At 44.7% G+C, this 57671-nt stretch carries 50 protein-coding genes (2 of these 50 cut by a window edge); 30 read left to right on the top strand and 20 right to left on the bottom strand.

What is annotated here, in order from left to right; translation table 11 throughout:
* Together KDW99_RS00735 and KDW99_RS00730 are read right to left on the bottom strand one after the other, a co-directional pair.
* A protein-coding gene (locus KDW99_RS00735; protein ID WP_255827430.1) for a GAK system ATP-grasp enzyme crosses the window boundary here: on the bottom strand, nt 1-68 show its start. It extends 859 nt beyond the left edge of the window; 68 of the gene's 927 nt are visible here — the first part of the coding sequence; it begins with the start codon at nt 66-68; its stop codon lies beyond the left edge, outside the window.
* Nucleotides 61-1746 carry a phosphotransferase gene (locus KDW99_RS00730; RefSeq protein ID WP_255827429.1) on the bottom strand — a complete coding sequence of 562 codons (1686 nt, stop codon included), beginning with the start codon at nt 1744-1746 and terminating at the stop codon, nt 61-63. The genes KDW99_RS00735 and KDW99_RS00730 overlap by 8 nt, the downstream gene beginning before the upstream one ends.
* 213 nt (nt 1747-1959) lie before the next feature.
* On the opposite strand from KDW99_RS00730, the gene dgt reads away from it, so the two are divergent.
* Genes dgt through KDW99_RS00710 form a run of 4 tightly spaced genes read left to right on the top strand, consistent with a single transcriptional unit; the run spans nt 1960 to nt 5014 of the window.
* Nucleotides 1960-3477 (top strand): dGTPase, encoded by a 1518-nt coding sequence (gene dgt / locus KDW99_RS00725; protein ID WP_255827428.1) that lies wholly within the window; start codon nt 1960-1962, stop codon nt 3475-3477.
* Nucleotides 3478-3490: 13 nt separating this feature from the next.
* Nucleotides 3491-4129 (top strand): Vat family streptogramin A O-acetyltransferase, encoded by a 639-nt coding sequence (locus KDW99_RS00720; RefSeq protein ID WP_114413183.1) that lies wholly within the window; start codon nt 3491-3493, stop codon nt 4127-4129.
* A gap of 22 nt (nt 4130-4151) precedes the next feature.
* Nucleotides 4152-4607 (top strand): GNAT family N-acetyltransferase, encoded by a 456-nt coding sequence (locus KDW99_RS00715; RefSeq protein ID WP_114413184.1) that lies wholly within the window; start codon nt 4152-4154, stop codon nt 4605-4607.
* A 5-nt stretch (nt 4608-4612) separates the two neighbouring features.
* On the top strand, nt 4613-5014 hold the full coding sequence (locus tag KDW99_RS00710; RefSeq protein ID WP_255827427.1) for a GFA family protein: 402 nt from the start codon (nt 4613-4615) through the stop codon (nt 5012-5014).
* Nucleotides 5015-5060: 46 nt separating this feature from the next.
* Here KDW99_RS00710 and KDW99_RS00705 read toward each other — a convergent pair whose 3' ends face one another.
* The 5 genes from KDW99_RS00705 to KDW99_RS00685 all read right to left on the bottom strand — a co-directional run bounded on the left by KDW99_RS00705 (nt 5061) and on the right by KDW99_RS00685 (nt 10962).
* Nucleotides 5061-6425, bottom strand: coding sequence for an NAD(P)/FAD-dependent oxidoreductase (locus tag KDW99_RS00705; RefSeq protein WP_255827426.1), 1365 nt, complete (start codon nt 6423-6425; stop codon nt 5061-5063).
* Between the two features lie 38 nt (nt 6426-6463).
* Complete coding sequence (locus tag KDW99_RS00700) at nt 6464-7234, bottom strand: amino acid ABC transporter ATP-binding protein (RefSeq protein ID WP_255827425.1); 771 nt, start codon at nt 7232-7234, stop codon at nt 6464-6466.
* Nucleotides 7234-8592, bottom strand: a complete 1359-nt coding sequence (locus KDW99_RS00695) for an amino acid ABC transporter permease (protein WP_255827424.1) — start codon at nt 8590-8592, stop codon at nt 7234-7236. The genes KDW99_RS00700 and KDW99_RS00695 overlap by 1 nt, the downstream gene beginning before the upstream one ends.
* On the bottom strand, nt 8593-9825 hold the full coding sequence (locus KDW99_RS00690; RefSeq protein WP_255827423.1) for an amino acid ABC transporter permease: 1233 nt from the start codon (nt 9823-9825) through the stop codon (nt 8593-8595).
* A gap of 105 nt (nt 9826-9930) precedes the next feature.
* Nucleotides 9931-10962 (bottom strand): amino acid ABC transporter substrate-binding protein, encoded by a 1032-nt coding sequence (locus tag KDW99_RS00685; RefSeq protein WP_255827422.1) that lies wholly within the window; start codon nt 10960-10962, stop codon nt 9931-9933.
* Nucleotides 10963-11162: 200 nt separating this feature from the next.
* Between KDW99_RS00685 and KDW99_RS00680 the strand changes: the two genes are divergently transcribed.
* The 3 genes from KDW99_RS00680 to KDW99_RS20525 all read left to right on the top strand — a co-directional run bounded on the left by KDW99_RS00680 (nt 11163) and on the right by KDW99_RS20525 (nt 14130).
* Nucleotides 11163-12086 carry a LysR family transcriptional regulator gene (locus KDW99_RS00680; RefSeq protein WP_255827421.1) on the top strand — a complete coding sequence of 308 codons (924 nt, stop codon included), beginning with the start codon at nt 11163-11165 and terminating at the stop codon, nt 12084-12086.
* Nucleotides 12079-12669: a DNA-3-methyladenine glycosylase I gene (locus KDW99_RS00675; protein WP_255827420.1), complete on the top strand. Its 591-nt coding sequence runs from the start codon at nt 12079-12081 to the stop codon at nt 12667-12669. The genes KDW99_RS00680 and KDW99_RS00675 overlap by 8 nt, the downstream gene beginning before the upstream one ends.
* A gap of 162 nt (nt 12670-12831) precedes the next feature.
* Entirely contained in the window at nt 12832-14130 is a 1299-nt protein-coding gene (locus KDW99_RS20525) for a methyl-accepting chemotaxis protein (RefSeq protein ID WP_304941374.1), read from the top strand.
* Nucleotides 14131-14226: 96 nt separating this feature from the next.
* Here KDW99_RS20525 and KDW99_RS00660 read toward each other — a convergent pair whose 3' ends face one another.
* Nucleotides 14227-15165 carry a GGDEF domain-containing protein gene (locus tag KDW99_RS00660; RefSeq protein ID WP_255827419.1) on the bottom strand — a complete coding sequence of 313 codons (939 nt, stop codon included), beginning with the start codon at nt 15163-15165 and terminating at the stop codon, nt 14227-14229.
* A 292-nt stretch (nt 15166-15457) separates the two neighbouring features.
* Between KDW99_RS00660 and KDW99_RS00655 the strand changes: the two genes are divergently transcribed.
* The 5 genes from KDW99_RS00655 to KDW99_RS00635 all read left to right on the top strand — a co-directional run bounded on the left by KDW99_RS00655 (nt 15458) and on the right by KDW99_RS00635 (nt 20965).
* Nucleotides 15458-16468, top strand: a complete 1011-nt coding sequence (locus tag KDW99_RS00655) for a LacI family DNA-binding transcriptional regulator (RefSeq protein ID WP_255827418.1) — start codon at nt 15458-15460, stop codon at nt 16466-16468.
* Nucleotides 16469-16525: 57 nt separating this feature from the next.
* Nucleotides 16526-17881 carry an ABC transporter substrate-binding protein gene (locus tag KDW99_RS00650; RefSeq protein WP_255827417.1) on the top strand — a complete coding sequence of 452 codons (1356 nt, stop codon included), beginning with the start codon at nt 16526-16528 and terminating at the stop codon, nt 17879-17881.
* 115 nt (nt 17882-17996) lie between these two features.
* Nucleotides 17997-18863, top strand: a complete 867-nt coding sequence (locus KDW99_RS00645) for a carbohydrate ABC transporter permease (RefSeq protein WP_255827416.1) — start codon at nt 17997-17999, stop codon at nt 18861-18863.
* A 9-nt stretch (nt 18864-18872) separates the two neighbouring features.
* The gene (locus KDW99_RS00640; protein ID WP_255827415.1) at nt 18873-19835 is read left to right on the top strand and encodes a carbohydrate ABC transporter permease; all 963 of its coding nucleotides are present in this window, start codon (nt 18873-18875) and stop codon (nt 19833-19835) included.
* An 11-nt stretch (nt 19836-19846) separates the two neighbouring features.
* A complete protein-coding gene (locus KDW99_RS00635; protein WP_255827414.1) occupies nt 19847-20965 on the top strand; it encodes an ABC transporter ATP-binding protein in 1119 nt (372 codons plus the stop codon).
* 14 nt (nt 20966-20979) lie between these two features.
* Here the strand turns inward: KDW99_RS00635 and KDW99_RS00630 are convergent, their stop codons facing one another.
* Nucleotides 20980-21885 carry a LysR family transcriptional regulator gene (locus KDW99_RS00630; RefSeq protein ID WP_255827413.1) on the bottom strand — a complete coding sequence of 302 codons (906 nt, stop codon included), beginning with the start codon at nt 21883-21885 and terminating at the stop codon, nt 20980-20982.
* A 100-nt stretch (nt 21886-21985) separates the two neighbouring features.
* On the opposite strand from KDW99_RS00630, the gene KDW99_RS00625 reads away from it, so the two are divergent.
* From KDW99_RS00625 to KDW99_RS00610, 4 genes are all read left to right on the top strand, one after another.
* On the top strand, nt 21986-23161 hold the full coding sequence (locus tag KDW99_RS00625) for an MFS transporter (protein ID WP_255827412.1): 1176 nt from the start codon (nt 21986-21988) through the stop codon (nt 23159-23161).
* Nucleotides 23162-23728: 567 nt separating this feature from the next.
* Nucleotides 23729-25015, top strand: a complete 1287-nt coding sequence (locus KDW99_RS00620; protein WP_255827411.1) for a DUF917 domain-containing protein — start codon at nt 23729-23731, stop codon at nt 25013-25015.
* A 43-nt stretch (nt 25016-25058) separates the two neighbouring features.
* Nucleotides 25059-27800, top strand: coding sequence for a response regulator (locus KDW99_RS00615; RefSeq protein ID WP_255827410.1), 2742 nt, complete (start codon nt 25059-25061; stop codon nt 27798-27800).
* A gap of 1 nt (nt 27801) precedes the next feature.
* Nucleotides 27802-28722, top strand: a complete 921-nt coding sequence (locus KDW99_RS00610) for a diguanylate cyclase (RefSeq protein ID WP_255827409.1) — start codon at nt 27802-27804, stop codon at nt 28720-28722.
* 20 nt (nt 28723-28742) lie between these two features.
* Here KDW99_RS00610 and KDW99_RS00605 read toward each other — a convergent pair whose 3' ends face one another.
* On the bottom strand, nt 28743-29366 hold the full coding sequence (locus KDW99_RS00605) for an FMN-binding negative transcriptional regulator (protein ID WP_255827408.1): 624 nt from the start codon (nt 29364-29366) through the stop codon (nt 28743-28745).
* Between the two features lie 28 nt (nt 29367-29394).
* A complete protein-coding gene (locus KDW99_RS00600) occupies nt 29395-30156 on the bottom strand; it encodes a sulfite exporter TauE/SafE family protein (protein WP_255827407.1) in 762 nt (253 codons plus the stop codon).
* Nucleotides 30157-30416: 260 nt separating this feature from the next.
* Between KDW99_RS00600 and KDW99_RS00595 the strand changes: the two genes are divergently transcribed.
* Nucleotides 30417-32378: a methyl-accepting chemotaxis protein gene (locus KDW99_RS00595; protein ID WP_255827406.1), complete on the top strand. Its 1962-nt coding sequence runs from the start codon at nt 30417-30419 to the stop codon at nt 32376-32378.
* 76 nt (nt 32379-32454) lie between these two features.
* Here KDW99_RS00595 and ypfH read toward each other — a convergent pair whose 3' ends face one another.
* Complete coding sequence (gene ypfH / locus KDW99_RS00590; protein WP_255827405.1) at nt 32455-33090, bottom strand: esterase; 636 nt, start codon at nt 33088-33090, stop codon at nt 32455-32457.
* 245 nt (nt 33091-33335) lie between these two features.
* Between ypfH and KDW99_RS20465 the strand changes: the two genes are divergently transcribed.
* From KDW99_RS20465 to KDW99_RS00570, 3 genes are all read left to right on the top strand, one after another.
* The gene (locus KDW99_RS20465) at nt 33336-34406 is read left to right on the top strand and encodes a bifunctional transcriptional activator/DNA repair enzyme AdaA (protein WP_304941373.1); all 1071 of its coding nucleotides are present in this window, start codon (nt 33336-33338) and stop codon (nt 34404-34406) included.
* A 292-nt stretch (nt 34407-34698) separates the two neighbouring features.
* A complete protein-coding gene (locus KDW99_RS00575; RefSeq protein WP_255827404.1) occupies nt 34699-36660 on the top strand; it encodes a methyl-accepting chemotaxis protein in 1962 nt (653 codons plus the stop codon).
* A gap of 323 nt (nt 36661-36983) precedes the next feature.
* The gene (locus tag KDW99_RS00570) at nt 36984-37394 is read left to right on the top strand and encodes a gamma-glutamylcyclotransferase family protein (protein ID WP_255827403.1); all 411 of its coding nucleotides are present in this window, start codon (nt 36984-36986) and stop codon (nt 37392-37394) included.
* Here the strand turns inward: KDW99_RS00570 and KDW99_RS00565 are convergent.
* The 7 genes from KDW99_RS00565 to KDW99_RS00535 form a co-directional block, all read right to left on the bottom strand.
* Complete coding sequence (locus KDW99_RS00565; protein WP_255827402.1) at nt 37363-38538, bottom strand: aldose 1-epimerase family protein; 1176 nt, start codon at nt 38536-38538, stop codon at nt 37363-37365. The genes KDW99_RS00570 and KDW99_RS00565 overlap by 32 nt on opposite strands.
* Before the next feature lie 110 nt (nt 38539-38648).
* Nucleotides 38649-39101, bottom strand: a complete 453-nt coding sequence (locus tag KDW99_RS00560) for a phosphatase domain-containing protein (protein ID WP_072838636.1) — start codon at nt 39099-39101, stop codon at nt 38649-38651.
* Nucleotides 39083-39652 (bottom strand): histidine phosphatase family protein, encoded by a 570-nt coding sequence (locus KDW99_RS00555; protein ID WP_255827401.1) that lies wholly within the window; start codon nt 39650-39652, stop codon nt 39083-39085. The genes KDW99_RS00560 and KDW99_RS00555 overlap by 19 nt, the downstream gene beginning before the upstream one ends.
* Nucleotides 39636-40721 (bottom strand): MBL fold metallo-hydrolase, encoded by a 1086-nt coding sequence (locus KDW99_RS00550; protein ID WP_255827400.1) that lies wholly within the window; start codon nt 40719-40721, stop codon nt 39636-39638. Before KDW99_RS00550 ends, KDW99_RS00555 begins: the two co-directional genes overlap by 17 nt.
* A complete protein-coding gene (locus KDW99_RS00545) occupies nt 40718-41761 on the bottom strand; it encodes an ABC transporter ATP-binding protein (RefSeq protein ID WP_255827399.1) in 1044 nt (347 codons plus the stop codon). Before KDW99_RS00545 ends, KDW99_RS00550 begins: the two co-directional genes overlap by 4 nt.
* Complete coding sequence (locus KDW99_RS00540) at nt 41749-43476, bottom strand: ABC transporter permease (RefSeq protein WP_370646866.1); 1728 nt, start codon at nt 43474-43476, stop codon at nt 41749-41751. Before KDW99_RS00540 ends, KDW99_RS00545 begins: the two co-directional genes overlap by 13 nt.
* A gap of 5 nt (nt 43477-43481) precedes the next feature.
* Nucleotides 43482-44459, bottom strand: coding sequence for an ABC transporter substrate-binding protein (locus tag KDW99_RS00535; protein WP_255827398.1), 978 nt, complete (start codon nt 44457-44459; stop codon nt 43482-43484).
* A gap of 145 nt (nt 44460-44604) precedes the next feature.
* Here KDW99_RS00535 and KDW99_RS00530 point away from each other — a divergent pair, with 145 nt between their 5' ends.
* Together KDW99_RS00530 and KDW99_RS00525 are read left to right on the top strand one after the other, a co-directional pair.
* Nucleotides 44605-45354, top strand: coding sequence for a DeoR/GlpR family DNA-binding transcription regulator (locus tag KDW99_RS00530; protein ID WP_255827397.1), 750 nt, complete (start codon nt 44605-44607; stop codon nt 45352-45354).
* A gap of 160 nt (nt 45355-45514) precedes the next feature.
* Entirely contained in the window at nt 45515-47500 is a 1986-nt protein-coding gene (locus KDW99_RS00525; protein ID WP_205113093.1) for a methyl-accepting chemotaxis protein, read from the top strand.
* Between the two features lie 64 nt (nt 47501-47564).
* Here the strand turns inward: KDW99_RS00525 and KDW99_RS00520 are convergent, their stop codons facing one another.
* Nucleotides 47565-48995, bottom strand: a complete 1431-nt coding sequence (locus tag KDW99_RS00520; RefSeq protein ID WP_255827396.1) for a coniferyl aldehyde dehydrogenase — start codon at nt 48993-48995, stop codon at nt 47565-47567.
* 93 nt (nt 48996-49088) lie between these two features.
* Here KDW99_RS00520 and KDW99_RS00515 point away from each other — a divergent pair, with 93 nt between their 5' ends.
* The 8 genes from KDW99_RS00515 to KDW99_RS00480 all read left to right on the top strand — a co-directional run.
* Nucleotides 49089-49709, top strand: coding sequence for an SGNH/GDSL hydrolase family protein (locus KDW99_RS00515; protein ID WP_255827395.1), 621 nt, complete (start codon nt 49089-49091; stop codon nt 49707-49709).
* 443 nt (nt 49710-50152) lie between these two features.
* The gene (locus tag KDW99_RS00510; RefSeq protein ID WP_255827394.1) at nt 50153-51022 is read left to right on the top strand and encodes an NAD(P)-dependent oxidoreductase; all 870 of its coding nucleotides are present in this window, start codon (nt 50153-50155) and stop codon (nt 51020-51022) included.
* A gap of 533 nt (nt 51023-51555) precedes the next feature.
* Complete coding sequence (locus KDW99_RS00505; RefSeq protein WP_255827393.1) at nt 51556-53148, top strand: ABC transporter substrate-binding protein; 1593 nt, start codon at nt 51556-51558, stop codon at nt 53146-53148.
* A 120-nt stretch (nt 53149-53268) separates the two neighbouring features.
* Nucleotides 53269-54279: an ABC transporter permease subunit gene (locus tag KDW99_RS00500; protein ID WP_219701371.1), complete on the top strand. Its 1011-nt coding sequence runs from the start codon at nt 53269-53271 to the stop codon at nt 54277-54279.
* A gap of 10 nt (nt 54280-54289) precedes the next feature.
* Nucleotides 54290-55204: a dipeptide ABC transporter permease DppC gene (gene dppC / locus KDW99_RS00495; RefSeq protein WP_114410581.1), complete on the top strand. Its 915-nt coding sequence runs from the start codon at nt 54290-54292 to the stop codon at nt 55202-55204.
* Between the two features lie 11 nt (nt 55205-55215).
* Complete coding sequence (dppD, locus tag KDW99_RS00490) at nt 55216-56184, top strand: dipeptide ABC transporter ATP-binding protein (protein WP_255827392.1); 969 nt, start codon at nt 55216-55218, stop codon at nt 56182-56184.
* Nucleotides 56181-57209, top strand: coding sequence for a peptide ABC transporter ATP-binding protein (locus KDW99_RS00485; protein ID WP_255827391.1), 1029 nt, complete (start codon nt 56181-56183; stop codon nt 57207-57209). The genes dppD and KDW99_RS00485 overlap by 4 nt, the downstream gene beginning before the upstream one ends.
* 171 nt (nt 57210-57380) lie before the next feature.
* Nucleotides 57381-57671, top strand: the beginning of a protein-coding gene (locus KDW99_RS00480; RefSeq protein ID WP_255827390.1) for an alpha-2-macroglobulin family protein. Its footprint extends 4611 nt past the window's final position; the window shows 291 of its 4902 coding nt (coding positions 1-291); the start codon lies at nt 57381-57383; the stop codon falls past the right edge of the window.

The raw sequence follows: 57671 nt of genomic DNA, 5'->3' as shown, positions 1-57671 counted from the left end.
CGATCCGCCAATACTTCTGTAGACCATTTTCCCGGGATGCCAATGACCCCAATTTTCGGCTTATTCAACGTAAAGCTCCTTAAGCGGTAAAGTAAATGTTTGGGCTTGTTCAGAGGTGCGTTCTTCTGACGACAGCTTTGCTAGGCGCTCCAGCAAATATCGAGCACGTAAATGCATTCGAGATGCGAGCTTTTTATCAAAAATAAATCGTGTCGAAGTCGCAAAAGAGCGAGCAAGCCCGGCGGCTAAGCGCACCTCAAACGTGGCATCTTGTTGGCGAGCAGCAAAGCGTCGACCAAAGCGGTACACCTCTTTGGCGCTTTCCATCATCTGCGTTCGCGTCTCACCACTTAATACTTGCAAGCGGTAAATCGAGACCATTAACACCGACAAGTCCTGAACATAATCAAAGTAAGACGCGCGATGCAGATCAATAAAATACACACGTTTTTCCGCGTCATCGTAAATCAGATTATCGACGTTAAAATCCCCGTGGGTCAGCACGGAAAAAGGCGCTCGCCATTGGGCTTCGTTTACCGCTACGCGACGAACTAACTCATCAAAGCTTAGACTGGTGTAACCACAAATGCGTTCTTCGTCTTTAAAAAATTCAGGATGAACCTTACGACTGTCGCCAATGCGTTTTTGCAGTTGTTTCATGAAATTCGCCGAGCAAGACTCCGGCGTTAGACTGGCTTTCCACGTTTGATTCAGGGTTTTAAATAAGACTTTTAGCGCGGCTTGTGTGCCCTCTTGGTCACCATCGAGTAACAAAGCTTCCAAGGTCTTTCCTGGAATATGTTCGATCAATAAAGACGATTGCTCATTGCTGTCATCGCTCTTCCCATTGACTTGAGATGTGCCTGTTTGAGAAAGAACGCTAGGGGCTAATCTAGGATCAATATTGCGCCATTGATTCACGCCAGCCACTTCTTCTTCAATCTTGTCGCGATCGCCTTCTTTGTAAACCGCCAACACCTCTTTACCAGATTCATCCTTATGAGTAATCGCCGCAATCGCACTGCCAGAGCGAGTCAACGCCAAGCGGCGAACTTTCAAATCTCGCAGGTCATAATTTAGGTTGGTCGCGCTGTCCAATAAATGGGGGTAATTTTGCAATGTCGCCACTTGGCCAAGATCCGCTTTAATCAAGGCTTCAGCCACCACGCCTAATTGTTCTATCAGGCGTTTCACACTGACATTGCTTAGAATCGCAGCGCGCAATTGGTCATCGCTCAAGTCGAGCTTCGCTTGCAAAGTTAACGCTTGCAGCTCGTTATAGCTCGCCAGCAACTTATGCGTACGTCGTCCTAGCTTGATGCCTGTCCGTCGACGATTGTCGCTCACGCCCACTTTCACTAAGCGCAAAGCACGCCTGATACGTTTCACCAACTTACGGCATTCTTGCCCTGTTGGATGCTCGTAGGCTTCCTCTAGCGTGCCCTCACGGACACAATCGAAGCAATGCTTGGTCAACATCTCAAGGGCTATCACCAAGGTATGCATGCCACTGACTTGCGCATGGAAAGTGGTATTGGCTTTGCGACGCTCTAATAAACGTGCCGTTTCAATGTCTGCTTTTTCACGCAGCGCTTGCACATAACCACGGCGGCCGCGAATACTCGACAATAACTCCACAGAACCTGATGTAAAAAAAAGCTCAACGAGATGACAGTGTGTTTCGACCTCATGCAAGAGAAAAGACACATGCTCTTGCAGAGTCGCCACAACTGGGGGTGAAGGCATAACATTTTTCCCTACTACTTTTACCTTTGACTATACAGACAGTAGAAAGCATCAAGATGACAGTTCTGTGACAACTCAACACCTAACTGCATGAGAAACAAGCGAACCATCCGCTTCATTGTTTAAAATACCATCACTTAAAACATGACTTGTCGTCCAAAATATCGTTACTATCGAATGATAAGCAATGCTTTCAGATCAAGGATGTACTTCATGACAATTAATTTTAGACAAAAAATTCGTTCTAACCGCCTTCATAACAGCCGAAATTCTGACGACACAAAAATAGCGCCACAGGGCGACTTCGAAAGTGACAGAGGGCGCATTATAAATTCCGCTGCTATTCGTCGTTTGCAGCAGAAAACCCAAGTCTTTCCTCTTGAGCGCAATGCCGCCGTACGCAGTCGTTTGACCCATTCGATGGAAGTACAGCAAGTTGGGCGATACATTAGCCAGTTGGTGTTTCAGAGTTTATCGAAAGACAGGGGAAAGCTAGAGGAATATGGACTGACTGGATTAGACCGCCAATTTGAATCCATCGTCGAAATGTCTTGTCTAATGCATGATGTGGGCAACCCGCCCTTCGGTCACTTTGGTGAAGACACCATGATCAAATGGTTTGAGAAACATACAAGCCAATTTCTTAAGCGTTTTATGCCAGATACTGACGACTCAGACATCAAACTCAACGACGAACTGACCGCTCTAGAACGTGACATCTGTAACTTTGAAGGTAATGCTCAAGCCATTCGCTTAGTACACAGTTTGCTTGCGCTCAACCTCACCTATAGCCAACTGTCTGGCATTATAAAATACACTCGTCGTGGCGATACTTCCAAGCCAGACAAAAATTACCTACAAAAAAAGGTCGGCTTTTATTTGAGTGAAGCGCCCTTTATCAAAGCATTAAGAGAAGCGTTAAATATTCAAGAAGGAAGACGCTCCCCCTTCGCTTACATAATGGAAGCCGCTGACGATATTTCTTATGGTGTGGCTGATATCGAAGATGCCGAAGAGAAAGGCATTTTATCTATTACGGATTTACCAAACATTTTACGTGAAGAATTTATCAATACTTGCCAATCAGATGATTTCAAACTGCCAGTCAATCAAATGATGGATGAGATTATTGCCTCTGCCGAATCCATGTATCGACAAAACAAAATCGACAGTATGTTCTTTGTTGGACTGCGTGTAGGCATCAATAAAGAACTGCCGAAATACGCTTGTAAACGTTTTATCGACAATATCGATGCCGTATTCCACGGCTCTTTTAACAACGCCCTAATTGAGGATGGTAGCTATCATCATGCCGTGGTCGAAACACTCAAAGCAGTGGCTCGAAAATACGCCTTCAGCACGCCTGAAGTAGAAGGACAAGAGCTACAAGGCTACCGAATCATCAATGGACTACTGGATATTTATGCCCCATTACTCAAACTAGACAGAGCCAGCTTCAACAAGGTTCTAGACAACGATATAAAAGCACCCGCATACGAGGCGAGAGTATTTAGAAAACTCTCACAAAAACACATTCGTGCCTATCGAGCCGCCATCGAAGACAAAACTCTGACTGACTTCAAAACTCATTTCAAAGGCAGCACACTTGAACCCATTAGCGACGATACGTGGGAGTTTTACTTTCGTTGTCGCTTAATTCAAGACTACATCAGCGGCATGACCGACCAATTCGCCTACGACGAATACCGCGCCTTGCATGTGATTGATTAGAAAAGGAGGCAATATGAAAGGACCTAATCCAGATAACAAAGTACCGATGAAAGGCTTCCCACAAGTGGGTTATCTCAAAAATTTCATTACCCGAGACAATATAATCGTTGGCGATTACACCTATTACGATGATCCAGATGGGCCAGAACACTTCGAAAGTAATGTGCTTTATCACTTTGATTTTATTGGCGATAAGCTAATTATCGGTAAGTTTTGCGCCATCGCGAAAGACGTTACATTCATAATGAATGGCGCGAACCACGCCAACGCTGGTTTCTCAACGTATCCGTTTTATATCTTCGGCAATGGTTGGGAAAAAGCGGCACCCGAAGCTGGCGACTTACCCTACAAAGGCGATACAAATATAGGCAACGATGTGTGGATTGGCTACGACGCCACCATCATGCCAGGTGTGCAAATCGGTAACGGCGCCATTATCGCCAGCAAATCCGTGGTGACATCCGACGTGCCAGCTTACAGCGTGGTCGGTGGCAATCCTGCCAAGATCATCAAATACCGTTTTGACGAACAAACCATTCAAGCATTACAAAACATTGCTTGGTGGGATTGGAACGCCGAGAAAATCACTCAATATTTGAAAGCTATCGCCGGTGCTGATTTAGCCAAACTACAAGCCGCTAAAGATGAGTAAATAAAATAACAAAGGTTAATTCATGACAATCAATATCCGCACCATACAAGCAAGCGACGCAGCGGCATGGTCTGCACTAAGAGTTGAATTTCTACCAGAAATAAAAGACATCAGCCAAGCGGAAGTCGATGCTTTCTTTCTAGGAGCTTATCCCAATGTAAAAGAGGTGTTAGTTGCGCTTGATGACTCAAAAAAGATGGTTGGTTTTATCGAGTTAAACCTTCGCGACAATGTCCCTGGCAGCAGCCAGCAAACCACCCCTTACATCGAAGCTTGGTTTGTATCACCAGATTGCCAAGGACAAGGCATTGGCAAAGCCTTGATTCACGCCGCCGAAGAGTGGGCAATACAACAAGGTTTTCAGGAGCTTGGCAGCGACGCCCCGATCTCCAACGAAAAAAGTGTGAACCTTCACAAACAACTTGGCTTTAACGAAATAGAACGCGTGGTGTGTTTGCTGAAACCTTTGAAGGGGTAAATATCATGATCAAACAAGTCGGCCCAACAGAGATAAGACTTAAACACAAAGCCAGTTGTCATTGTGGCGCGGTTGAATTGGAATTAACCCTACCTAACGGTATCGAAAATCCAAGGCGCTGCGATTGCTCTATTTGTCGTCGAAAAGGCGCCATCGTAGGCTCTGTCGCACTAGATAACCTTCGCATAGTAAAAGGCCATGATGTGTTAACGCTGTATCAATTTAACACCAATACTACCAAGCATTTCTTCTGTTCAAACTGTGGCATTTACACCCACCACCAACGTCGATCCTTTCCTGATTTATACGGCTACAACATAGGGTGTCTTGAAGGAGTGAACCCTTATGATCTTGGTGAAATCCAAACAGTCGACGGCGTTAATCACCCTGCAGATCGTAAATCATAAAACCTCAGCATATCGCTGAGGTTTTATTCCCTTTCTACATAAGGTATTACCAGCCGCGACGATCCGCGAAGTCGTGCCATTTCATGATCATCGGTAAGAACCAAGGCTTACCCGTGTAAAGCGGACGAGTATTGAACGGAAACTGGTCGAAAGACGTTTTTCCTTCTACTTGGTTTAATACCTGCTGGGCGATTTTGCGGCCAAAATAATTGGCACGGCCCACACCCGATCCGCAATAACCCATGGCGTAATGCATATCGTCCATCTTGCCGATGTGTGGCACATGGTCGAAAGTGTAGGCAACATAACCTGACCAAGCATAATCAATTTTTGCCTCTTCCAGCTGAGGAAAAGTACGAATCATGAAGTCTTGTAGGTATTTCGAATACAGCTGTGGCTGATCACCACGACCAAATGCTCGTCCGCCAAACAAGATGCGTTTGCCATCTGGCGAAGGTCGATAATAAGCAACCAAACGCTCGGTGCCACCATGGGCGCGTAATTTCGGGCTCACGGAACGAATCACAGATTCAGGTAATTCTTCGGTGGCAATCATCGCAGAACGAATAGGAATGATGCGACGTTTGAATTTATCAAATTCACCGCCTGTGTAGCCATTGGTCGCGATAATCACTTGATCGGCATCGATAACACCGCCATCGTACTGAACCTTGTACATGGCATTCTGTTTACTGACATCGCGCACCTTGGTGTGTTCTAGCATTAACACTCCGGCTTGTTGAGCAATTTGGCAAAGTCCACGATGTAACTTGGCGGGCTGTAAGGTACCATCGGTCGGATAAATCACACCACCGTAATACGCGTTAGAACCCACTTCTTCGAATTGATCCTGACGGCTCACCGCAATCGCTGGGAAGTCCACGACCTTCGCGAGCTCTTCCGCTTGCTCGATCAAGCCCGCGTAATGACTCGGATGACTCGCACCACGAAAGCGGCCACACAAGGACAAATCACAATCAATTTGCTCTTCCTTAATAAAATCTACCAGCCAATTAAAGGCTACTAAGCTTTCACGAATCGTCTCATGAACATTGTCACGACCATACTGGCGTTCGAGTCCATCGACGCCTAATTTGCTGAAGCTTGGCCCAAGCAAACCGCCATTTCGACAGCTCGCGCCTTCGCCTAAATGCCCAGCTTCTAGTAGAACCACTTTGAGTCCCGCTCGCGCCAAGGTAATGGCTGCAGAGATGCCAGTAAAGCCGCCACCGACAATAACAGCATCGGCTTTTTGTGGGATTTCAAAGCGTGCGTTTGCGTGGATTTTGCTCGCCAAAGACGTATCTGCCAGCCAAAAAGGCATGTTGGTATACGTCGATATATTTTTTGCCAACATATCGATTTCATTCCATAAAATAAGGGTAAGTTCGTACTTTTCTTTAACAGCCAACTTAAATCGTATGAACGATGTCGCGAGCTAATCAGTCATCAAAGTACGTGTTGTAAAAACTCTCTCGTCCTATCCCACTGGGGATTCACCAACACCTGTTCTGGTGGCCCAACTTCGATGATTTCTCCGTCGGCCATGAACACCACGCGATCAGCAACTTGTCGAGCAAACTGCATTTCATGAGTAACACACACCATGGTCATGCCGGTTTTGGCGAGGTCGATCATCACGTCCAATACTTCCTTGACCATTTCAGGGTCAAGCGCAGAGGTTGGTTCATCGAACAGCATGATTTTTGGTTCCATGGCGAGGGATCTGGAAATCGCCACCCGTTGTTGCTGACCGCCAGACAATTGCCCCGGATAACGTGTCGCGAGATGAGCAATCCCGACTCGATCCAGCAAACGCATCACCATTTTATCGGCGTCGCGCTCTGACATTTTGCGCAGCCAAGTTAAACCCAAGGTACAGTTCTGCAAGACAGTAAGATGAGGGAATAAATTAAAGTTCTGAAACACCATGCCCATGGTTTGGTGAATGATCTTATGGCTTTGACGATCCCGAGAAAGCGGCTGACCAAACACGGAAACCACGCCTTCTTGGTACTCTTCTAAATGATTCAGAGAACGAATCAGCGTCGATTTACCTGAGCCAGACGGCCCACACACCACCATAATTTCGCCTTCGCTAATGTCTAGAGATACGTCTTTAAGAACGTGATGATCTCCGTACCATTTGTTCAGGTTATCGATTTTAATCGCCGTTTCAGTGACGGCTTTTTGGGCTAAATTTCCTGATGACGTCGTCATTAGCGATCCACCTTTAAACGTTTTTCAAGATTCAAACTGTATTGGGACATGCTGTAGCACAAGATAAAGAAGAGCACGGAAATCATCACCAAAGGCTCGGTGTGCATTCCCACCCAGTCTTTGTCATTAGCAATGTTGCGCGCCATCAACATGATGTCGAACAAACCAATGATGGAAACCAGTGTGGTGTCTTTTAGCAAGCTGATAAACGACGTCATGATGTTCGGAATCATCATTCTTAGGGCCTGTGGCAGAATGATCAGCACCATGGTATGCAGATAGCCTAAGCCAAGCGTAGCCGCGGCTTCGTACTGACCTTTTGGAATCGCCTGCAAACCACCGCGAATGTTTTCTGCCATGTAAGCACCAGCAAACAAACACACTGCGACCAGTACTTGCGTGAGCTTGTTAAACTCCATATCCGCTGGCAAAAAGATAGGCAGCAAGGTCACCGCCATAAACAAGACGGTGATCAAAGGCACAGAACGAACTAGCTCGATCACTGTCATCGACAACCAATGAATCACTGGCAATTTAGAACGTCGACCTAGCGCTAAAATCACGCCCACAGGAATCGCCATGGTGATGGCAAAGCCAGCAATAATGAAAGTTAGGAACAAACCGCCCCAACGCTCAATTGGCACTGGCTCCAATGACACTTGGCTAAGCCCAGACGCGATCACCAATGCGACAAGCAGCCAAACAGCAACAAAGCTCAACAGATGAATACGGCGCTCAACCAAGCGTGATACCAGCGGCACAAAAAGTTCGTTTAAGCCTTTCTTCCCCAGCGCCGACAAGATCCAGTTTGCGTAGATAATGGCTAGGAAAGCCAAGGCAAGACAGGTCATCGCGCCATGTACCAAGCCTAATTCCTCGCCAAAACGGCCGCCTAAGAAAAGATAACCGCCCACAAAAGGATACAGGCCAATCCAAGACAACAAGATGAAGTTACGCAAAGCAATGCGCTTCGACATCAGCGGCAATAACCACACCAACCCGAGCAATACGCCGATATTGACGCGCCATTGCTCGTCCACCGGAAAACGCCCGTAAATTAAGCCATTAAACCAGCTAATAACACCGGCCCAACAGGCACCGTCTGGGCTGATATCCATACATTGACGACGATTATCCGCGATGAAAACCGCGTTAAATACCGCCCAATCCAACACATGTTTCACTAAATAAAACAGCACTGTCGCCACACACAAAGTCAGTAAGCTATTACCAATGCTGTTGAAACAACGATGGCGAATTGTGCCGAAAATACCTTTTTCGCTTTTACGTGGCGGACGAGGTGGAGTCGGAACAAATTGCTTTAAAGCAGGTTGGTTTTTCACATTCAAATCGTCCATTTATCGCACCTTATACTGCACGCTGTCGTTGTACTTGTTGAGCAAGTAAGAGATCAGCAAACTGATGAAGATATAGAATCCCATAACCATAAAGATGATTTCGATGGCGCGTCCGGTTTGGTTCATGGAGGTTTGCATGAACACAGACACCAATTCAGGGAAACCAATTGCCACAGCAAGTGACGAATCTTTGGTCGCCGCCAACCAAGAGTTAGTCATTGGCGGAATAATGGAGCGAATCGCCTGAGGAATCAGAATCAAGCGTAACGATTGAACACGTGAGAAACCAATAGTAAACGCCGCCTCGTGCTGTCCTCGGTCGATGGATTGCATGCCAGCTCGCACCGTTTCAGCTATCGCTGCCGATCGATACACCGTCATGGCAACAAACGCCGCACCGAATGACGCAGGAAGAAACGCACCGCCGCTGAAGTTAAAACCTTGCAGCGATGGCACAGACAAGCTTGTCGCATGCGAAAAGGTCCAAACCGCCCAACCAGCCAACAAAACCCACACAGCAAGGCCGATATAAAATCCGCTAGAACGAGAGCCCGACACGGTGTAATAGGGTTTCGACCAGCGAAACAAAGCATAAAGCGCGACGATCAAGGCAAGTCCAATGGCAATAATCCATCCCCATGACAAGCTGGTATCCATCGTTGTCACATACAAGCCACGGTTATTCAGGAAAAGCCATTCGCCAAGATGATAGCTTTGACGAGGCGCAGGCAAGGTCGAAAAAACCACGGTAAACCAAAAGATGATTTGGATCAGCAAAGGCACATTACGCACAACTTCGACGTACCAGCGCGCAAGTTGCGACACCAAAGGGTTGTCGGATAATCTTAGAATGCCGACGACCGTACCAATGAGTGTACCGACCACAATCACGCAGAAGGACAAAATCAGCGTATTCACAATACCGACGAGAAATACACGCCAGTAACTCATACCAGCGTCGTAAGGAATCAAGCTCCAGCTAATATTAAAGCCAGCGGTCACTTGCAAAAAATCAAAGCCAAACGTCATGCCTAGACGGTTTAAATTTTCACTGGCGTTGGCAAATAAAAACCATAAACCAAACAAAACCAGCATCAAGACAATCGCTTGTAGAATCACCGCTCTGCTTGCATCGTTATTGAGCAGAGATGTCCATTTTTGTGTCGTAGACGAAGGCAAACCAGCTCCCTTGCTTGGGCTTTTAGATGGCTTGCTCGTAGAGGACTGAATCATATCTATGTACCGAACGAAGGAGGAAAACCAAAGTAGCAATAGATAGGCCAAGCGACCTATCTATTCGCATAGACAGCACTGTGTTAAGAGCGCTGTAATCGTGTATTAACGGAAAGACTTCGCGTACATCAAACCGCCATTCGTCCACAACTCGTTCAAGGTGCCTTTACGATCTAGCCCCAACACACTGTCTGTACCGACGTTACGTTCATACACTTCGCCATAGTTACCGACGTTTTTAATCACTTGATAAGCCCAATCTTGAGGAAGGCCTAAACCGACATTCAAGTCGCCTTCCACACCAAGCAAACGTCGAATCACAGGGCTTTGGCTTTCGTCACGCATTTTCTCGACGTTTTGTGAATTCACACCAAACTCTTCCGCAGCCACCATGGCGGCAAAGGTCCATTTCACAACATTCGCCCATTCACTGTCGTTTTGTTTCACAGCAAAGGATAAGGCTTCTTTGGAAATTGTTTCAGGCAAAATCATATAGCCATCTGGGTTTTGTGCAGCAGAACGCTGAGCCGCTAAACCGGATTTGTCATTGGTTAGTGCATCGCAGTTATTGTTAAAAAAGGCCGTGTTACGGACAGATGAGTCATCAAATACCACGGTTTTGATGTCTAGATTATTCGCACGGCTGTAATCTGCGATGTTCAATTCGCTCGACGTTCCGGTCAGAACACAAACCGTCGCGCCTTTTAATTCTTTTACGGACTTCACGCCCAAGTCTTTACGTACCATGAACCCCTGGCCGTCATAAAAATAGGTATCAAGGAAGTCCAGACCTTGTGCCGCGTCACGGGAAAGCGTCCATGTCATGCCTTTCGATAGAATGTCACCTTTACCGCTCTTAATAGACGTAAAACTTTGCGCCCACTGTACTGGCAAAAATTTCACTTTAGAGGCATCACCAAACACTGCAGAAGCAACACTACGGCACATATCAATGTCCATGCCTTGCCATTCGCCAGCCTTGTTTAAGCTGTAAAAACCGGGAAAAGAGTTACCAATTACACAGTTTACATAGCCACGCTCTTTGACTGCATCTAGGGTAGACGTGGTGTCCGCTGCGTAACTGTTTGCCGCTAGAAGCGTGGTGGTTGCTGCTAACGCCATAGTAAATTTCTTCATTGTTCGTTCCTTTTATATGCTGTTGAATTTTTAATTTCTTTTTATTCGGACCCATTTTTATTATGAGTCGAGTCCGTGATCACACCGCTTTATTAAATCTTTTGATGCAGATCAAACAACTAACAGTTAGGATCTTATGTGAAGATTTTCTATAATCACACTGAATATTTTTAATAGTCTGATAACTTTAGGTTATGCCTATGAACATCAATAAATTGCGTATATTTCACGAGGTCTTTGTTACTGGCAGTATCACCAGAGCCGCGGAGCGAAGCTATGTTAGCCAACCTGCCGCCAGTAAAATGCTCGCCAATTTTGAAGAAGAAATTGGCTATAAACTCTTTGTGCGTAACAACGGCAAGCTTATTCCGACCGACGAAGCACTCTACTTGCACGAAGAAGTCTATGGCATATTACAAGGCGTGAACCACTTAGAAGACAGCATTAAAAGAGCGAAAAACAGCAAGACTGGTCGTTTGCGAATCGCCACTATTTTTGGCCCATCTTACCAGTTTTTACCCGAGCTCATTGCTGACTATATGAAGACGAATCCGGGCGTTTACGTGAGCCTGCATCTTTCAGGTTGCTCTGCCATTCGCCAAGGTATCGCCTCTGGGCAATATCAAATCGGCTTAGTGGATAAAGCCCAAAGTTCTTCGAAACACGATGCGGTCGCCTTCGACTTACCTTGTTATTGCGCGGTGCCGAAAGATCATCCAGCCGCGCTATTAGACGTTATTCATCCTAAAGATTTATTGGATCTTAGCTGGATCACCCTGGATTCCGAGAACGCCACCACCAAAGCGCTCAAACGCATTTATGCGGAAACCGGATTGCCATTAAATCGCATCCTAGAAGTCCATACGACCATTCACGGTTTATCCTTCGTGAACCTAGGAATGGGCGCTACCCTCGTCGATATTTTGAACTTCCGCTACTTTGACAAAGTCTTTCAATTGCCCAATGTCGTGTTAAAACCCTTCGCTCCCAACATTGTGGAGCCGCTCGAAGTTCTAACCTCTAACTTAAGCCCATTGTCTGGCCTCGCCAAAGACTTTTACGACGAGTTAATCCACAAGCTGGAAATACAGACTCGACTCCCACAGGACGCGAGCAATGTCTAAGCACAATAAACCCCGCTGCGCGTGGGCCAACACCGCGCCAGACTTTCCTCATTATCACGACACAGAATGGGGTTTTCCTGTCGATGACGACCAGCGTTTATTTGAAAAACTCTGCTTAGAAACTTTTCAGTCAGGCTTGAGCTGGCGCACGATCTTGAGCAAGCGTGACAATTTTCGTCTCGCCTTCGAGAGTTTCGACTTTCATAAAGTGGCATTATTTGGTGAGAAAGAAATAGCAAAATTACTTAACAACCAAGGCATAGTGCGTAACAAACGCAAAATTCTTGCGGTGATTAACAACGCCCAACGCGCTATTGAAATGATCGAACAAGAAGGCTCCCTCGCAGCCTTTATCTGGCGTTACGAGCCTGACGAAAACATCCTTCCACAGCCCGAAACCCAAACCACCTGCGCTGAATCCATCGCCCTTTCTAAAGAGCTCAAAAAACGCGGCTGGCAATTCGTCGGACCAACAACAATGTACGCCTTCATGCAATCCATGGGACTCATCAACGACCATGCGGAAGACTGCTTTATGCGAGAAGAAATTGATCGGGCAAGGAAGGGATTTGTTAGGCCGTAAAGTAAAAAAATCACTCGAAGATAGTGTTTTTGATTATGCAAATATCATTATCTTCAACCATAATCGAAAGATACATATGGAAAGCATCTTTTTCCTCATCAGCCAAAGATGAAGTTCCACTTTGCTCAGAAGGTTAAAAGCCGTTAATTAAGGATAGCCTAGATGTTTTTCAGTAAAAAAGAAGATAAGTCGTCGCCTAAGAAAGAACAAGTTCAGCCTTCAAGCCAGTTCCAAGATGAATTAAACGCCATCAAACAAAATACTGCCTGTATTAGCTTTGATGTGAATGGCATTATATTGGATGCCAATCCGATTTTTTTAGAAGCGGTGGGCTACTCACTAGATCAAATTATTGGCAAACATCATCGTATTTTTTGTGACAACGAATACATAAAATCCACTGAATACAAAGCATTTTGGGATGACCTTAAGGCAGGAAAATCCTTCAATGGTACCTTTCTACGCTTTAAACAAAACAAGCAACCCATTCATTTAGAAGCCAGCTACTTTCCCGTCTCCGATGATACCGGCAAGGTGACGAAGATTCTCAAAATAGCGAACGACATCACAGAAATGCAAGAATCCTTGGCAAATAAGAATGCGGTGTTGACAGCATTAGACCGCTCCCTTGCGGTCATAGAGTTTGACCCTGAAGGCAACATACTTCACGCCAACAGTAATTTTTTAAGGACCATGAAATGTGACCTAAAAGACATTGTTGGCAAACATCATAAAATGTTCTGTGATGATAAATTCTACAGAGAACGTCCTAATTTTTGGTCCGAATTAGCACATGGACAGCATTCATCTGGGCGCTTCCAACGTTTTGATGGCGAAGGAAAAATTATATGGTTAGAAGCGACATACAACCCAATTTTTGATGAAAAAGGTCGCGTCTACAAAGTCATTAAGTTCGCTTCAGACATTTCAGAACGCGTTAATAATGCGATGAACGCGATTGAACTGGCTGCAGCCACCTCGGAACAAACCAGTCAAGTGTCGTCCAACGCCGTAGAGATTCTTAATGCGTCAGTGCAAACCTCGAACGATATTGCCGAAAAAGTAAAACAGGCCGCAGATTTAGGAGATTTACTGAAAACTCAATCTAAGAGCATCTCCGATATAGTCGTCACCATTCGTTCTATTGCCGATCAAACCAACTTACTCGCCCTTAACGCGGCGATAGAAGCGGCACGTGCTGGCGAAGCCGGACGCGGCTTCTCCGTTGTTGCAGATGAAGTTCGAAAACTGGCCAGTAATACGGCTACAGCGACATCGGAAATTAGTGAAGTCGTACAAAAAAATCACAATTTAATCAATGATATGGATGAGATGCTTAGCTCGGTTTCGGGTATTGCCCTTCATGGACAAGAAAGTATTAATGAAGTGTCACACGGCCTCACTGAGATTACATCTGGCGTAGCAAGATTTGTCGAAATGGTCGACAAAATGAAGGATTAAGGCCGCTTGATATGGTCGAGGAAAGCAAAAATATAGATGATTCACAGGTGCTCCTCACCGATTTTTTTATATTTTGCGTATCTCGACCTATCTTTACTAAGGCAGTAATTTGCTTTGTATTTGTGCTTTACCAAGCTTTTTAGCTAACAACAATAGTGCGTCCGCCTCTTCAAAATAGCTCCAGAAACCCTGCCCTTCGACTGGATTACCGTGAACTAGGCCGATACTAGCGGATATTGTCATGTCACTTATCTTCGGAATCTCGACCTTGGAGACAGCGCCTAAGATTTGTTCAGCCATATCATGAGCGTATTCAAACGAAGACTGGGGAAAGACCAAAGCAAATTCATCACCGCCATAGCGAGCCAGAATGTCTAAGCGGCCTAAACAGGTTTGAATGGCACAAACCACGGCTTGCAACACCATATCGCCACCGTGATGTGTTAAGCGAGTATTTAATTGCTTAAAATTATCGATATCCAACACCAACACAGCAACGGGTGTTTGCCCATCGTTGCGGAAAAAGTGCGATTGCTTTGTTTCAAGATAACGCCGATTAAGTATGTTAAGAAACTCGTCTCTAATCACTAACTGCGCCAGAAGTGCTCTTTCTTCTTCTAATAGCTGACGTAATCGTCGCTCTTCCGTGATATCCCTATCCGCGGCAATATAGAGCTCAGGCTCTCCATCAGAGGAGCGAGAAATCATACTGCCTTTCAAAGAAATCCAACGATATTCTCCTTGGATCATGAAGCGATATTCACTTTCAAAAAAATCCTCATGGCCAAAGACAACCTTTGACCACTCTGACCGAACGCGCTCTCTGTCTTCAGGGTGAATCGATTCTATCCAAGTAAAGGCATCATTAGAGGACTCTCTTGCCAGCCCCTCAAGACTATTGGTAATGCGTAAACCATCAGGGTAATGATCAATAACAAAAACATTGATTTGAGTAAGAGCCTGAGAAATCACTGGATCGTCAAAAAGCACATCAAGCAGCTTTTGCTTTCTTACATTGGTTGCCGATTCTGTCATCTTTTTCATCCAGATTGGAAAATTCACTTAAAAACAATCATACCTTGATAGTAGGTGGTACTACCTGCACTTTCAACGCAAGAAAGAGGTGGCTGTTAATAATAAACTGTCCTTTTCCACTAACTCTCTGCCATTAAACGCACTTTAATTGTGCAAAAATAAAGTATTGCATCGAAACATTTTCGGTCTTAACGTCAATTGTTGCTGGTCACAAAATGCACGATTAAGTCTTTTCAATCAGACTTGAATGATGGACAGTGGTAACAATAAGAATGGTGCAGTGAATGAATTTATGTCAATTAAAGAGATAGCAACCCAGTTGGATCTGTCGGTATCCACGGTGTCACGAGCGCTGAACGATTACCCAGACATTAGCCCGAGTACAAAGAAGCGAGTGCTAAAAGAAGCAGCGCGACAGGGCTACCAATTGAAAGGGCCAGAAATGGCTCATTGGGTGCAAGCAAAACGTGTGATTACGGCAATCATTCCTTGCCAAGACACACAATATCTCGACCCCATTCTTTCGAAGGTGTTAGCTGGAACTCGACAAGCGCTGCAAGCAGCAGGCTATTTGCTGCAAGTGGTGGCAATCGATACTGGCAAACAGGAGTTAAGCGAGTTTGAACGCCTAGTAAAAGCAGGCGATCAAGACGGTTTTCTGCTCCTTCGCACTCGGGTTAACGACCCGAAAGTCCATCGTTTACTGAAACTTAACGTACCTTTTGTGTGTTACGGACGCACCGAGCGCGCGGCGCAATTTGCTTGGCTCGATTTGGATAATTACCAAGTTGGTCATTTAAGCCTGAGTCGTCTGCACGAACAAGGCCACAGCAAGATTGGCGTGGTATCGGTAAGCGAGCGATATTTCTTCGCCCAAGAAAGGCGACGCGGGATTCAAAATGCCGCCGAGCAAATTGGGCTTTCTCTTGCGTCTGAACAATGGTTAGAAGTGGGCTATGACGAGGAAGAAAGTTACCTCGCTTGTGCCGAATTTCTGCTCCAGCACCCAGATATCACCGCGTTGATTTGCCTAACCAGCACCAGCGCGCGTGCCGCCGCATTGGCGGCCATGCGATTGCACAACACACAGCTAAATGAAAGAGAAAATCCTGTGTGTGTAATTGGTTGTGATACACCCGCAGATGAGCTGACCGCCAGTATGGGGATTACCAGCATTCAGCAAGCGCCGCCAACGCAAATCGGTGAACAGCTTGCCCAGATGATGGTAGCGCGCATCAAAGGGACTCCGGTGAAGGACCTACAAGTCGTTTTAGTTCCGGGGGTTGTGACGATAGGACTTTAATAACAAGTGTTCTTAAAGTCCTAAGAAGCAGACAAATAAAAACAAGAGGAAGCCATAATGAAAAGTAAAACTTCACTATTCGTCGCCGGCACAATGCTGGTAAACGGACTCCTGATAAGCCAGCTCACTCACGCCGCCAAGGTAGAATTTTGGACCGCACAAACCCAAACTGACCGCTTACAAAATATAGAATTACTGGCGAGTACCTTTGAAGCGTTAAACGATGGCGTAACGGTCAAAGTCGTCGCCGTTGATGAAAATGAAATGGCAACACAAATGGCAGCCGCCGTCGCCGCTGGTACCACACCGCAACTGATTGAAGTGAACTCCGAAATCATCATGGCGTTGGGCGAAGAAGGCATTGTCGATACTAAAACTCACCAAGGCGTCATCAAAGACATCGGCAAAAGCCGTTTCCACAAAGGCGCGCTGACCACGCTGGCCTCACCTTCTGGTGAGTACTATGGTTTGCCTTATCATGGTTTCATTCAGGGCATTTGGTATCGCAAAGACTGGTTCGATGAAAAAGGCCTAGCGGCACCTAACACTTGGGAAAATATAGAAACAGCCGCCAAGGAACTGACTGACAAAGCCAATAATCAATACGGCATTTTGATCGGCACTAAACAAGACAGCTACACAGAACAAGTATTCACCCAACTGGCACTATCCAATAATGCCAGTGAGTTTGATGCCAAAGGCAATTTGGTCTTCAACAGCCCGGCGACTCTCGAAACCATTAAGTATTACAAAGAGTTATCTAAATACAATCCACCAGGGCCACAGAACTGGCGCGCTCGGGATTATTACTTACAAGGCAAGATGGGCATGTTCTTCTATTCCACTTACATAATGGATGACCTTGCTCTCGCAGAAGTGGCAAAAGGCTCTTTGTCTTCAGCAAACTTCAAAGAACTCAGCGGTGGCACCTTCGACCCTGAATTGGTGAAAAATACCGCGTTCGCGCCAATTATCACCCACAAAAGCGCCGCATCTTACGGCACCTTGTCTGGTCTTGTCGCACTGAAAACGAAAAGTGCTGAAAACACTAAAGCTACCAAAGACTTCATCGAGTTTATGTACGATCCAGCCAGTTACATCACCTTCCTACACATGGCTCCAGGCGGTATGAATCCTATGTTGAAAGGCATCGCTGAAGATCCAGCCTATTTGGAAGACCCAAATGGTGTATTTAAGCTTTATGGTGCAGACAAGATGAAGCAGATCGTATCGGGTTTTGACGATATTCGCTCTTTCTCTGTGGTAGAAGGTAAAACCTTCCCAGCCTCCGGCGCCATCTTCGCTAAATCGGTTATTCCACGAATGATCTACAGCGTCACCATTGAAGGAAAAGATCCGCAAGCGGCGCTGGACGATGCCGAAGCGGAAATGAAAGCCATCATGGGCGAATAGACAATAGACCCCCTCCCAACCTCCCCCTTGTAAAGGGGGAGGAGCAGTAATCAGTTCCCTCCCCTTATTAAGAGGAGAGCTAGGGTCGGGTCAAATGCAAAAAAGGGAAGAACATATGTCTTCTGTACTCATAAAAAACGAATCTCGCTTGGGTCTAAAACTGGTCGCTCCCGCGGTCGGCATCATTGGCTTGCTGGTGATTTACCCAATTCTATTCAACATCTATCTGAGCTTTTTTGACGTTCAACTCAATGGCACCAAGACGTTCGTCGGCATGGAAAACTACACGGATTTGCTCGGCAATCCTCGTTATTACCATTCCATCGGCGTGTCGGTTATTTATCTAATTGGCACTGTAATCGGGACAACGGTATTGGGCTTGGCGGCCGCCATTTTGATGAATCAAGAGTTTCGCTTTCGCAACCTGGCTCGCGGTTTGATTCTCCTACCTTACTTTGCCCCCGTCATCAGTGTGGTATTTGGCTGGCAGTTTATTTTCGATCCAGTGAACGGCATTTATAACCACGTGGTGGTCGATGTTTTACATCTGACGGACACACGGGAAAACCTCATCGGCAACCCAGACTCGGCTCTATTTGTCGTGATTGTTTTCGATATTTGGAAGCATTTCCCGATCGCCTATTTGCTGTTTCTCGCCAAATTACAAAGCGTACCGAAAGACTTGTACGAAGCCGCCGCGATAGATGGACAAAATGCGTGGGGACGGTTTTGGCACGTGACCTTACCAGAGCTGAGATTCGTCATTGCCACCGTGGTGCTATTACGGGTGATTTGGAATTTAAACCGCTTTGAAGATGTTTACTTGCTTGCACCCAATGTGGAGACCTTGCCGATTTTCACCTATTACCAAGCGTTTGCTGGCATCGTCGATCAAGGCGTAGCGGCTGCGATTTCGGTGATTCAATTACTCGTGCTGGTCGGCTTGATCTGGCTGTACGTTCGTAAAGTCCTTAAGTGGTAGGGGAAGAATATGATGAATAAACGCTCAACCACCCAATCTGTGATCTTGTATACCTTGGTGCTTGCTTTAGTGATTTTCTGCGTGTTTCCCTTTTTACAGATTCTTTCGACCTCGTTAAAACATCCGATAGATTGGGGTAATCCATCACTCATTCCTCGTGTTTTACACTTGGATGCTTACAAAGAGCTACTTGGCTTGATGCCAGCAAAAGAAGTGGATGTGCCTGCTAGTGTGCAACGTCTACTGGACAACCCCGCGTTGTCAGCCGAGAAAAAGCAGATGCTGCTGGATAAATTTAGCGCCGGCGGCGATGTATTTCCGTTCGGGCGCTACATGCTCAATACCTTTGTGATTTCCTTCGTGACAGGGATTTGCTCGACTTTCTTGGCGTCTCTTGCTGCCTATGCTATTGCACGCTTACGCTTCCCTGCGCAATCCTTGATGGCAAACGGTGTTTTGTTTGTCTACATGGTTGGCGGTGTTTTGCTGATGGTTCCGCTCTATCAAATGAGCGTCAACGTTGGCTTGGCATCCAGCGCCGCAGGGACAATTTTCAGTCTGTTTTTGATTTATCTGATTCAGACCTTGCCAGTCGCCATGTACATGTTGGGAAATTACTTTCGTACCATTCCCTTCTCCTTAGAAGAAGCGGCAATGATGGACGGTTGCTCAAGGGTAGAAGCCTTCTGGCGCATCATCATGCCCTTGTCGAAACCTATGCTGTTTACCGTGTTTATCTATTGTTTTGTCATCGCTTGGAATGAGTACTTGTTTGCGTCTGTGTTCCTCAAACAATACCAAGATTTCCAAACCTTGCCCTTGGCATTACAAACTTTGTTTACTTCGAAAAACGCTATTTGGGATCGCATCATGGCCGCGTCCATGTTGACGCTATTACCTGTGGTGATTTGTTTCATGTTGGCGAATAAGCATTTGTCAGGTGGCCTCACAGACGGCGGTGTTAAAGGATAAGGAATAGAATTATGAGCTCAGTAATCTTACGTAACGTGAATAAATCCTACGGTAACTTGCCGATCGTAAAGAACCTCAATTTAGAAGTAAAAGACGGTGAGTTTGTCGTGCTGGTTGGCCCAAGTGGTTGCGGTAAAAGTACCACACTGCGCATGGTGGCAGGGTTGGAAGACATCACCCAGGGAGAAATCCAGATTGGCAGCCGCGCCATTAATGATTTGCCACCACACAAACGCAACATCGCCATGGTGTTCCAAAACTACGCCTTGTATCCGCATATGTCGGTGCGAGAAAACATCGTCTTTGGCTTGAAAAAATCCGGGGCGGACGCTGAAACGATTAAAGAGAAACTCGCAGACGTATCGGAAATGCTCAAGCTCGACGACTACTTGGATCGCAAACCTGCCGATTTATCTGGTGGCCAGCGCCAACGGGTTGCTATGGGACGCGCCCTTGCCCGAGATGCTGACGTATATTTGTTTGATGAACCGCTATCGAATTTGGACGCTAAATTGCGCCATCACATGCGGACAGAAATCGCCCGCATTCAGCATCAATACAACATGACGGCGATCTACGTTACCCACGATCAGATCGAGGCCATGACTTTGGGCGATAGAGTCGTGGTGATGCGCGATGGCATCGTCGAACAAGTCGGCACACCGATGGAAATTTACCTGCAACCCACCAACACCTTTGTCGCGACCTTTATTGGTTCACCCGCGATGAACTTGATTGAAGCCAAGATAGAAGGCGAAGATCTGGTATTCGACAATTACCGACTGCCAGCGGCGAAAATCGCCAATGTCGATTTACAGGACCTCAAATCCCACGATACTGTGTTAGTGGGCATTCGCCCTGACTTCTTTGAAGACAGTGCCTTGTCTTTAAAGAGATCTCCAAGTGACAACCTATTTGAATTCAACGACATACAAGTAGAACTGGTGGAGAATCTCGGTTTCGATAAAGAAATCATGTTCAAACTCGGCGGCGAAGACGCCAAAGCCCGACTCGACCTACGCTCCCATGTCAAACGCCAAGAACACATCTCCTTGTCTGTCGATTTGAACCGGGTCTTGCTATTCGACACCAGCCCACAAGGCATGCTGCTGAACACGGGGGAGGTTTAAATGACTCAAGCAATCTAAGAATTTTGAGTCATTTTCTCAACCAGATAATCCACAAAGACCCGCACTCTTGCTGGCATGTGTTGTCCGCCAATAAACACGGCATGGATGACTTCTTTGTCCTGTGGGTTGAAGTCTTCTAATAAGGGCACGAGTTTCCCCGATGACAAGGCTTGTTCTATATGGAAATTACCTACTCGGGTGATGCCAATGTCTTCCATCACCAGTTCCACCAGCGTTTCGCCATTGTTGGAGGTCATGTTGCCTTGTATCGGTAAAATATAATCTTCACCGTTCTCGCGGAATGGCCAGCCGGGTTCAATCCGTTGAAAGCTAAAATCCAGACAATTAAAGCGCCGCAAATCGGCTGGCGTTTTTGGGACGCCAGCTTGTGCTAAATAGTTGGGTGTAGCGACAACGCTTCTGCCCGTTTCGCCAAGGCGTTTAGCGGTTAAATTACTATCGGGTAAAGGGCCAAAACGTATCGCGACGTCAATATGACCATCTGCCACATTGCTAATCTGATCGCTTACTTCAACTTCTATTTTTATGTTGGGATAGCGCTGTAAAAATTCTTTGTATAAGGGGATCATAGTCAAGCGGCTGTACGCCGTCGCGGTACTGACTTTAATCAATCCACTTGGGCTGGCCCGATCAGCGATAGCCAGTTCGGTTTCTTCTAGGTCTTTCAGAATGCGCCGCGCCGCAAGGGCGTAGGATTCACCTTCACTGGTTAAGTAAAGCTTACGAGTAGAACGGACCAGCAACCTAACACCTAAACGCTTTTCGATTCTTGTCATCATTCGGCTTACTGCCGACGGCGTGAGACCAAGTTCTCTTGCTGCGCCGCTTAAGCTTCCTGTCGTCGCGACGGTTAAGAAAGTTTCCATTTCAGCGGTTTTATCAACTTTTATTTGCTTCATTTGTGAATCCAATGCAAAACAGAATAGCTTTTTTACCTACTATTCGCGGGTTTGTTATCTGGTTATATTCCTTCATATCATAAATAAACGAGGGATAAACATGAAGATCAACTTTCCATTAATGGCGTTGGCCATTGGTGCTTTTGGAATTGGAGTGACGGAATTTTCCCCCATGGGGATGTTGCCAGTAATTGCGGGGGATTTAGGTGTCTCTATCCCAACAGCGGGGATGCTCATTAGTGCTTACGCCTTCGGTGTATTAGTTGGTGCGCCTATCATGACGTTGTTATTTGCGAATATGCCACGACGTCGATTGCTGATTTTATCTATGGGAATTTTTACGATCGGTAATTTAGTCAGTGCGCTAGCTGATAGTTACAGTGCGTTGATGATTGGACGTATCATTACGTCGTTTAATCATGGTGTGTTTTTCGGTGTTGGTGCTGTAGTAGCAACCAACATAGTGCCACCCAACAAACGCGCAGGCGCGGTAGCTGCAATGTTTTCGGGGCTCACTGTAGCAACCATTGGCGGCGTACCATTAGCAAGCTTTGTCGGTACGACATTCGGCTGGCGAAATGCTTTTTTTGGTATTGCGGCTATTGGACTAGTGACTATGGCGGCATTGCGTTTGAGCCTACCTACATTGGTCAATAAAGAGAAAGCGAATATCCGCAATGAATTATCTGTGTTGGGCAGAGGCCCCGTATTAGCCGCGTTGCTATTAACGGTCGTGGGTGCCAGTTCGATGTTTACTGTATTTACTTACATCGTGCCAATACTACAACAGGAAACTCACGCTTCTACGACCTTCGTGACACTCATGTTGGTGCTTTATGGAACTGGCCTTGCGGTTGGCAATATTCTTGGTGGACGCTATGCAGATCGTTCTCTGTACGGCACCTTGATTGTTTCTTTAATAGCGGTGATTCTATTGTTAGTGGTTTTCGCTGTCAGTATGTCTTCTTCTATCATCGTTGTGCCACTTATCTTTCTCTGGGGCATTGCCAGTTTTGCGGTGGTTCCGCCCTTACAATCCTTGGTGGTACATGAGGCCAGCGATGCATCGAATTTAGCGTCCGCAATGAACATTGGTGCCTTTAATCTCGGTAATGCGGTTGGTGCGGCCTTGGGTGGGGGTGTGATAAGTGCAGGACTTGGGTTACCTTCGATCGCCTTGGCCGGTGCTGGAACCGCCATGTTTGGATTGCTAATGGTGTTGATGTTAAAACGAAAACCGTCCAATCAAACGAATGAACGCGTTACAGCCTCTTAAGCTAACAAGCAGGGATGGGGCTGAAAATATGAATCACGCCATCCCTGCGCTAATTGTTGCTCACACCGGAATTCCTTCTGCGTTGAACCCCCTCTAAACAATAAGCGTTGATGGCATAGAAATCGGGTGACACACGCTTGCAGTGATAAGGGGGAAGTATCGTAGTAACAACGTCCTAAATACTCTTTTTCTTGTATATGAGTCATCTTACAAAAGGTCATTTGTTTCAAACAGAATCTGATTGCGCTCCTCTTGATTCAGGTCACTTTAAAAAAATGTCTTATGCTCAATAATGCAGAGCCCTTCATATCATCATTTGCTGCCTTGTCTATGCTTGCTTACGACATCACGAATGGGATCAACACTCTATTTACTTCACATCTCTGATAAGTCGAATACAAAAAATAACCTTAAAGTATAGTGGGTTACAAGGTGAGCTATGGCGTACAAGAATGCATTTGATGTATAAGTTTAGTCTCGGTGCGTAATAATTATGCATTCTAAAAATGCTATAAAGAAAACATCTATTAATCATCAAAGTCCGTCAGTCTAAAAGGATTTAACCTAATGACTATCTTAACAACAGAAGCACTTTTCAATATCGTCAATGGCTCGACATTATTAGCAAGTGGCGGCGGTGGTTCGATAAAGACAGCCTACTCATTTGTTAGCCAAATAGTAGAAACAAAAAAATCTATTGCTTTGTGCTCACCCGATTCGATGAAAAGTAGCGATTTCGGCGTGGTGGTTGGAGCGATGGGGTCTCCCGAAAGCTTTGCAAAAATAGGCTTACAAGGCTCAGAAACACGTGCAGTTGAAGTTATGCAAGACCTAAACAAGTCGAAAAAAATCACTTTCACTATTTCTGTTGAAACGGGCTCCAATATTTTTGTCGCTATGCTAGCTGCGGCCAAAACGCTGGAGCCAGCTCGTGTAGTTGACGCTGACGGTGCGGGACGCTCCGTCCCAACATTATCCTGCTTAAGCTATAGCTCGAAAATAAACATCACACCTTTTGTTGTATTAAATGCCCCTCATGGAAGCGCTCTAGTTGAAGGTAATATTATTTTGAATTTGCCGAACATCAATGATGAGGGCTTTGAAGGGGCTGCTAGCAAAAAGGCTCAAGCTAGTATTATTGAGAATATGGTTCGTCCCATTTTATCATCGGAAGGTTATTTTGATGGAGTTGGCGCTATTTCCGGTTGGATAATGAATGGTGATCAAGCAAAATCGTCGCTCATAAAAAATACAATCTCTACCGCGCAGAGTATTGGACAACAACTAAACCAATACAATGTAGCTGATCAGAATATTCTCCAAGACTTAGCCATTTTTTTAGAAGGCCAGTTCGACACTCCGCTGTACCCTATATCAGAGAGCAATTCACCTTTTACTCTTGAAAGAATAGAAACTGTCTCTAAAGGTGGGTTTGATTTCAATCAACTGTCTTTTACTCAAACTATCAAAGGTCAGTTGAAAGAACTTATCATTATTAACCAAAACGAGAATTTACTACTTTGGGATAAGGATAAAGATCACCCATTAACAATCTGCCCTGACTCAATTTGTATGCTAGGTAAGTTAGACAAGACGATTAAAGATGGCATTTTGTCTAACTTAAGCTCATTAAGTAATGATGTGCAAAATGAGGCTAATAAGTCACTTTCAGGATGGCATGGCCTATCTGTAGAAGACGTTGTAGAAGGCCAAGAGGTGTATTTGTTTAGTTTGCCAGCGCCTGAAACGCTCAAGAATGAAAATAAGGAAGTCTTCTCAGCTCTATCCAAGCAATTTGGCTATTACGGGTCATATGAATCTTTAGACAAACTTCTAACGAAAGAAGACATCTAAATAAAACCAATCTTTAGATTTTTATCCCTAACACGGAGGTTCTATGAAACTAAGTAAGTCTTTTGATCAAGAAGAACATGACACTCTAATCAAAGAATGTCTTTTTCAATTATGGAGTCATTCAGATGACCTCATGTTCATCATCGCCGTAGAAGAGAATGGAGAATTTTCTCTTTATGATAACAATGCGGCGTCACGAGTAGCGATGGGGATTGAACCGAACAAAATTTATCATCGTAATCCTATTCGAGAGATGTTTCCGGAGGAAATTGTCGAAGGTTTTTATCGTACTTACCAGGAAGCAATCGACAATAAAAAACCCATTTCCATAGAACAGTATTTCGTAAAAGATGGTTCGGATTTATTTTACAACACCTTGTTAGTACCTATTTTTGATAAGCATAGTAAGCCCGTTTTTATTTGCGGTATCAGCCATGAAACCACAAAAATCAAAACCGCCGAAAAAATGGCTATTGAGGCTGGAGAAAAGCTACAGGAATACAATATTGGGCTAAAACAAATCAACGACAATCTTGATGTAAAAGTGACAGAACGAACAGCCGCACTAGAACTCGCTAAAGCAGAATTAGAGGAGGCACTAGAAGCAAAGTCATCATTTGTCGCTAGAATGAGCCATGAAATCCGTACGCCTATTAACGCGGTTATCGGCTTAAGCGATTTAGCTCTCAATACTCACCCCAATCAGGAGGAGCAGCAAGACTACCTGCGAAAAATAAAAGATTCCGGCGATATACTGCTTAATCTGGTCAATAATGTATTAGATTTTTCTAAAATCGAAGCTGGTAAACTTAGCGCTGAATCAGTTCGCTTCTCAATAGAGAAATTGATAAGAACCACAGTCAATATGAATGTGTTCGGCGCACATGCGAAGAAACTCGAGTTAATAACAGACATATCTGATGACATACCTGAATTTTTATTAGGAGATCCGCTCCGTATTCAGCAAATATTAGTCAACTTAGTGAGTAATGCTATTAAGTTCACGGATTTCGGGAGCATTATTATTCGACTTGGTTGCAACAAGTTGGATAACGAGAATATTTTGCTGCGCTGCGACGTAATAGACCCCGGCGCAGGAATTCCTTCTACCCAACTAGAAGAGCTATTTTCTCCCTTCACACAAGCAGATAATAGTGTCACACGCGTATATGGTGGAACCGGATTAGGATTAACTATCTCTCGCCAGCTGTGTGAGTTAATGAATGGCGAAATCAAAGTAGAAAGTGAAATAGGTAAAGGCTCCACTTTCTCAGTCTTTTTGCCTTTGCTTATACCCGCTCAGCAACCAAGAGTTGAGACCACATATTCTGATAATACACTCCAAGCACTAGTGGTAGATGATCACCCACTCCCCAGGAATATCTTGGCACAACTACTAAAAAGCTTTGGTATAGAAAGTTTGTGTGTCGAAAGTGGCTGGGAAGCTATCGAAGCTATAAGCCAATCAAAACAATCTAATAGTGCATTCGATATTGTCTTCATGGATTGGCAGATGCCAGATATGAACGGAATCGAAACATCGAAAAAAATAAAAGAACTGTTTAAAGAATTAGCGCCGCCTATTCTGATGATATCAGCCTATGACAAACATCATGTTCAGCCATACTTGGATTCGGGTGTAGTAAAGCAATTTATAGAAAAGCCGGTTGGCAAATCAACCCTGTTCAATGCATTAAATCAGTTTTTTAGCCTTGAAAAAATAGCAATACCGAATAAAAGAATCGAACCAATACCTAATTTGTCTGAGTTTCATATTCTATTGGTAGAGGACAACTTGATTAATCAGCAAGTGGCACTGGGTTACTTAAAAGACACTGAAATTAAAGTGGATCACGCGGAAAACGGGCAAGTTGCTATTAATAAGATAAAGCAGACTCAATATGACCTTATCCTCATGGATATCCAAATGCCGATTATGGACGGTTTAACGGCTTCTACCTTCATTCGTAAAATGGATCTTGATTACGAGCTGCCAATTATCGCAATGACCGCTCACACATCTCCAGAAGACGAAGAAAAGAGCCTTTCTGTGGGAATGAATGACCATATTCCCAAGCCTATTCCAGCCGGCTTACTTTATAAGACACTAGAAAAACACTTAGTTCGTAAAAATGCACAGAAGAATTTAGCGCTTAAGCCCAAACTTCCTGCAAAATCAGCGATAAGTGATGAACTGTCTATGCTTCACAAAATACATAGCTTAGGCGTTAAAAAAGCAATAGACGCTCTAAAAAATGATTCTGAACTATACTTAAAGATAGTTCGTTCTTTTTGGAGACAATATCAACCTCTCTTAAAAGACTCTAACCTCATATTTTCAGAGCATGATAACCAACATCTCCTGAACTATATACATTCTTTAAAGTCAAACTCTGCTTATATTGGCGCACAAAATATTTTTAAAGATTGCTCAATCATAGAAGATAGATTGATAAGAAAAAAAAATATCGACCGCTCTACTTTGACGGATGTTTCAAAAAATCTTTCTACGCTTTTAATCGAGTTAGGTTTTATATTCAATCGATCAGAGGGCGAGCATATTGACCCAGAAATAGACTTCAAAATCACACTAGGAACCGTTCTAATATTGCTCGAACAGAGCAACTTCAAAGTGGAAAATTATTTTAGTATCTTAGAGAGTAAATCGAGAAATACGGAATATAGCAAAGATACAACGGAAATAATTAAAAATATTATCGATATCGAATATGAGCGAGCAGCACAGCTTGTTCGTCAACTTTTACTCAAATTACCAGGTAGTTAGAATGCCAGATTCATTAAGTGTCCTTATTATCGATGATGAAGTAATCAACCTACAAATTATCAGTGATATTTTGCGTGACGAAGTAGGTATTATAATGGCAAAAAGTGGAGAACAAGGCGTCCGTAAAGCGTTAGAGTTTTCACCGGACTTAATTCTACTTGACGTTATAATGCCAGATATGGATGGCTTCGAGACTATGAAAAGACTTAGCCAAGACGCAAGGACATGCGATATTCCAGTCATCTTTATCACAGCATTAGATGACATAGAAAATGAAGAAAAAGGCCTTTTACTAGGAGCAAGTGACTATATTCAAAAGCCTATACATGCTTCGATCATAAAAGCTAGGGTCGCCTTGCACCTAAAGCTTATCAATCAACACCGCATATTAGAACGCTTAAGCACAATAGATCCATTAACGTCTTTAGCCAATCGACGCAAATATGAAGAAACCATTCGATCTGAATGGGAGCTAATGGGGGAGCTTAACGAAACCTTATCTTTAGCTGTTATCGACATTGATAATTTCAAACAATATAACGACGTTTACGGGCATGCGGCTGGTGATAAAGTGCTACAAAAAGTAGCTACTATTTTAGACAATAACTTTAATCATAACGGTGATCTAGTAGCTCGATATGGCGGAGAAGAATTTGTTGCCATCATGCCTAAAACATCTAAAAAAGAAGCATTACTACGCATTAAAAAATGCATTGACGAAGTTCACGAAATAGCGACTATATGTGCTAAAAAAGATAATCATGTTGTCACTATAAGTGCAGGAGTTGCCTCTATTACTCCTAAAAAAGACCTTGATTTTGAGTCCTTATTCGCAGCAGCAGATGAGGCTTTATATCTTGCAAAATATAATGGTAAAAACCAAGTAAAATGGAAAAGCGTTACAACTAAGGATACTGTATAACAAGTTTTATAATCAAAAACTTAACTAGACATTTTTTGCATCACATCAGCCATTGGGTGCTGAACTTCGGCTAAGCCATCTCTTACACCGTTTTTGTTCTCAGTTGTCTGATTTTGGCTGAGCTTGTATTTGCCCTGAATGTCAGTCACCGTAATTTCAATCCCAACGACAGCGGCTTGCAGTCTATCGATGTATTCTTGCGGCGCATCAGAGATTGACCAAGGAGCTGGTTGTTCTTTCTCATGGATATTGGTGAGTTTTTCCAGTAACGCTAATTTCCATTTAATGTCGTGGATAAAATTGATAGTGCCTTGGATATGAACCGCTCGATAATTCCAAGTTGGAACGGCTTTACCATCTACCTTTTTAGAAGGGTACCAATTTGGTGAAATATAGGCGTTTTCGCCTTGGAAAATCACCAAGACATCCGTTTGGTTCGCAACGTTCTGCCACAACTTGTTAGCCTTAGCGATATGAGCTTGCAAGCAAACTCTATTTTCATCATCAACATGAACCAACATAGGAATATGTTCAGCGTTTAAACCGTCTTCACCATTCGAAACTAACGTCGCGAAGGGAAAAGCTTTCACAAAGGCGAGCTGCTCTTCTTGGTCGCTTATTTCAAAATGCTTTGGTGTGTACATATCAGCTACCTATTTAGCATTAAAGTATTTAATCACTCAACAATGCTGCAGCACTGCCACAAACGGTCATAATGAAAAGAAACCATTTTAGGTGTTTCGGGTTGGCTTTAATGGCCATTTTCACGGCGAGGAAAGACCCTAGCATGGTACCAGAAGCCAGTATTAGGCCAGGAATCCACAGAATCTGATCATTCCAAATAAAAACGCCTAATGCCAAAGCGGTAAAACCTAACGTACAGACCATTTTTAACGCGTTTGTTTTAACCAGATCGTAACGTAAAGTACCAGCCAAAGCCGCAATAAGAATAAAGCCAACACCTGCTTGCACAAAGCCTCCATAAACACCTGCAATAAACAAAGCAATCCAAGCACTTGGCTTTTCCGAGACTTTGAAAGGGACTGTGCCTTCTGGTGGCGCAATCATGGTAGGACGGACGATCATGATTAACGTCATACCGATCATGGCACTCAGCAAAAGCGGTTTTAGCCAAGTTTCTGGAGCATAACTGGCGGCAAATGCGCCGACGACACCACCAAGTAACGACGGAATCATCACCGGAAGGATATCGGCGTTATCCAGTTTCTTCGCTTTACGAAAGCCGAACGTCGCGGCCACATTCTGTAAAAACACGCCAACCCGATTAGTCGCATTGGCAATATCCGCTGGCATTCCCATTACCATTAAAGCTGGCAATGTCAGGTTAGACCCTCCGCCTGCGAGAGTGTTAATAATACCGGCAATGAAACCTGTGCCGATCAAAAGCGAAACAGTGAACACACTGTAATCCATAACATTGTCCTTAAATGGGTTTTATATATATCAAGAAAAATAGGAGGTGAATGATAAGGATAAGAGGCGGGATTAACAAAAGGTTTCTTGGTTTCATTTCTAACGTAAAACTATACAAATTAATACAGACATGCCCCTAGAAATAGCCTAAATTAGTAATGAAGCATTAAACCTAAATTACATTAGAGAAACCTGCCACCCAGCATTCTTCTTTAATTCTACAGTTATCAGACTTATTACCACATTCGGATGAGGTTTTTATGACAGTTAGATCCAAAATTATCGCTCTGGTGGCGGCTGGGGTTATTCTCCCCGTGTTTATCGTCTCCGTCGTTATTATCAGTGAAGTTCGAACCAATGCCCTGAAAAATTTTGAGAGTCAAAGTCAGGCAGAAATTGGCCACGTTGATAAAATCTTCTCGATGTATTTGAATAACCTTGCTGAAAATGTGTCGTTTTTCGCAAGATCGGGTGCCCTAAACGAACTGACTCCAAATAGCATCGCCAGTTACGCAAACAAAACTACCCAAGAAATGATGACGCCGGATCAAAACTCTCCGCAAGAACAAAAAGCCTTTGCGCTAATGGACGATTTTGGTAAGACACACCCAGACTTAGCGTATATTTGGTTGGGGACAAACGACTCAGGCTATCTTCAATGGCCAATAGGTAAGAACGGCATAAAGTACGATTCTACAGAGCGCAGCTGGTACAAACAGTCTATTAATAGCAAAACGCCTATCCGTACACCATCCTATAAAGATTCATTTACAGGCGCGCCTTTAGTCGATTACTTACAACGTTTTGAAGGTCAAAACGGCCTGTATGGTACTGTCGGTGTTGATGTAACCTTAAAAAAACTGACAGAATTATTAGCTAAGGTGAAGTTTGGCGGAGAAGGTTATGTAGTCATGGTGGAAGATACGGGAACCGTTCTCGCGGACCCTGTTGATCCCGAAAACAACTTTAAAGCCATTAAAGATGCCTCACGCCCTTACTCTACACTTAACGACAGCAGCTCACTTCAAGAGTTAACCATAGGCGGAGAAAGATGGTTCGCTATGGTTTATACGTCTCCAGCCCTTAACTGGAAGTTTATTGGCTTGGTACCAAGCCAAGTTATTTACGCTCAAGCCAATAGCTTAATTGTCACTACTGTGATTATTGCGCTCGTCATGATCGTTATCTTTATGACAATTGGTGCTATTTTATCTGGTGTTGTTATTCGACCTGTCAGAGTAATGGCTGACCGCTTGACCGATATTAGTCAAGGCGAAGGGGATTTAACACAACGCTTAGAAGTAAAAGACAAAGACGAATCTGGTCAGATGGCATCAGCATTTAATCAGTTTGTCACATCGATAGACAGTATCGTTGGCCATGCCAAATCGTCTTGTGAACAAATCAGTCAGGTAGCGAACAAGTCTGAAGGTCTATCGTCAGAACTAAGCAACATTGTATCTCATCAAGTGAATTCTGTTGATCACGTGTCTACCGCCTTTAACGAAATGGTCGCTACCGCGAATGAAGTGGCTTCGAACTGCAGTAGCGCAGCGGCCGCTGCGGAAAACAGTGAAACACAAGTACAAGAAGGCAATAAACTGATTCAGCAAACGATGGACTCTTTGAACAGCCTAGAAAAAGAAATCCATAGTTCAAATGAAAGCATGATCGAGTTAACAAAAGACTCTGAAAGTATCGTGGGTATTTTAGACACGATTAAAGCCATCGCAGAACAAACCAACTTACTCGCGTTAAATGCCGCAATAGAAGCGGCTCGTGCAGGTGAGCAAGGTCGAGGATTCGCGGTTGTAGCAGATGAAGTCCGTACACTAGCAGGAAGAACGGCAGAATCGACTACCGAAATAGATAACATGCTCACGAAGCTAAAACAGCAAACAGGCTCCGTGGCGAACAAGATGAATAACAGTGTTACCGTCGCAAAAGATTCGGTTGTATTGGCTTCTCAAACCTACCAAGTGTTTGAAAAAATCCTTCACTCTGTGTTGGAGATTAAAGACATGATGATTCAAATCAGTGCCTCTGCAGAGGAACAACATTTGGTGGCAGAAGAAATTAACACAAATGTAATCGTGATCCACGATGGTACAATTAAAACCAGCGATCTTTCTCAGCAAGTGTCACAAACGGCAACCGCACTTAATCAGTTGTCGGCTGAACTACAAAACATGGTAGCTCGCTTCAAGTCTAGCCAGCCTTAATCATCCTATTGTCAAAAACAAGAAAACCTAGCCCCAACATCTGGGCGCTAGGTTTTTTTTATGAACAATGAAAACGCTATAAACGCTCTAATAAGCAATTAACAACAGCTTGATTCACACTGTGCGCAAGGTCAGGAATAAGGTCATAAGTCGTCCTTGCACCGCAGCCTATAAGCACATCATACGCCGCTTTAGACCATTGGTAATCAATCACATTGTCTTGATTGCCATGGATAAAATGCACTTTCGTATCCTCTGCAGAATGGGTTAGCACAGAATCTACTGGCTCTTCAGGCAATACAGCAAACCGCCCCGATAAAGACACTATTTTTTCCGCTAATGAATCGTCCACCATTTGTGCCGAAGATAAAGACATAATCGCGCCTTGAGAAAAGCCTATCAAGGTGGTTTGCTCTGCGTTTAGTGCGCTTTTTTGTTGCCAATACTTTATGGTGTCAACAAAACGCGGCATCGCTTCTTTTATTCGTTCGACACGATTTTCTTCCGTTACTCCTTGCACAGAGAACCACTGATAACCCTGCCCAAAGTCAGACGCATCAGGAGCTTGTATTGAAACAACAACCGCATTAGGAAATGATTTAGCAAGAATATCCGCCATAGGAGCTAAACTTTGCGGCGTAGCACCAACACCATGGAATAATAAAAACAGACGCGTTGGCGAGCTAGGTTCTTGTATCAAAAGAGTAGACATGCAGAATCCTTATAAAAAATCACTTAATATCATGAGTACTCTATTATTTTACAAAATCAATATATATAGGCTGTTTCTTAAATCTCTATTTCATATTTAGAAATAATTAGAAACAGAATACTCACATTAAAAAATACTCGTCCACTTTTCGGTTGTTGCTGCAAAGGCAAACACGCTAATCTCATTCAATCAGCACAACGTCAATAAAGATGAACTCAACTATCATTTAAACAACGGACTAGAGCATGTTAATAACCGATGAGAAACAAGCCGATGGCTATTATCAAGCCCTACTAAACCGAGAGCCGAGCTATGTTGGTGTGTTTTTTGTTGGTGTTAAAACCACCTCAATTTTCTGTATTGCAACGTGCCGAGCACGCAAACCAAAACGTGAAAACGTTGAGTTTTACACGCATTTCAAAGACGCCATGGACGCTGGTTTTCGTCCCTGCAAAGTCTGTCGACCTACTGAAAACGCCCATGAAGCCCCCTATGAAGTGCAAGCGGCAATGAATCTTGTACGAGATTGCACTAAGGCGAAAATCACCGACCAAGCATTAAGAGAATCTGGAATACGGCCCATCTTTGTGCGCCGTTGGTTTAATCAACATTACGGTATGACTTTTCAAACCTTTCAGCGTATGTATCGAATTAATTATGCCTTTCAAGAATTAAAGACAGGCAAAAGCGCCACCAATACTGCGCTGGATTCAGGCTACGATTCGTTGAGTGGTTTCGGTTACACTTTTAAAAAGTTACTCGGTCATGCACCGACTCTAAATTTGGAGAATGCTGTGATTTTAATTGATAGGCTAACAACGCCCATTGGCCCTATGTTTGTTTGCGCAACAGATGAAGGAATTTGTTTATTGGAATTCGTTGATCGACGCATGTTAGAAACCGAATTTGAAGACTTACAGCGCCGTTTAAAAGCGCCCATCGTAGCGGGAGAAAATGCGCATATTAAGCAACTCAAACAAGAACTAGAAGAGTATTTTCTAGGTAATAGAACTGAATTTAGTGTACCGCTTCATACACCAGGAACCGACTTTCAAAATGCCGTTTGGCAGATGCTTGGCACCATTCCATTTGGTGAAACCGCCAGCTACCAAGAACAAGCGACACGCCTTGATAACCCCAAAGCCGTGCGAGCGGTTGCGAGAGCCAACGGAATGAACCGAATTGCCATTGTTATTCCTTGCCATCGAGTCATTGGCAAAGACGGCAGCTTAACTGGTTACGCGGGAGGATTAGAACGAAAGCGCTGGCTGCTTGATCATGAAGCAACACACCAATTGGAACATGACAAAAGCTAAATTAAACGCTCATATATAAACACACAGTGGTACCAAGCAAAGAAAGAGGTTAGCAAGCCATCATAATAAAAATATAAAGACACGTTATATTTCTCTCTTTGATTTTTTAACAAAAAGAAAAAAGAACAAAAAAAACAAGACAAGCTTACAAAAATCGATTACTTTCGCACCATCAAGAAGCACAAGGAATGTAACTTCAAAGACAATACCTTATTAACAGGCTACTCTTTTGTTCGTTAAAGATTCCCTAATTTCTTACTTTTATTGGATGTAATTAAGTAAAGAGGTTTCCATGACAGTTAAATCCAAGATTATTGCCTTAGTAGCAGCAGGCGTAATTCTTCCTGTTCTTATTGTATCGGCCGTTATTATAAAAAATATTCGCGCCAATGCTCTGCAAAATTTTGAGGAACAGAGCCAATCAGAAATGGGCCATGTCGATACTATTTTTTCAATGTATTTGAATAACCTAGCTGAAAACGTTGCATTTTTTGCCCAATCCAATGCACTTACCAAATTATCCCCTGGCAGTATCAAAAGTTACGCGAACGAACCAGTCCAAAACATGACACCTGATAAAAACTCTAAATTAGAACAAGAAGCTTTTGCTCTAATGGATAGTTTCGCCAAAACCCACCCTGATTTAATGTATATCTGGCTAGGAACGAACGATAAAGGTTACCTACAATGGCCAAAAGGTAAGAATTCTAAAAATTACAATCCTTTAGAAAGAAGCTGGTACAAACAATCCATTAACAGTCGTTCTCCAGTCCGTATCCCAGCCTATCAAGATAGCTCAACCAATGCTCTCCTTGTTGATTACCTACAACGCGTTGAAGGACAAGATGGTTTCTATGGCTCTGTCGGTATCGATGTGACTTTGAAAAAACTTACTGAATTACTCGCTGAAGTAAAATTCGGTGGTGAAGGCTATGTCGTCATGGTTGAAGACACTGGAACCATCCTAGCGGATCCATCCGACCCTCAAAATAATTTTAAATCAATCGGTAATGCATCACGTCCCTACTCTACTCTCGATAGCAGTATTAATACTTCTCAAGAAATAATGATAGATGGCGAAGTCTGGCTTGCTAAAGTACATACATCGCCAAAACTTAACTGGAAATTTATCGGACTGGTACCAAGTAGTGTTATTTATGCGCACGCAAACAATCTGATTAGTACTATTATCATCATTTCTTTGGTTATGATCGCCATATTCATGTTAATTGGCGCAACGTTGGCCAGTGTGATCATCAAACCAGTTAAACATATGGCTGACAGACTGACAGATATTAGCCACGGCGAAGGGGATTTAACACAGCGTCTAGAAGTGAAAAGCAAAGATGAAGCAGGTCAAATGGCCTCGGCATTTAATCTGTTTGTTACTTCAATCGATAATATCGTTGCTCGTACCAAGTCTTCATGCGAGAAAATTGGCAAGGTTGCACATCAGTCCGAGCATTTATCATCGGAACTTAATAGTGTTGTTTCTCATCAGGTTAATTCTGTTGATCATGTCTCTACCGCCTTTAACGAAATGGTTGCGACAGCAAATGAAGTGGCCTCTAGCTGCAATAATGCTGCGGCAGCGGCAGAAAACAGTGAAACACAAGTACAAGAAGGCAATGCACTAATTCAACAAACGATGGATTCTTTGAATGACCTAGAGAAAGAACTCTACAGCTCAAATGAAAGCATGATCGAGCTAGCAAAAGACTCTGAAAGCATCGTGAGTATTCTTGACACCATTAAAGCCATCGCCGAACAAACAAACTTACTCGCTTTAAATGCGGCAATTGAAGCGGCTCGCGCGGGTGAGCAAGGACGAGGGTTCGCCGTCGTTGCGGACGAAGTCCGTACGTTAGCAGGAAGAACCGCTAAGTCGACAGAAGAAATTGATCACATGCTGACCAAGTTACAACAGCAAACGGATTCTGCCGCGACCAAAATGAACCACAGCGTTGATGTGGCAAAAGGTTCAGTGGTTTTAGCCTCTCAGACCCATCATGTTTTTGAAAAAATACTCAGCTCGGTGCTCGAAATTAAAGACATGATGATCCAAATAAGCGCATCGGCAGAAGAGCAACATCTAGTGGCGGAAGAGATCAATACCAATGTCATTGTTATCCATGATGGCACCATTAAATCCAATGACTTATCGAATCAGGTTGCGGAAACCGCTACCGCTCTTAACCAATTATCCGAAGAGCTTAGCACCATGGTAGGACGTTTTAAGTCTAGCAACACTTAATTTTAGAAAACAAAATACAAAACCTAACGCAGATATAGCTGGCGTTAGGTTTTTTCATATCAGCATCAAACTAAAGCATAATAGACGCCGCAGAAAAAACACGCTGACGACATGATCGTGAAGAATTCATGGCCGCAACCTCCAAAATAAGCATCTGCAAAGTCAGCGCCTCGGAAAATCTAAACCCGAGCACTAAAAAGCCAGTAGTTTCATGAATACATCAAGGTTGTGTCATGGCAATGTAATTTCCCTCTACAAGGCTTGAAATGACCGCTAAGCCAGTTCATCTTCTACACTTTAATTGTAATTAGATGGAATTCAACATGCCTACAAACATTGTTGCTGTATATGGAACGCTTCGTGAAGGACTAAACAATCACGAGCTTCTTGCCGAATGTAAACGCATCGGACTAGGTTGGTTGACAGGGTTTCGCATGCACAATTTAGGAGACTTTCCAGCCATTACCTCAACTCACGACGAAAGTGGCCGCATCCGAGTCGAGTGGTATGACGTCTCAGACGAAACACTCGCGTCTTTGGATCAACTAGAAGGTTATGACCCAAAGGCGCCAGATAGCTCTTTGTACATTAGAAAGCGCGTTTTCTCGCCTTACGGTAGAGGCTGGATTTATGTCTACAACAAATCTTTAGACCATGCCCCCTATATGGAAGCAGGTGATTGGGAACGATACTCCCGAACCTCTATGCTTCACCAAGGCGCACAATCGGCGTAGACATCACCTTAGGCGCGTGATCACTTTGTAATTTGGCGATATTCGCCACACTGGCTTGGACCTGACCTTCATCCGTTAATAAACCAAAACGCACCACAAAGTGTTTCGATTCACCAGCCGCAATCGTCGGCACCAAACCTAACTCTCTCTGATAAGAACGGTTATAAGCGAAGCTGGTGCCCGGCTCGATACCCACCACGTAACCTTGTTCCAGTGTGTCCGTATTTTTCCACACGGTAAGCACTGGCAAGGTGTCGGTTTGATAACTCACCTCAATACCATAGCTTGCATTTGCATTGTGCAATAACGCATGAGAAAAACCATTTTCGTCACTCAGAGGACGAAGATTAAACACCATTTCATCAAAATCTTTGGTTGGTTCTGGCATCTGGTTCCAATCACTCAAACCACCCGCAGCATAGTCATTAAACGGCGATACTTCCGCCATAGGAACATGCAATTGCGCCCCCTTTTCAAGAATCGGTTGAGCAAAATTATTGTGATAGATAGCTTGGTACTCGCGTGGATAACTGCCTTTGTTAGTCAAGGTATCTTCAACCAGCAAATACGGCTCGTCTGGCGTCAGTGATAAGACAGTTTGCAGCTCGAAATTGGTGAACTTGAAACGTTTCTCATCAACTCGGCCGCGCAAGGTCACACGATACGGTGGCACTTGCTCAACTTCTAAAATCACCTCGTCAGCTGGCGTGTTTTGAATACGACCGTGCAATGTCAAAAACTCATCGCCATCTTGGCCTGGGTGACCTGCCCACTGGTAACCACAACGTACGATCATCTCGTTAAAACCATCTAACCAACCAATGCCGCCAGATGCTTCTTGATTAACAAAGCTTGGATGTACGACTTCTTTAACTGGCGAATCCCAACCAAAGCGTACATCCTTCCCTGCTTTATCTTTTCTGACAACATCAAGCACTGTCATGCCGCGAGTCGGCACAACGCGAACCACAGAATCGCCTACCGTCAAAGTGATCAAGCGTGAGCCGGTTTGCTTACCGCCTATTAGACACGTCTGCTGCACACTAACAGGAACCTCTCTCGGTAAGCCCATTAATTCTGCAGATAACGAAAGGTTAGCAACATCAATATGCTGTTGATTACTAAGAAGAACAAGTTGAAACATGGACCAAGCTCCGAAAGAAATTTCCTCATGCTAGCGCGAGCTAGATAACAAGGCTAGCCATGAAGATAAAATCTGCTATTTATTCAATGTTGCTTGGCGCTTCGTTCTAATTAAAAATCCCCCGGCGCACACTGTAGACAAGTCAGCCCTAAGTTACGCCAGCCTTGAACCACAGCATCGCGGTCGTCCAATACCAACCAAGGCGTAAAACCATCTTCGTGGATTTTCTCCAACAAGGCTTTTTTAACGTCCTCGTCTGGCAAGGCATCAGCATTATCTGGGCGTAGATAAATGCCATCGCACGGAATTTGGTGTTTTTGAATCCATTCAACCGAGTGCTGTTTATGGGACTCAGGACGGCCACTGCAAATTAAAATATGTTGACCTTGTTGCTTGAGAATATTGACCAAACGCAGCACGTTTTCGATCACTGGTGCATGTTTCATGTGTTCAAAAAAAGGGTCCCAATGTTTTTCTGCGCCGAGCACCCAATGGGCGACTTCGGTGTGATCAAATTCGGCAAGAGTGCCATCTAAATCAACAATTACGGCATTTGGTAACATGTAAAACTTCCTTTAAAAGGGGTAATTTCCCAGCCGTTTTCGTCTTGGCTAGGCACAAAAGAAATAGGAGTAACGTTGCCGATTCTTGGGCAATACGGCGTGCCGTTGATAACATTGTTTAGCACTCGATAAACGCCAGAATGCGCAATAATCAGAGGCCACGAATGCTCGCTGAGGATCTCATTCAATGCGCTCAGCACACGAGTCTCGAAGTCTTGCCAAGATTCACCATTCGGTGGCGTCACGTCATAAGGTAATTGCTGTTCTATCGGGCAGCCTTCAAGGTCGCCCCAATTACGCTCTTTGAGTTGCTCATAAGCCATAATGGTTTGCTTTGGCACCGCATGAAACGCGGTCTCTTGCGTACGTTTCAAAGTACTGGTTGCCACAACGCTCCAATCAATGGCGCTTAATATTGGCGCCGCGTCTTTTGCTTGCTGAATTCCGGTTTCACTTAACTGACTGTCGGTAAAACCGCCGATACGAAACGCGGCGTTAAATACACTCTGCGCATGGCGAGCAAAGACAAAAGGTTTAGAAAGTAAAGTCATAATCTAACTCAATATAAGAATCTGCAGTGACGCTTGGGCCAAAAGCCTGTCGCCACTCATTTAGGTCTTTCATGGTGTGAAAAAGTGGAACACAAATACGGCAACCAAGATGATCCACCAGCAGTTTTAGATCTTGCTTACGCGGATGCACATTCCAGCGTTCAAAATGCGCCCTGTCTTCACTCACAGCCTGACGAGCGTGTTCTGGCAAATGTCCGGTATAAACTGGCAAATATCGCTCTGGTTGTTGCAATAAAGCAGCCGCTTCACCACTCAATCCATCAGGATCACCACATAAAATCACTTTGGCATTGGGATTGAACGGTTGGCTTTTCATGCTTTCCAAGACAGGTCGAATCTCGGTACAAACACTGCCTTCAGGTCCAGCCAAAACAGTTTCAGGCGCGATACAATCTTCTCCTAGAGTCCAATCATGGAAACCTAGGGAAGTTAACCAACAGGCCATTTCTAACGCTCGTCCAGTTTGCGGAACCGGCATCAGCAAGGCGCGCTCGTCATTGAGATAATGCAGCAAGGCGTTTTTACATTGCTCTAACGAATTGTCATACAAGCCGTAAGACGCATCGAGTAAAGCAACACTGGCGTGCGGAGGCATGGTAAAAGGATACAAGCCGGATTCGAGGCTGAAATCACCGCTGTAAAATACGCCATCACCCATATCAAGATGCAGCCACACACCGCCAAAAGAATGCCCTGCCGAACCAGTTGTCACCTTAATGCCAGACACATTCGTCGAGCCACAAATAGGCAAGGTATGAAGGTTCAAATGCGTTGGCAATTGCTGCTGAACGGGCGAAGTCGCGTAAACCGGAACTTGGCTATCAATATCGATCAAACCGCCCATATGATCTTGATGATCATGGGAAATAAAAATCGCATCTAAATGATCCGGTTGCGTCCAGCCTTTGTCTTCGCCCGCCTCTAACGCGCCGCCCGCGTCGAGCAAAAAACGAATCGGTTTTGACTGATTGTCTGCTTCGTAAGTCACCAAAATCGCGGCGGCGGTTTTCCTTCCTGCGCCACTTAAAATATCAATGCTAACCTTCATGACTCACTCTCAAGCGACCAAGCTTGCCCAAGACGAACCTGATGCTGGCTTTCTAGCGTCATAGGTACATCGCTGTACGCGAGTAAGCGCTGGCCATTTTTTAGCATCAATTCAATATCGTAACGCTCGCCACGAAAAATACAGCTGTGAACGCTTACAGCCAGTGCTGAATCATCCGCGCTGACGAAATGAATATCTTGTGGACGCACGAGCACAGAACTAGAAGCTTTGTCTGACGAATGCTGACGTATCAACTCGTGCAAATTGGTACCTCTCACGTATTGCGAAGGAGCAACCACAGCCACTGACAACACGGAACCTCGACCAATAAAGTTTGCTAGCCAAGTGTTTCTTGGTCTTGCATACAGTTCCTGAGGTGTTCCCCATTGCACCAATTGCCCTTTATTCAGCACAGCAATTTTATCGGCCAATGACATGGCTTCGGATTGATCGTGGGTGACATAAACCATGGTCGCGCCAGTACGTTTGTGAAAGGCACGGAAGGTTTCTTCCATCGTCGCTCGCAAATGTCTATCTAAGTTGGCAAGCGGTTCGTCAAACAACACCACATCTGGCTCGGTGACCAAACTACGCGCCAACGCCACTCGCTGACGCTGACCGCCACTTAGTTGCGCTGGCAAACGATCGGCGTATTCTTCTAACTGAACAATTTCCAGAGCGTCTTTAATTCGTTTGTTGCGTTCTGCCACCGGCGTTTTCTGTACTTTAAGCGGATAGCCGACGTTTTCTTTCACCGTCATGTGCGGCCAAAGTGCATACGATTGAAACACCATGCCGAAGTTTCTTTCTTCTGTTGGCACATGACGCGTCGAACTAGAAAGACAGTCATCGCCATGAATGATTTGACCACCTGAAACCTTCTCAAATCCTGCCAGCATTCTTAAAATGGTCGATTTACCACAACCACTTGGCCCAAGTAAGGCAACAAACTCACCCGGCTCAATCGTTAAATTCAAACCTTTTACAACCGGCGCACCATGAAAAGATTTTTCAACGCCATCCAATATTAACCGTGCCATGGAATCACTCCTTTGGGCAGACGAGGGGCAAACAGACTCAATAAACTCATTAGCCCTGCGACCAGCAAAACCACCAGCACAGCAATGGCCGAGGCCAAAACACTGTCGCCACTTTCATCGAGATTAAAAATCAACACACCTAGGGTTTCATTGCCTGCGCTCCACAACAAAGCGGACACCGTCAGTTCATTAATCGAGATCAAAAACACCAGTAAGCCACCTGCAAAAAAGGCCGGTGCAGTGAGGGGTAATATGATGTCAATCAAGCGCTGTATCGGCCTTGCTCCTGCCAGCTGTGCGGCTTCTTCTAAAGCAGGATCAAGCTGAGACATGGCGCTTAACACCGGCTTCAAACACACACTCAAAAAACAAGACAGATACGCCAAGAAAATAATGCCCAAAGTGCCGTACAAGCTGACCTCAATAAAAGGCAAAGGCTTGGCGAACAACAAAATAAAAGCAATGGCTAAGACGATACCAGGGATGGCGTATGGCACTTCAATCAAACTGGCAATCACAGCTCTGGTTCGCATTGGCAAACGCATCAATAAATAACCCAATGGTAAAGACAGCAGCATCAAGACTAAAGCACTGAAAAAAGCCAAAAATGCGCTGTTTTCAAAGGCTCGTGAAGTAACGCCTTGTCGCCCTATCATTTCGTAAAATGCGGTGAAGGTAATGGTATCCGCGTTCAAAGGCATGCCAAGAGCAGGCACCAATGAGCTCACAATCAAAGCAAATAGCGGGGCCACCAAAATAAAACACAATACCAAAGCCAACAGAATTTCGAGGGGCAAACGCCATTGCTTAAGACGGAAAGAAAGCGACTGCGCCGTGTGGCCTAACAAGGAATAACAACTGCGTTGCTGTAGCCATTGTTGCAACAACATGCCCGCTAACACCAACAAAGCAATAATCATCGACAAGCCCGCTACTTGGCTAAGCATATCGTTACCAAACCCTGCCATTTGCTGATAAATCAAAGTTGGTAAAACGATATAACCTGCAGGAATCCCTAACATCGCAGGAATACCAAAATTACCCAAAGAAGAAACAAAGGCTAACGCGGCGCCAGCGATGATCGCACTGCGACACAAAGGTAGAATGATATCGACCCAAATTCGAAACTGAGAAGCACGAGATAGTTGAGCGGCTTCTAATAAATCCTGAGGCAATGAAATAAGCTGAGTACGCAAAGCCAGAAATACCAAGGGCGCACTTTGTATGCCTAACAATAAGGCAATGCCTTCTGCCGAATACATAGGTTGTGGGCTTCCCAACGCTGGCTCTATTCCCAGAGTATTTAAAATTGGGCTCGCAGGTCCAAATAATTGCAACCAGCTCAACGCCGTCACTTGTGGCGGGATCATCATCGGCAACATAAAGCAAAATACCCAAATACCGCGGCCACGAATATTGGTTAACGTCACCACAAAACCAAAGCCGCACCCCAAAATCACCGCGATAAGAGTGCCTAAACCTGAAGTGTAGAAACTATTACGTAAGGCTATCCAAGTTCGTTCACTGCGCAGTACTTCAGCCATTGGTGAAGATGCCGAAAAGGTAGTATGGCTCAAGGCTTCTACCAATAAACGTAGACTTGGTAATACGCTTAATGTTGCGATCAACACGAACAGCCCAATGGACAACCAGCGTAGCTGGTTGTCCATTGACGTACTGTCCATAAAACGTCGTTTTATTAACGAAGGTGTCATTTTTCTTAACCTTCAAAGATCTTGCTAAAACGCGCTTTATTCGCCTCATTATCGCGCAATGTTTTTGCTGCATCGAACGGCATCAAGCGAATATCGGTACGTTTTGGAAAGCCTTCTGGCACGCCAATATCACTACGAGCTGGCAAATATCCTTGCTCTAACACCAAACCCTGACCTTTTTTGGATAATAAGAAGTCCACAAAGCGTTTTGCCGCGGCTTTATTCTTAGCTTCCTTCATAATGGCCACAGGTTCAGTGACCATGGACACGCCTGTTTTAGGGAAAATAAACTCTATCGGCGAGCCTTTCGCAGCTTCGCGTATTGCCAAAAAATCCACAATAACGCCGTAAGGTTTCGTTCCCGATGCCACTGCTTTCAGTACACCACCATTGCCGCCTTGTGCCATCACCTGATTGGCATGCAACTGCTCATAATAATTCCAACCTAGTGATTCATCATCGGTTAGCGTCGCAAGATGAATCAAAGCTGCTCCAGAATACAAAGGGCTTGGCATCGCGACTTGGTTTTTATATTCAGGCTTGACGAAATCACTCCAATCCGTTGGATGTTGTGGTGCCTTTTTATGACGAACAATACCTGTAGTAATCAGTTTCGTTCCGTAATAATAGCCATCTTCACTGTACAAACTGTCTTCGTATTGATCGCGATTAGGGCTCATGTAGGAGTACAAATAACCATCCGATACCATGGATTCCATGGTCACGCTGTCGGCAATAAGCAATACATCGGGTTTCACCACGCCAGACGATAACTCAGCACGCAACTTCGTCATTAACTTGGTCGTTCCGTCACGCACCCATTCCACTTTAATATCAGGATTGGCTGCTTCAAATGCATCCACCGTCATTTGTGCATCTTTGTTTGGCTGACTGGTATACAAGGTCAAAACATCTTGAGCTTGTACGGAAAGAGGAAAAGCAAGCGCCGCAGCACATAGCAACAAGGTCTTCTTAACGGTCATGGAGAAACTCTCTTTTTGATAAGTGAGCTGCAACAATACCGACATAATTTGACACTATAGTGACGAAAAAATTTCGTTTAATGCTGGATTACTTTCGTTTCGACAATTTTCACTTATAAAGCCTTATGAAAAGGACTGGATCACTATGAACAAAAGGCACTATGACATCGTGCAATGGGTGAATAAACAAGGACGTCAGACGCTACAAGCTGTTGCCGACGAATTTTCGGTTTCAGTACAAACCGTTCGTTCAGATATTCGGTTATTAGCGGAAAAAGGCTTGGTATTACGCAGCCATGGCGAAGTTATTCCTTTTCCTCATCGAGAAAACATCAGTTTCGATCAACGTCGAATACGCCATGCTGCCGGAAAAAAGCACATTGCCGACCTTTGTATAAGCAAGCTTGCCGACTATCAATCCATCTTTCTTGGAAGTGGTTCAACCGTGGCCGAAGTCGCCAACCAACTTGCACTATTTCAAGGTTTGCAGGTAATGACGACTAATCTTCATGCCGCACGTAATTTATGCGAGCACCCAGACTGTGAACTGACTATTTCAGGCGGGCGCGTCAGAATGCGCGATCAAGACGTTATCGGTGGTGATGCCATGCGATTTTTTCAGCGCTACAGAGCGGACATTGGCATTTTCTCTGTCGCCGCAGCTAATAAACAGGGCCATTTATTTGATTTCACTGATGACGAGGTCATGGCACGAGAAGCCTTGGTTGAACATTGTCATTATCGAGTTTTGGTTATCGACAGCACTAAATTTGATACAGAGTCCCGTTGTTTATGGGGAAAAATGAGCGATTACGATTGTATTATTACAGACCACAAACCTTCCTCATCTTTACTCAGTATTCTGAGTTATCAAAACATTGAAATACTCTATTAACAATCACAGGTCTAATATATAAAATGAAAAATCTTTTTTGGAAAACTAAGATAGGATAAAACCTTTATATGGATTGTATAAAAAATACTCTTGCTCTCAGTCTGTGTATAAGACTATTGTCTTATACACCCTTCCCCGTGTTGTGCAGAATGAGGCTACTATGAAATCACCGTTAAGAATTCGACAGCAAATTAATATTGGTTTAGTGGTCATTCTCTTGCTCGCTCTTGCCAGTATTTATATCGTTATTGAAATGAAGGTAAAACCCGACTTAACCGCAGAACGGCAAAGGCAAATTACCGTAAATCAAAAAGGATTAACTGAATTACTCAGTGCCAAGCTGGAGAAAATCCAATTACTTACTAGTACCCTTGCATTAGCAGGCTCTCAGCTTCCTAAAGAAGAAGCGCTCTTCAAAAAGCTATTCCCTAGTATTATTAATAACCATGATGACAAAAGCATAGCGGGTGGTGGTATTTGGCCAGAACCCTCTGCATTTACATCCGGAACAGAGCGACGTAGTTTTTTCTGGGGACGTGATGGCTCTAAAATGAGTTATCTCGACGATTACAATGATCCTGCTGGGTCGGGTTATCACAACGAGTCTTGGTACACTGTTGGCAAAACGTCTTCACAAAAACTGTGTGCTTGGTCCGAAGCCTACATAGATCCTGTCACCAATATTCCAATGGTAACCTGTACCATTCCAATGAAAGAAAACAATCAATTTACCGGTGTCACCACGGTCGATATGATGCTCGATGGCGTTACCAAATCTCTTGAACAATATGGTACTGAAAACCAAGGTTATGTCTTCGCCATTGACCAAACAGGCCAAGTATTAAGCTTTCCAAAAGGGGAAGCGAATATAGTAAAAAGCGATGGCAGTATGCTTACGGCAACAGAGCTTGGCAATCAGCTTCCATGGTTAAAGCCTGCATTGAAAAAAGTAGAGGGTAAAGAGCAAGTTATCTCGCTTGATCACGATGCTATTTTAGATGGTGCAGCGTATGTGGATTTAATCAAACACCCACAAACAGGCTGGACTATAGGCTTAGTCGTACCAAAAGAAAGAATGACGGAAATCGCTCAAAGCATGGGCTTATTCTTGATGATTGTCATTGGGGCTTTGCTCATCATTGTTAGCATCATCGCCATTTCTTTCTTCCGTAGTTTACTTGGTCAGATCACCCAAACAACGCAACAAATTCAAGAGCTGGCTGATGGCGGCAGCACCCAAGAACTGGAAGTGGGTAAATTGAATGAACTAGGTGATTTACGTCAGGCAGTGAATGCTTATGGCGACAAACTGAAGAAATTGCTCGAACAAATCCACATAGAATCTGCCAACCTTGTAAAAGATGCAGGTCGTTTAAGCGTATTCAGTAATGACTTCTTAAATAAGGCAAACAGTCTAAGTGATGAAAACACTACCTTAGCGGCGGCAACAGAAGAATTGGGAGCGACCTCTCATGACGTTGCCATGTACGCTAATGAAACCCGAGAAACCGTTGAACGCATTCATAAAGACGTACGCAGCAGTGGCGACGAAATGAATACCGTCATCGAAACGATGCGCTCTCTTACCAGTGCCATGAGTCAAGCACAAACCAATATTCTCAAGCTGGATGAAGACAGTCGTCGTGCAAACGGTATGTTAGGTGTGATTCGTGACATTGCTGAGCAAACTAACCTACTTGCTCTTAACGCGGCGATTGAGGCGGCTCGAGCAGGGGAAACAGGTCGAGGCTTTGCGGTAGTGGCCGATGAAGTTCGCAACCTTGCCGCGAAGAGTGAAAGCTCAGCGGTGGAAATAGAGCAAGTGCTAGGACGCTTGCAGGTTGCGTCGAAAGAATCCGTTAGCTCTATGGAACTGGGGCACAGCGAAACTGAACGTGCCGTGTCAACTGCAGAGTCGACAGCGAATCACTTACAACAAGTGGTGAGCGCTTTCTCTCAGATCACAGATCAAGCAACGCAAATCTCGGTGGCCGCTGGCGAACAGCAAAAAGTGTCACAGGACTTGAGCCAGTTTGTCTCTCGCTTGCAAGAGTTAACTGGCAGTAACGCCAGCGACTCTAGTCAGCTTAGTCGCATGAGTAAAGAGATCGACGCCATTGCGAATCGACTCAATGCGTTGAAATAAATATATAAAATACAGTAGAACGACAAATCCCACGTTGAGAGATCAGCGTGGGATTTTTATTTTATTAAAGCCATCGCCAGTATTTTGCGACTAACCGATGAATACAACGTCCGTATGGCGGCCTTAACAAACCAAGAACATTCGGCCCACGTTTACGTAATACCGATTTGCTATGGGAAAAGGTGCGAAAGCCTTCTTCAGCATGATAAGCGCCCATGCCCGATGCGCCAATGCCTCCAAAGGGCAAATCCGCTTGCGCCACTTGCACTAGGGTATGGTTGATCACCAAGCTGCCACTGGCAATATTTTCCTCGCATCGCTTTTGATCTTCATTGTGTTGCGTAAACAAGTACATGGATAACGGCCGAGGTCGTTGCTGAATATAAGACAAGGCGTCGGATAGATCGTTGTAAGTTAAAATGGGCAGCAAAGGCCCGAAGATCTCATCCTGCATCACGCTCAACCAATCATCAGGTTGATACAGCACATGCAATGCCAGCCTACCATCACTTTCCTCTGGCCCTTGGGACATTAGATTCTCACACACTACACCAGCGGCTCTGGCTTCGTCTAGATAGCCTTTCAGGCGGTCTAATTGGCGAGTATTAATCAAACTCGTGTAATCAGGGCTCAACACACCTTCTGGATAATAAGTTGCGAGCTCCTGTTTGATATAATCGATTAAGGTCTGCTTTTGCTCGGCATGACACATAACGTAATCAGGCGCGACACAGGTTTGTCCTGCGTTGAGCATTTTTCCAAAGACCAGCTTCTTAGCCGTATCACGCAAATCCGCTGATGGTGCGACCAACAACGGAGATTTTCCGCCCAACTCTAAAGTCACTGGCGTTAAATGCTCGGCAGCGTTACGCATAATGATATGGCCAACGGACGTCGAGCCAGTAAATAATATGTGATCAAAAGGTTGCTTACTAAACTCATTAGCAATATCTGCCTCGCCTTCAATCACTTCCACCCAATCGCCTCCTAACGCATGAGTCACTACATCGCGTAACACTCGATTGGTTTCAGGACAGAACTCAGACAACTTCATCATCACTCGATTACCAGCGGCTAACGCCCCCACCAGAGGCCCTAGGGAAAGCAACACAGGGTAATTCCAAGGTGAGATGATCCCTATCACACCTTTTGGCTGATAGAACACCTGAGCACTGGCAGGTAAGGTGCTGATGTGAACATGACGTTTGGACGGTTTCATCCATTTAGCAAGGTAACGCTTTGCGTGTTTTATTTCCCCAAGCAAAGGAACAAGTTCAATCAACCGAGACTCTTCATGGGCACGTGTCCCAAAATCTTTTCGTAATGCCTCTAATAAAACGGTTTCATGATCCATTAATGAGGCTTGCAGACGAATAAGAACTTGTCGGCGCTCTTGGGCAGAGGGAAAGGCATTTTGCTGAGTCACCTTTTTCAGACGAGAAAAAGCCGAGTGAATATCATCTTTCGAAGAGAAAGTAGAAGAAACTATATTCATATGGGCCTCTCACAGCTCGTTATTATTTTGTGATCAAACGCCGTAGATTAACTACACTATCTAATGACTCATTATTAATGCAAGGAGCAAATCATGGCTACTATTTTATGTTACGGGGATTCTCTTACTTGGGGGCGGATACCTAATGGTGGACGTTACCCAAAACATCTATGTTGGCCGACCTTGTTGAACGACTTATTAGGCCACCAGCACCAAGTGATTAATTTTGGTTTACCGGGACGAACCACCATCTGGAATGACCCTTTCTTAGAAGGTCGCAATGGTCTGTCATACCTTCAAGCCGCCTTAGAAACCTTTGGCCCTGTCGATATTTTGATCCTGATGTTAGGCACTAATGATTTGAAGCGACATTTCCATGTTGGTGCCTATGAGGCCGCAAAAGGCGTCGAGAAACTGATCGAAAAGTCAAGAATGCCGAATGACAATGGTTTTCCTGCGCCAACCCTTGTCATAGTCGCTCCGCCAAATATTTTATCCCCAACGGGCTCTGTTGCTGAAAGTTTTGACGGAGCCATTGAAAAATCACAATATTTTCATCAGTACTACCAAGATATTGCCTCTAAGAACCAATGTATTTTTCTCAACGCGGCTGGGGTTTTACAACCCTGTGAAGTCGATGGGGTTCATTTAGACACGCAAGGAAATGAACACTTAGCAAACGCCATCTACCCTTTAATCAAAGATCGCATTTAGGTTTAAGCCATTGTTTTAAATTGATTTTTTAAATATCACCACACAAAACCAGCGTCTTGATTAAAAACAAACCAATCTGAAGGAACTAGATGCATTAAGACGCTTTTTCAGCATTTTGTTATTTATAGGCCTTGACAAAAGAGGTAATTCCTACAAGAGCAAAAGGAAAGAATGAAAATCGTATAAAATATGCACGATTATTCGCCAATAGGCGCTTTTTTACGAAATAATCGGTCGCTGTGTTTTTCTTACACAAAGTTATCCACAGGGTGGGTGAAAAATACGCAGAATCGAAATAAAGCAAAAAATGTAGTAGAAAGGCCGATATCTGACTCTTTTTCACTATCTGTATGCCTGATTTCCCTCTTTTTTGTACCTCGTAATTAACCGACAAATGCGTATGATTTATAGCAACTTGAACAAACGCAGTAAGGAGAAACGCAATGAAAGTAAGCTTCATCGGACTTGGAACCATGGGCTACCCAATGGCAGGACATGTAAGTAAAGCAGGTCATGCTGTTGTGGTCTTCAACCGGTCGACTCAAAAAGCTCAAAACTGGTGTGAGGAATACACAGGCACTTTCGCAACAACGCCTGCCATTGCCGCCCAAGATGCTGATATTGTCTTAACTTGCGTCGGCAATGACGATGATTTGCGCGCTATTTACTTAGGCCCTGAAGGCGTATTCCAACAAGCCAAAGTGGGCACGCTTTTTATTGATCACACAACCGCTTCAGCTGAAGTGGCTAAAGAACTTCATCAAACAGCGCAAGAACGTGGTTTCCACTTTATGGATGCGCCCGTTTCTGGTGGCCAAGCAGGTGCCGTAAACGGTGTATTAACCGTGATGATAGGTGGTTCGCAAAGCGATTTGGATAAAGCTCAGTCTGTATTAGATTGCTACGCAAAAGCCACCAGCTTAATGGGTCCTGTCGGTAACGGTCAGATTGCAAAAATGGTAAACCAGATTCTCATCGGTGGTGTATTGTCCGGTTTGTCTGAAGGGATTCGTTTCGCCCAACAGGCTGGTTTAGATATCGCTTCATTGGTCGACACCTTAAAATATGGCGCGGCTGGCTCATGGCAATTAGAAAACCGCGGTGAAACCATGGCGAAAAACGAGTTTGATTTTGGCTTTGCGATTGAATGGATGCATAAGGATTTAGGTCTGTGTCTTGCCCAAGCAGAAAAAATGGGGATCAAGATTCCATTAACCCAGGCCGTTGACCAGGATTATCAAGATCTCATGGCGGAAGGCCGTGGTCGTCAAGACACTTCTGTTCTAATAAAAGCGCTCGATAAAAAAGCCTAATTTTTAGTGTTATGTGCAGTTTAGTGTTTCTCTGAGGAAGCACTAAACTGTCTTTATATAGATTTAATACCTCGTTAAAAGCCCTCTTTCAATCTCTCTTTTCTCAATTTTCTGCATGTTTTCTAAAAAAACAATCCTTTTTTTTCCATATTCCTTACGTAGAAAGTGTCCTGTAAAGCCTTTGTTATCAAGGCTTTCCCTGCTTTATAGAAATTTTGTATTCATTACACGCATAGGCCATATCGTTATTTCGATTGGTTATTTAAATGGGCTTGAGTAATCTTCAAAGACGCTATTTTTGATGCTTCTGTTTATTCAGATTCATCATTCATAGCTAAAGGGGGCTCAGGGACGAGGCAGAGCAACCCCATTCGAACTAGGAGTTTGGATGGGGTTTGTTTTAAAAAACTGTAAAAACTCGAACTAAAAAGAAGGCTCTTAACCTACCCAAGATAATCACAAAAGTAACGAATACCTTGATTCGACTTCCCACGTGTTTGACACGAATATAATTATGTTAATGGAGAGTTACAATGAAAAAAGGGTTAGCAAAACTGACGCTTGCACTCATGGCCGCTGGAGCAATCAGCACTTCCGCTCACGCTGCAACAACACTGGTTTATTGTTCAGAAGGTAGCCCTGAGGGCTTTAACCCAGCATTCTATACTGCTGGTACTACTTTCGACGCGACATCGAAAAACATGTTCAACCGTTTAGTCGAATTCAAATTGGGTACGACAGAAACAGAACCAGGCTTAGCAACAAGCTATGATGTATCAAGCGATGGCCTTGAATACACTTTCCATTTACGTAAAGGTGTGAAATTCCACACTTCAAAAGACTTCACACCAACACGTGATTTTAATGCCGACGATGTGATCTTCACTTTTGATCGTCAAGGCAACAAAGACAATCCTTACCACTCTGTGTCTGGTGGCTCATACGAGTACTTCACTGGCATGGGCATGGACACGCTAATCAAGAAAATCGAAAAGATCGACGACTACACGGTTAAGTTCATTTTGACGAAACCAGAAGCGCCTTTCATTGCTAACCTTGCAATGGATTTTGCGTCTATCTTCTCTAAAGAACAAGCTGACGCTTACATGAAAGCGGGCACACCTGAGAAATTGGACATTGATCCAGTTGCTACCGGTCCTTTCCAAAAAGTTCAGTATCAAAAAGATTCTTTGATCCGCTACACAGCGTTTAAAGACTATTGGCAAGGTAAAGCAAAAATCGATCGTCTTGTTTTCTCTATCACACCAGACGCTTCTGTTCGTTACGCAAAATTGAAAGCGGGCGAGTGTGATGTGATGCCTTATCCCAATCCAGCTGACCTTAAGCAAATGGAAGCGGACCCAAACATCAACCTAATGAGCCAAGAAGGCTTGAACGTTGGTTATTTGGCATTTAACACGCAGAAAAAACCATTCACTGATGTTCGTGTTCGCCAAGCTCTAAGCTTAGCAACAGACAAGAGTGCGATCATTGATGCGGTTTTCCAAGGCGCAGGTAAAGCGGCTAAAAACCCAATTCCACCAACTATGTGGTCTTACAACAAAAACGTTGTAGATTACCCATACGATCCAGTAAAAGCGAAAAAATTGCTTGCTGAAGCAGGTTATCCAGATGGTTTCTCCACTAACATCTGGGCAATGCCAGTACAACGCCCATACAACCCAAATGCGCGTCGTATGGCTGAAATCATGCAAGAAGACTGGTCTAAAATCGGTGTAAAAGCGGAAATTGTTTCCTACGAATGGGGTGAGTACTTAAACCGTTCTAAGAAAGGTGAACACGATACCGTACTGTTAGGTTGGACTGGTGATAATGGTGACCCAGATAACTTCCTATATGTATTACTAGGTTGTGATGCTGTTGGAGGCTCTAACCGTGCACAGTGGTGTAACGAAGAGTTCAACAACCTGCTTCTAAAAGCAAAACAAACCTCTGATAAAGCGGAACGTACGAAAGACTACGAAGAAGCTCAGGTTGTTTTCAAACGTGAAGCGCCTTGGATCACTATCGCTCACTCAGTGGTTTACGAGCCAATCCGTAAAGAAGTTAAAGGTTACAAAATTGATCCACTTGGTGGTCACTACTTCTACAACGTAAGCAAATAATCAACGTTTAGAAATACGTCCTTTGGACAACAAAGTACTTACTCGCTGGGACGTGAGTAAGTACTTTGCTGACCGAGCTCTACGCTCGATCATCTAATATCTCAAGAGAGCCCGTCCTTTATGTTCCAATTTATTTTCCGTCGCTTAAGCCTTGTTATTCCGACTTTTCTCGGGATCACCTTGCTGACCTTTACCCTTATTCGCTTAATCCCCGGTGACCCAATTGAAGTCATGGCCGGTGAACGCGGTGTGAGCGCAGAACGCCACGCTGAATTAAGTGCTCAACTAGGCTTTGACAAGCCGTTATATGTTCAGTACTACCACTATGTCACCGGCGTTTTACAAGGTGATTTAGGCAACTCCCTCATTACCAGAGAACCGGTAATGAAAGAATTCCTTACGCTTTTCCCAGCCACCATTGAGTTGGCTTTTTGTGCGGCTATTTTCGCTATTTTGATCGGTTTGCCCGCGGGTATTTTTGCTGCGGTAAAACGTGGAACGGTAATTGATCATTCGGTGATGACCTTCTCACTGACCGGTTATTCCATGCCCATATTTTGGTGGGCGCTACTATTGATGTTGGTATTTTCCGTTAATCTGGGTTGGACACCCGTCTCTGGACGGATCGATGTGGTGTACTGGATCGACGACGTTACCGGCTTTATGCTGATTGACTCATTATTGTCCGGTGAAGAGGGTGCGTTTGCTTCTGCCGTTTCGCACCTGATCTTGCCAAGTATTGTTCTCGGCACCATTCCTATGGCGGTTATTGCCCGTATGACGCGCTCTTCTATGTTGGAAGTATTAAGCGAAGATTACATTCGTACCGCTCGCGCGAAAGGCATCGCTCCTTGGCGAGTCATCGTGATTCATGCGTTACGTAACGCCTTGATCCCAGTGATTACCGTAATTGGTTTGCAAGTGGGTATTTTGTTATCCGGCGCCATTTTGACTGAAACCGTGTTTGCTTGGCCGGGGATTGGTAAATGGTTGATCGAATCTATCGGACGCCGTGATTACCCCGTTGTACAAGGCGGTATTTTGATTGTCGCTTGTATCATCATTGTCGTGAATCTTTTGGTGGATATCACTTACGGCATTGTTAACCCACGAATTCGACACAGCCGATAAGGAGGCGTTTATGACAACATCTACAAAAACGTCCACGACAGACATTCCATTGACTGCGCCAGTACCAATGACGCCATTGCAAGAGTTTTGGCATTATTTCAGCAGCAACAAAGGCGCTGTAGCTGGCTTAGTCGTAATTGCGATCATTTGCTTCATGGCCGTCTTTGCCAATTTTGTTGCGCCGCACTCACCTTCTGACCAATATCGCGATGCGCTGTTATTGCCACCAGCATGGCTAGACGGTGGTAACTGGTCTTTTGTTTTGGGTACAGACGATGTGGGGCGAGATATCTTATCTCGCCTAATCTATGGTTCGCGCCTTTCTATTGCCGTTGGCTTGGTCGCGGTTACCGCGTCTTTGATCATGGGCATTCTGCTGGGTCTGATTGCTGGCTACTTTAAAGGCATGATAGATACCGCCATCATGCGTATTGTCGACATCATGTTGGCGATGCCAAGCTTGTTGTTGGCGATTGCTATCGTGGCGATCTTAGGGCCAAGCATCGTGAATGCGGCCTTGGCGATTTCCATTGTCTCACTACCGCATTATGTGCGTTTGACTCGCGCGGCGACCATGGCAGAAATGTCCCGAGATTATGTGACGTCTTCTCGCGTAATCGGTGCGAGTCCACTGCGTCTGATGTTTATCTGTATCTTGCCCAACTGCTTAGCGCCATTGATCGTGCAAGCAACGTTAGGCTTCTCCAGCGCCATCCTAGATATGGCAGCCCTTGGCTTTCTAGGCCTTGGCGCACAACCACCGACTCCTGAATGGGGTTCTATGTTGGCCGATGCGTTGCAGTTTGTTCAGCGCGCGTGGTGGGTGGTTACTTTCCCCGGTTTGATGATTTTGATCACAGTACTGGCGTTTAACCTCATGGGCGATGGCTTGCGTGATGCCCTTGATCCCAAGTTGAAACAGTAAGAGAGGTTGTTATGTCACTGTTACATTTGGAAAATTTAAGCGTTACCTTCGGCAATTTTCGCGCCGTGGATAACATCAGTTACAAGGTCGAAGAAGGGGAAGTTCTCGGCATCGTTGGGGAATCTGGCTCAGGCAAGAGTGTGAGTTCATTGTCCATCATGGGCTTGATCGATTTCCCAGGTAAAGTTAGCGCAGATCAATTAACCTTCGATGGTCAAGATCTGCAAGCCATGCCAGAAAAACAACGTCGTAAGCTCACCGGCTCCGACATTGCGATGATCTTCCAAGATCCAATGACCAGTCTTAACCCATGTTTCACCGTGGGTTATCAGATTATGGAAGCATTGAAAACGCACCAAGGCGGCAGCAAGAAAGAGCTGAAAACCCGTGCTATTGAGTTACTAACACAAGTCGGTATTCCGGCACCGGAATCGCGTTTGGACAATTATCCTCATCAGCTTTCAGGTGGTATGAGCCAGCGTGTCATGATCGCCATGTCGATTGCCTGTGATCCGCGTTTATTGATCGCAGACGAGCCGACAACCGCTCTAGACGTGACCATTCAAGCGCAGATCATTGATCTATTGATTGAGCTGCAACGCAAGAAGCAAATGGGCTTGGTGCTGATCACTCACGATTTGGCTCTCGTGGCCGAAGTGGCTCATCGCGTTATCGTCATGTACGCGGGTCAAATTGTCGAATCTGGCCCAGCGTCGGAAGTGTTCAGCACACCGAGACACCCTTATACGCAAGCCTTACTGGCTTCTTTGCCAGAGTCTGCCTCTGGCAAAGCACGCCTTGAAGCGTTACCCGGTGTGGTTCCAGGTCAATACGACCGCCCGTTGGGCTGCTTGCTAAGCCCGCGCTGCCCTTATGCAACCGATCATTGTCGTAAGGTAGAACCTGCAAACCAAGGCGACCTTGATCGCCAAGTGAAATGCCATACGCCATTGGACAGCGAAGGGAGACCAGCCGCATGAACCAATCCGATAGCACGTTAATTTTAAAAGCCGAAGATTTAAAGCAGCATTACCATGTGAAACAAGGTCTGTTTAAACCGGATGCCGTGGTAAAAGCTGTCGACGGCATTAGCTTCAATCTTGAAAAAGGCAAAACTCTTGCGGTAGTAGGCGAATCTGGTTGTGGTAAATCCACTCTTGGCCGCATGCTGACCATGATTGAAACACCGACCAGCGGCAAGCTAGCGCACCTTGGTGAAGACTTACTTACCTTGAGCGCAGATGCTCAAGCGAAGCTGCGCCAGAAGATCCAAATCATTTTCCAGAACCCATATGGTTCATTAAACCCGCGTAAGAAAATCGGCGCTATTTTAGAAGAACCTTTGGTGATTAATACCAAGCTTTCCAAAGCAGAACGCAAAGAAAAAGCCCTCACTATCATGGCGAAAGTCGGCTTAAAAACCGAACATTACGACCGTTACCCGCACATGTTTTCGGGTGGCCAACGTCAGCGTATCGCCATTGCTCGTGGCTTGATGCTCGACCCAAATGTCATCGTCGCTGACGAGCCTGTGTCCGCACTGGACGTATCGGTTCAAGCACAAGTATTGAACTTGATGATGGATTTACAGGAAGAATTTGGTTTGAGCTATGTGTTCATCTCCCACGATTTGTCAGTGGTCGAACACATCGCTGACGACGTCATGGTGATGTATCTAGGTAAAGTGGTTGAACAAGGGACTCGCGAGCAGCTGTTCGAGAACCCAAAACATCCTTACACCTTAGCTTTGTTGTCTAGTACGCCGCAGCTTTCGCCAGATAAACGTCGCGTTCGTATTAAGCTGCAAGGCGAACTGCCTTCACCGCTTAATCCGCCTTCTGGCTGTGCTTTCCACGGACGTTGCAGCTATGCCAACGACCGTTGCAAAAGCGAAACTCCATTGCTGAGATTAGACGATCAAGCGGAGCAAGAACAAGGCCACATGATTGCTTGTCATGCTGTGGAAGAAAACCGTATTGAAGCGATTGAAGTGGGAGCAGCGTAAGCCGCTAGCAGCCCTCACTTTAGGTTTTGTCTATATTAACGCCCGCAAGGGCGTTTTTTTATTAAGCGCTAAGCACTCCTTTGGTCTATGGAACGCTATCTATTCACCTTGTAACCCACTGTATGAGCTTATAGAATCCATTGCCTATAAAACGCAAAAGGGATGCTTGTCATGCGGTCAGTTCTATCCGGTCTCCACCTCATTTGGATGAGTTTGTTGCTGCTTTCCAGCACGCTCCACGCGGCGGATTTTTATATTTCTGATGTCAGCGAAACCACTCAAGACAAGGCTCCCGCCTTGGTGATTCGTTTTACCGAAGCCATTGACCCTCAAAGCGATCTAAGCAAATTCATTTCTGTGACCCCCAACCCCACCACTGGCAATATATGGATACCACAAAATAATGGCCGCCAATGGGTACTACCGTTTGTTGAGCCTAGCACCGCATACACAGTCAAAGTA

The sequence above is a fragment of the Marinomonas rhizomae genome (genome assembly GCF_024397855.1).
Lineage (GTDB): Bacteria > Pseudomonadota > Gammaproteobacteria > Pseudomonadales > Marinomonadaceae > Marinomonas > Marinomonas rhizomae_A.
Note: the sequence above shows the minus strand (reverse complement) of the source record. Positions and strands in the feature narration are given on the sequence as shown.

Bases quoted from the DNA above. Each gene is read 5' to 3' on its own strand.
- KDW99_RS00730 (WP_255827429.1), bottom strand. From the start codon at position 1,746: ATGCCTTCACCCCCAGTTGTGGCGACTCTGCAAGAGCATGTGTCTTTT.
- dgt (WP_255827428.1), top strand. From the start codon at position 1,960: ATGACAATTAATTTTAGACAAAAAATTCGTTCTAACCGCCTTCATAAC.
- KDW99_RS00720 (WP_114413183.1), top strand. From the start codon at position 3,491: ATGAAAGGACCTAATCCAGATAACAAAGTACCGATGAAAGGCTTCCCA.
- KDW99_RS00715 (WP_114413184.1), top strand. From the start codon at position 4,152: ATGACAATCAATATCCGCACCATACAAGCAAGCGACGCAGCGGCATGG.
- KDW99_RS00710 (WP_255827427.1), top strand. From the start codon at position 4,613: ATGATCAAACAAGTCGGCCCAACAGAGATAAGACTTAAACACAAAGCC.
- KDW99_RS00700 (WP_255827425.1), bottom strand. From the start codon at position 7,234: ATGACGACGTCATCAGGAAATTTAGCCCAAAAAGCCGTCACTGAAACG.
- KDW99_RS00695 (WP_255827424.1), bottom strand. From the start codon at position 8,592: ATGGACGATTTGAATGTGAAAAACCAACCTGCTTTAAAGCAATTTGTT.
- KDW99_RS00690 (WP_255827423.1), bottom strand. From the start codon at position 9,825: ATGATTCAGTCCTCTACGAGCAAGCCATCTAAAAGCCCAAGCAAGGGA.
- KDW99_RS00685 (WP_255827422.1), bottom strand. From the start codon at position 10,962: ATGAAGAAATTTACTATGGCGTTAGCAGCAACCACCACGCTTCTAGCG.
- KDW99_RS00680 (WP_255827421.1), top strand. From the start codon at position 11,163: ATGAACATCAATAAATTGCGTATATTTCACGAGGTCTTTGTTACTGGC.
- KDW99_RS00675 (WP_255827420.1), top strand. From the start codon at position 12,079: ATGTCTAAGCACAATAAACCCCGCTGCGCGTGGGCCAACACCGCGCCA.
- KDW99_RS20525 (WP_304941374.1), top strand. From the start codon at position 12,832: ATGTTTTTCAGTAAAAAAGAAGATAAGTCGTCGCCTAAGAAAGAACAA.
- KDW99_RS00660 (WP_255827419.1), bottom strand. From the start codon at position 15,165: ATGACAGAATCGGCAACCAATGTAAGAAAGCAAAAGCTGCTTGATGTG.
- KDW99_RS00655 (WP_255827418.1), top strand. From the start codon at position 15,458: ATGTCAATTAAAGAGATAGCAACCCAGTTGGATCTGTCGGTATCCACG.
- KDW99_RS00650 (WP_255827417.1), top strand. From the start codon at position 16,526: ATGAAAAGTAAAACTTCACTATTCGTCGCCGGCACAATGCTGGTAAAC.
- KDW99_RS00645 (WP_255827416.1), top strand. From the start codon at position 17,997: ATGTCTTCTGTACTCATAAAAAACGAATCTCGCTTGGGTCTAAAACTG.
- KDW99_RS00640 (WP_255827415.1), top strand. From the start codon at position 18,873: ATGATGAATAAACGCTCAACCACCCAATCTGTGATCTTGTATACCTTG.
- KDW99_RS00635 (WP_255827414.1), top strand. From the start codon at position 19,847: ATGAGCTCAGTAATCTTACGTAACGTGAATAAATCCTACGGTAACTTG.
- KDW99_RS00630 (WP_255827413.1), bottom strand. From the start codon at position 21,885: ATGAAGCAAATAAAAGTTGATAAAACCGCTGAAATGGAAACTTTCTTA.
- KDW99_RS00625 (WP_255827412.1), top strand. From the start codon at position 21,986: ATGAAGATCAACTTTCCATTAATGGCGTTGGCCATTGGTGCTTTTGGA.
- KDW99_RS00620 (WP_255827411.1), top strand. From the start codon at position 23,729: ATGACTATCTTAACAACAGAAGCACTTTTCAATATCGTCAATGGCTCG.
- KDW99_RS00615 (WP_255827410.1), top strand. From the start codon at position 25,059: ATGAAACTAAGTAAGTCTTTTGATCAAGAAGAACATGACACTCTAATC.
- KDW99_RS00610 (WP_255827409.1), top strand. From the start codon at position 27,802: ATGCCAGATTCATTAAGTGTCCTTATTATCGATGATGAAGTAATCAAC.
- KDW99_RS00605 (WP_255827408.1), bottom strand. From the start codon at position 29,366: ATGTACACACCAAAGCATTTTGAAATAAGCGACCAAGAAGAGCAGCTC.
- KDW99_RS00600 (WP_255827407.1), bottom strand. From the start codon at position 30,156: ATGGATTACAGTGTGTTCACTGTTTCGCTTTTGATCGGCACAGGTTTC.
- KDW99_RS00595 (WP_255827406.1), top strand. From the start codon at position 30,417: ATGACAGTTAGATCCAAAATTATCGCTCTGGTGGCGGCTGGGGTTATT.
- ypfH (WP_255827405.1), bottom strand. From the start codon at position 33,090: ATGTCTACTCTTTTGATACAAGAACCTAGCTCGCCAACGCGTCTGTTT.
- KDW99_RS20465 (WP_304941373.1), top strand. From the start codon at position 33,336: ATGTTAATAACCGATGAGAAACAAGCCGATGGCTATTATCAAGCCCTA.
- KDW99_RS00575 (WP_255827404.1), top strand. From the start codon at position 34,699: ATGACAGTTAAATCCAAGATTATTGCCTTAGTAGCAGCAGGCGTAATT.
- KDW99_RS00570 (WP_255827403.1), top strand. From the start codon at position 36,984: ATGCCTACAAACATTGTTGCTGTATATGGAACGCTTCGTGAAGGACTA.
- KDW99_RS00565 (WP_255827402.1), bottom strand. From the start codon at position 38,538: ATGTTTCAACTTGTTCTTCTTAGTAATCAACAGCATATTGATGTTGCT.
- KDW99_RS00560 (WP_072838636.1), bottom strand. From the start codon at position 39,101: ATGTTACCAAATGCCGTAATTGTTGATTTAGATGGCACTCTTGCCGAA.
- KDW99_RS00555 (WP_255827401.1), bottom strand. From the start codon at position 39,652: ATGACTTTACTTTCTAAACCTTTTGTCTTTGCTCGCCATGCGCAGAGT.
- KDW99_RS00550 (WP_255827400.1), bottom strand. From the start codon at position 40,721: ATGAAGGTTAGCATTGATATTTTAAGTGGCGCAGGAAGGAAAACCGCC.
- KDW99_RS00545 (WP_255827399.1), bottom strand. From the start codon at position 41,761: ATGGCACGGTTAATATTGGATGGCGTTGAAAAATCTTTTCATGGTGCG.
- KDW99_RS00540 (WP_370646866.1), bottom strand. From the start codon at position 43,476: ATGACACCTTCGTTAATAAAACGACGTTTTATGGACAGTACGTCAATG.
- KDW99_RS00535 (WP_255827398.1), bottom strand. From the start codon at position 44,459: ATGACCGTTAAGAAGACCTTGTTGCTATGTGCTGCGGCGCTTGCTTTT.
- KDW99_RS00530 (WP_255827397.1), top strand. From the start codon at position 44,605: ATGAACAAAAGGCACTATGACATCGTGCAATGGGTGAATAAACAAGGA.
- KDW99_RS00525 (WP_205113093.1), top strand. From the start codon at position 45,515: ATGAAATCACCGTTAAGAATTCGACAGCAAATTAATATTGGTTTAGTG.
- KDW99_RS00520 (WP_255827396.1), bottom strand. From the start codon at position 48,995: ATGAATATAGTTTCTTCTACTTTCTCTTCGAAAGATGATATTCACTCG.
- KDW99_RS00515 (WP_255827395.1), top strand. From the start codon at position 49,089: ATGGCTACTATTTTATGTTACGGGGATTCTCTTACTTGGGGGCGGATA.
- KDW99_RS00510 (WP_255827394.1), top strand. From the start codon at position 50,153: ATGAAAGTAAGCTTCATCGGACTTGGAACCATGGGCTACCCAATGGCA.
- KDW99_RS00505 (WP_255827393.1), top strand. From the start codon at position 51,556: ATGAAAAAAGGGTTAGCAAAACTGACGCTTGCACTCATGGCCGCTGGA.
- KDW99_RS00500 (WP_219701371.1), top strand. From the start codon at position 53,269: ATGTTCCAATTTATTTTCCGTCGCTTAAGCCTTGTTATTCCGACTTTT.
- dppC (WP_114410581.1), top strand. From the start codon at position 54,290: ATGACAACATCTACAAAAACGTCCACGACAGACATTCCATTGACTGCG.
- dppD (WP_255827392.1), top strand. From the start codon at position 55,216: ATGTCACTGTTACATTTGGAAAATTTAAGCGTTACCTTCGGCAATTTT.
- KDW99_RS00485 (WP_255827391.1), top strand. From the start codon at position 56,181: ATGAACCAATCCGATAGCACGTTAATTTTAAAAGCCGAAGATTTAAAG.